Below are 57,671 nucleotides of genomic sequence, written 5' to 3' on the forward strand. Positions count from 1 at the left end.
GCAAATGTTTGCTACCAATTCAAGAATTGATAGACCCTACACATTTGATTCGTCGAAACTTTGTTCAGTTTTCAAAGATCTAAATCTATCGGTTGATTACCTCAACACAACTTAATCAGTTTAACATCGTGACACAAACGTGTCAACAATTATTTTTAAGCAACTTGATTAAGTAACTTGTTGAACTTGGTAACGCAACGTTTATAAGAATAACAAATCAATTGATAACTGTCAACAACTTTTCCAAAAGAAATTGAATATTTATGCAACTGACTTTTCTCATCAATAGAACGCTTGAACGTTGTGGTTTAGCTATTTCGTAGCTCTCTCGCAGCGACAAGTAATATCTTATCAAGGATTAGTATGCAGGTCAAGTCTTTTTCTCGATTTATTTTAAAAAAGTGATTGATCTGCCAACGACACCTAACCAAGATTAGACGTGAACCCCATGCGACGTTTTGCTCACTTAGCCGTCGACTAATAACTACGGCGATGGCAGCCCAACTTTTCAAATCGTTATGCCTATATATAAAAAGAGCACCGCCGTAACGATGCCCTCCTAGTCATACTCTATTTACTTGACGAACTACTGTCACTTGAACTAGATAACTCTGGTGCATCGGTCTTATATAGATCGACCGTCGACTTGTTCTTGTGTTTCGACAAGACACTTGTCTTCTTTTCCTGTTGTAACTCTTCTAAGGACTTCAGCGTTGTTGCTGGTTTATAACTATACTTAGACTTATCAACCTTTTTAAAGTTCTTCGGTGTGTAGAAGCGGAGCAAGTCCCCTTCAATCACCCGATCAGATAACGAGAGCTCCGTCGTCACGTGATTCTGCATCTGCTTAATCGCCTTTTGCTGCGTTGCCGTCAGATGCTTAATCTCCTGACCAGTCTTCGAGTTATAGATCGTCCCCCCTACTTTAGTATAGGTTGGTGAGACAAAGTTCCCATTTCTAAAGGCTACCGTCTGATTCCGATTCTTCGCTAAGAGATCGTTTCCAAATTGAATATAGTTGTTCTTAACCCCTAGTAGGTCTAATAAGGTTGGTAAGACATCGATTTCACCACCATACGTGTGGTTAATCCCACCCTTTAACCCGTTCATATGAATCATCAACGGTACCTTCTGGAATTGAGCCAGGTCATAGCTTGTCACGGTCTTCTTGCCTAATAACTGAGCAATCGCCGCCCGATGGTTATTCGAGATTCCATAGTGGTCCCCGTATAAGACTAGCATACTGTTCTTGTAGAGGCCGGCCTTCTTCAGGTAAGTCACAAATTCAGCAAATGCTTGATCTAGATAGTGCGCCGTTTGGACATAACCATCAACGGTTGAATCCCCAGTGGTGGTCTTCTTGATACTTTGGTTTTGCTTATCCAGGGTATACGGGTAGTGGTTCGTCAACGTAATCAGCTTGGCATAGAACGGTTGTGGTAACTGTTCTAGGTACTTCACCGTATCTTTAAAGAAGATCTTGTCCTTTAAACCATAACCGATATTATAACTCGACTTCTCCTTATAATAGGCCGAATAGAAGAAGTAGTTGTAGCCCCAGGACTTATATGCATTATCCCGGTTCCAGAAACTAGCCACGTCCCCATGAAAAGCCGCACTTGTATAGCCCTGGGCCTGATCCAAGATTGCCGGTGCCGCTTGGAACGTATTCGAGGTCCCATATTGCGTCATCGCCGACCCAGTTGGTAACCCGAACAACGAGTTTTCAAGCATCATTTCAGCATCGGAAGTCTTCCCTTGAGCCACCTGGTTATAGAAGTTATCGAAACTCAACGTACTCTTATTATGGTAGAACTTATTTAAGTTAGGGGTAACAGCCTTCCCATCGACCTTATAATCAATCAAGAATTGCTGGAAACTTTCCAAATGAATAATAAAGACGTTTTTACCCTTCGCTTTACCATAATACTGAATATTCGTGTCCGTCTTGTTCTTCTTCAGATAGGCTAAGACACTCTTGAGATCACTACTGCTAGCTTTGGCCCGAGTGGCGCTTTCTTTTTCGGTCTGATAGACACTATAGCCCGCATAAGTATTTAGCCCTAAATACTTCACGATATAGTTGTTATCAAACGTCCGCGTCAATAAGTCTGAACGATCATGTTCTGACATCCCGAGGTCCACAGCAAACAAAGCCACCCCAATCATTGTTAAAGTCGCCGCATAGCGCAGCTTAAATGGTCGTGGGTCAATCCGAATCACATGAAAGACTAGCAATAGAATCAGTAAAACCACATCGGCATAGACTAAAAAGTCCGTCCCATGGATAATCTGACTCAAACTCTTCCCTAAGTTATTGCTAGCCGCACCAGAACTTTTAATGACTCCGGCTGACATAAAATCAGAAAATTCCCGGTAATACAAAATATTGGCAAACAACCAGGTCGTCTGTAAGGCGTCAATGATCATTAACAACCAATATTTTAAGCGGCCGCGGAAGTATAACGCAATCCCCAGCAAAATGATTGCCGTTGGAAATGGATTCAAGATTAAAATGAATTGCTGAACGGCCCCTTTGACCCCCAGCGTGAATTCGGTCTTATACGCGATATACGTCTTGAGCCAAAATAAGACCACGGTCAAGGCAAAGAAGCCTAAGGTCGTGTTGACCTTACCGACCGTGTTTTTGATAAATTTGGGCATCATAATTCCTCCGTCATTGCTATTAACAAATCCATATTATAACGGTTGGTTGCTTGATAGCAATTACTTGAAGATTTCTTCAACAATTCTTCAATATTCAACGCATAATATGGATCAGTCTATAAAATATCTAATTGGCGGAAATGCTAATTGTCCGTTAACAAGTCGTATAACTCAATAGCAACTAAATCAATGTTATCAAATTCAAAGCTTTGGTCCGGATTGAATTCTTGTAATGTATACGTTGAAGTGGCGGGATCATAGGCAACTTGGCCTCGTTCAACGCCTTCCTTTTCAAAGCGCCGGGATTGAACCTCGGCGGCTTCAGTCGTCCGCATTGCTTCTAGTCGTTTGAGAATTGCTGATAATTCAGATTTTTCCATTATAATAATCTCGCTCCTTAGGTTTTGTTTTTATTCTAGCAAAAATTGGGACTAATAACACCCTTTTTCAGCGGAAAGCCCCATTTTCAAGCTAAATTCGCCTTTTTAATTATAACCCAATCCGGCCATTTGTCCCTATCAAGATGTGATAAACTTAAGACAACTTAATAAAAATGTTGTTTGCTACTCATTAGCTACTTGTTAGCCTGATAATTAGGCTGATCGTGATTGAATATAACTAGTTTAATACTCGCTGGCGTCATTTTAGCGGAAAACGCTAGTCGCGGTCAACTGGTTGCAAACAGCAAAAAAAACTAAAGGAGTCTTTTCAATGACGTTATTTAGAGATGATCTCAATACCACGATTGCTCAGATCCAAGTATCCACGATTCGGCAATTTGATGAAGAAGTTAGTGCGATTCCTGACATGGTCAAACTCACTTTAGGTGAACCCGACTTCAATACTCCCCAACACGTTAAAGATGCAGCTAAAAAAGCCATCGATGAAAACTATTCACACTACACTGGCATGGCTGGTCTCTTAGACTTGCGGCAAGCTGCGGCGAACTTTCAAGCTAAGAAGTACGGCAACCATTACGACGCTGAAGATCAGGTCTTAGTTACCGTCGGAGCAACCGAAGCGATTGCAACGGCGCTAACCACGATTTGTAATCCCGATGACGCAATTATCGTGCCCTCACCAATCTTCCCAGCCTATATTCCGATTATTCAAGAAGCCCACGCTAAGCCATTATTTATGGATACTGGGGTTAACGACTTCATTATCACACCTAAGATGATTGATGATTTCATCGCCGCACATCCTGATGAACACTTCAAGGGCATTATCTTAAACTATCCGAACAACCCAACTGGGGTCACCTACGTGAAAGATGAAGTCAAAGCTTTAGCCGAATGCTGTCAACGGCATAACTTATGGGTTGTTTCTGATGAAATCTACAGCGAACTGACTTACGGCAGTACCCATGTCTCCATCGCCAACTATATTCCTGACGAAACCATCTTGATCAACGGCTTATCCAAGTCACACGCCATGACTGGCTGGCGGATTGGCTTCTTGTTCGCCTCAAAAGAAATGACGGCGCAAATGAAGAAAGTTCATCAATATTACGTCACCGCCGCTACCACAGTTGCACAAAAGGCCGGGGTCGAAGCGTTAAAGAATGGACTCGATGATGCCTTGCCAATGCGGAACGAATATCAAAAGCGCCGCGACTTCGTCTACAAAGTGATGAACGGCTTAGGCTTTAAGATTGCACGGCCAACTGGGGCTTTCTACATCTTTGCCAAAATTCCAGCAAACTTCCAACAAGACTCGATGGCTTTCTGCAAGGATCTGGCTAAAAAGAATCATTTAGCCATTATTCCAGGGACTGGCTTTGGTGAACAAGGCGAAGGCTACGTCCGTTTAAGCTACGCTGCCAGCATGGAGAAGTTACAAAAAGCGATGGACCGACTAACCGCGTACATTGAAAATCCAGCTAACCAAACCGCTTAAATCAATTGTATTCAAAAAAAGACGCCACTAACCATTTTCGGATAGCGACGTCTTTTTTTAATCAGCAAATGCCAATTGAATATTGAGCCGTTGCGGTGTCGCGGCACTGGTGGCCCACTGTAGCGGCCCCGCTAACGACACTGCTGTCGGGGTCCGATACGCGATTGTCTGGGTTGTGCCAGATAACGGATCAGTTAACCGTAATCGCATAACCGTGGTCTGCGTCGCTAAGTAGTTCGGCTGGTTACGTTGAATCTTAATCGCACTCACCTTGGTTGCCTGCAGCGAAGACTGGGTATTTTCCCATGCTTGTGTCTGACCCGTGGCCACTAAAGTCAATGTCGTCTTGGTGCCAGGCACTCGATATTGAATGGTCGATGGGGCTACCTGATGATAAACTTCTTGCTGCTTTAGCCGCCAACGTAAATTATTATTCGCGGTAAACTTCCACTTTGAGCCCAGCGTGGTCGCAATCATCCGCCGACCATTTTGCTTGTACGTCGCCACTAAGCACCCACCAGCTTGATCCGTATACCCCGTTTTGAGCCCATCTACCTTGACCCGGGCATCATAGTAGCGTTGTCCCTTTAAAATCAGCACTGACGTTGGGACCCGGTAGTCATGAATCTTGACTGCTGACTGATTAGAGACCGTCACAATCTCTGGAAATTCAGTGACTAAGTGTTGGGCAATCGTGGTGATGGCTTTAGCTGAGACCAGATTCTGGGCCTTAGCACTCGTTTTCGGCAGATTTAAATGATACGTCGTCAAATCCGTATTATCTAATCCTGATGCACTGACAAAAGTAGCCGCTAATCCCCATTTTTTTGCCTGCTGGTTCATCTTGGCAATAAACGCTTGGTTACTCCCACCGACGAGTTCACCCAATGCAATGGCACTACTATTAGACGAGCCTACTAAGGTCGCTGCAAAGAGTTGGCGCACCGTAAACTGGTCTTTAGCCGCCATGGGCATTGTTGATAAGGTACTACTTTCCGCCATTTTACGGACATTTTTCGCAATTGGCACCTGATCCGTCCATTTAATCTGACCCGACTGAACAGCCTTTTCGACTAAATATAGGGTCATCAGCTTACTCAAGGAGGCAATCGGTAATTTTTCATCGGCATTTTGTGTATAAACCGCTTGCCCTGACTTGGCATCCATAATATACGCCGCCTTTACCTGATCAGCCTTGCTGGTTTTGGCTAACGCCAACGTACTGGTGAGTCCCCAAACACCACCAGCTAAGGTTAGTATGGTACCTAACCGAACAAATAAGAATCGACCTAACTTCCACATCGTTAAAAAACTCCTTTAGTTAATAAAAAGCGCTGGCCAGTTGCTAGCGCTTTGATTTTAAATTCATTCTGACGACTTAACTTCTGATTCTGGGATTTCCTCGGCTTTTTCTGGCCGCATCGCCATCGCAAACATCCCTAGGAACAAGCCTAGATAGTAGGTTAAGATTCGCCAAATCAGCATCGCTAAGATCAGCTTACTGTGACTCGGGATAAACTTGGCAAATAACTCGGTGAACCCGAATTCAGCCCCACCGGCGCCACCAGGGATTGGAAACAGCGACGTCACTAAAAAGATCAAAACGTTCAGACTAGTCACCATAATCACGTTGATGCCATGATAGCCCATCGCCCGCATAATAAAGTACGGAATCAGGTAGTAAAAGAGCAACTGGAAGAACGTGACGATACAAACTTCCACTAGCATCCGCCAGTCTTTGGTCATCCGCAGACTTTCTTCATAGAAGGAATCAATCTTCGTGCTAATGTTTGCCTGTAACTTGGCAAACCGTTCAGCCTTCATGAACCAGCCGACCGGAATTAAGACGATCTTAACCGCGCGCTTGGTAAAGTTATACCAATACATCACGAGTAATAACCCAACGATCACAGCAAAGTGAATCAAAAAGCCGAAAAAAACGTACAACGACAAATAGCTTAACTTCTCCGCCAGATAATTAAACCCAATCAACATCGCGAATAAAAAGTTCAAGACGACCATCGCTTGAAAGACCACGAACTTCATCAACGCGACTGAACTGGCCCGGCCCGCATCAATCCCGGACTGCGCCATCACAAAAATCTGCGCCGGCTGTCCACCGGATGAAAACGGCGTAATACCGTTGAATAGTTGTTCCGCTAACGGTACCCGTAAGGCACTGCGAAATGAGTAGTGCCGGTAACGATGGCGCACAAACTTCTGGACAACAACGGCCTCCAACCCAAAATACAGTCCCACACAACCCAATGCAACTAGTAACCACCACCAGTTTAATTGGGAAATATCAGTCATTAAATGGCTCAGCTTCACATTACGTAACGAGTACCACGAGATCCCCACGCCTAGTAAAACCATTGCCAATAATGACCAGATGTTTTTTCTAGTCATGGCTACCCCTCTTTTGCTTGTTGCAAATAAAAATCATGCCAGATCTTCGCTAACCGTTCTTCTGAGTAATCTTGAGAGGCTAAGACCGCCTTATCATGTAAGAATTGTAGTCCGGCTGGGTTGGCCCGTAATTGGTCAATCTTATGCTGCATCTCATCCACATCACTAGCAGCTTCATAATAGCCATCAATAATCGCTCGGTATAAGTCCAAATCACGGAGTAGCACCGGTGTCCCACAACTGAAGGCTTCTAGAACCGACATCGGGAATAACTCGTTATAGGAAGGTAGTAAGAACAAGTCGGCCATATTATAATAGTCGACTAACTTATCACGATCAACGATTCCCGGAAACGACAAGTTAGCAGGCGGATTATCAACGACTTTCTTCAAGTCTTGATAGCCATCCGTAATCCGACCGAATGAAAAGCCCCCGGCCCAGACAAACTGAATATCTGGATTACGTTTCGCCAACGTAATAAAATCCGGTACCCCTTTACGGTCCTGAATCTGACCCGTCCCAATAATCATGAATTTATCACGATCATAGCCATACTGCTGCCGCAACTTTAACTGCTTAGGCTTGGTCATTTCATAGAATTCACGTTTGCTGACAAAGTTTGGGATATACGTCACATCGGCACGCTTGATCTGATACGCTTCTAACTTAGGAATAAAAGTCGGATTGACCACAACAATGTGATCCATCCGTTTATAAAACGAAATCAAATAGCGGTTAAAGATCGCCTGAAACGGCCGAGGCAGCTTCAAGCTACCTTCCAACGTCTCTGGCAAAAAGTGCACATAGCCAATCTTACGACCACGATTCGGCATAAAAGTCGATAAATAAAACAGCGGGTTGACCGTATGATAATGTGAAATTGCTGAACGGCCATACCGATTGACCTTAATCTCAAAGTCATCTTGCCAGTGTGTCCGCAATAGGCCCATTAACTCCCGGTACGCACTCCCAACACCCTGACCTTTAACCGAGTCGGCTTTCGAAAACATGGTGATCTTTAACATAATTCGTCCCCTTAGTTACTGATGTCGGCCGATTTCGTCTCCGAATAAGCCAATTGCACATCTTGATAGTAATTCACGATCTGTTTGCCGAAATATTCGGCCGAAATTTGATACAGTTTCTTTTGCCGCGGCTTCGGGTCATCGAAAGCATGTGGATGTTGCAAATAACTGACCACATCATGCACCAGCTTTGATTCACTCTTAAAGGTCGTTCCCAATGACGGATCGTCCAACAATTGATCCGTATATGGACTGGCCGCAACAACGGTCTTTAAACCGGCTGCCATCGCTTCAATATAAGTTAACCCTTGTGATTCCGAATTGGAAGCTGAGACAAACAAATCTGCCATCTGATAGTAGTTGTAAACTTCATCATTATCAATCTCACCAGTGAATTGCACATGGTCACTTAGACCAGCGTCAGCTACTTGATTCTCCAACGTTTCACGGGCCGGGCCATCCCCAACGATCAGTAATTGTACCGTTGGAACTTGTTCTAAAATAGCTGGCAAGGCGGCAATCACTTCATGGATGTTCTTCTCGTACGCTAACCGACTTAACGAAAGTAAGACCGGTGTCTCGGGTTGATAGCCCAGTTGTTGCCGGTAATCTGTTGTCGATTCCTGCTCATATTGATTAATATCAATCCCCGTTGGAATAATCCGAATCGGTGCTTTAACCCCATAACGGGTTAACGTCTTCGAGACCCGGTCACTAGGCGCAACAACGCCATTTAAATGGTAACAATAGGCCCGGGTAGCTTCTTTCACGTGATACGGCTTGAGTAGCTTACCGTTAGCAATGTAATGCAGATAATCTTCGTACATCGTGTGATACGTATGGATACATGGAATCTTGAGTTGTTTGGCAACAAACTTGCCAATCATGCCCATCGAAAATTCCGTTTGCGTATGCACGATATCTAAGCCCAAATCTTTGGCTACTTGGTAAGCCTTAAATAAACCGCGCACCGCAATTCGGCGATCAGTAAATGATACGAATGGAATACTAGTAAAGCGGAAAATATTCCGTTCATAAATATTCTTATCAACATGCGGATCAGTGGTCGTAAAGATATAGACCTGATGACCAGCCCGCTCGAGTTGATTACGCAGCACTTTGATTGACGTTGCTACCCCACTCACTTGCGGATAGTATGTATCTGTAAATATCCCGATATTCACGTCGATTCTCCCTTTATTTCCGGCGACCCCGAAAGCACGTAGCGGGTCCCTCGTTGCTTCAACTAATTCCTAACAGCTTGTCAGGCAACCAATTGAGCGCTTGCATCCCAGTCTCAATGAATTAATTATACATATTATACGGTGACAATATGGGACTTGCAAATATTCTTAAGAGAAATTAAGAGTTCACTGAAAGTTATGTGACTGAATTAACAAAAAGACCGCGCTCAAAGCCTTAAAGGCCCTAAGCGCGGTTTACAAAAATTAGCTATCAATCAAATTATCAGCTTATTTGCCGAAAACGTTCTTTTCAACTAATTCTTTAACTTCTTCATTTGTGACACAGTCGTTCAAGGCCTTGTCAGCTAACTTAGCCATTTCAGTTGTGTCAATCGTCTTCATCAATGAACGCGTCTTCAAAACTGAAGTTGAACTCATTGAGAATTCGTCCAAGCCTAAGCCCATCAATAATGGAACCGCAACTTGGTCACCAGCAACTTCACCACACATACCCGCAATGCGGCCATTTGCGTGAGCGGCGTCGATGACATGCTTGATCAAACGTAACAACGATGGGTTGTATGGTTGATACAAGTATGACACGCGTTCGTTCCCACGGTCAGCAGCAAAGGAGTATTGGATCAAGTCGTTAGTCCCAATACTAAAGAAGTCAACTTCCTTAGCAAATTGGTCGGCTAAGATCGCAGCGGCTGGGATTTCAATCATGATACCTAACTTGATATCATCCGCAACTGGGGTGCCAGCCGCAACCAACTTGGCTTTTTCTTCTTCGAAGATGCCTTTAGCCTGACGGAATTCATCCAAAGTGGCAATCATCGGGAACATAATCCGTAATTGACCATAATGGGAAGCCCGTAACAACGCCCGGAGTTGCGTCCGGAAGATGTCATCACGGTCTAATGAAATCCGGATAGCCCGGTAACCCAAGAATGGGTTCATTTCATCGGGAAGTGGTAAGTATGGTAAATGCTTATCCCCACCGATATCCATGGTCCGGACGATCACTGGCTTGCCCTTCATCCCTTCGACAACTTTTTTGTAGGCTTCGAATTGGGTGTCTTCATCAGGTAATTCTGCTGAATTCATATATAAGAATTCAGAACGGAATAACCCAACGGCTTCAGAGCCCGCGTCCAAGACACCATCCATATCGTCAGGTGTCCCGATGTTTGAAGCTAATTCGAAATGCTTGCCGTCTTTAGAAACGGTCGCTTCATTCCGGAGCTTTTCCCATTCGGCTTTTTGGGCAGCGAAATCTTTGGCTTTTTGTTGGTAGTCACTGATTTCAGCATCAGTTGGGGCTACTAAGGCTTCCCCGTTAATCCCATCAAGAATTACCGTGGTGCCTTCCTTGATATCAGCCGTTGCGGTTTCAGAACCAACAACTGCAGGAATTTCAAGGGTCCGTGACATAATTGCTGAGTGACTAGTCCGACCACCGATGTCCGTGATGAACCCTTTAACGAACTTGCGGTCCAATTGGGCCGTGTCGCTAGGGGTTAAATCATGGGCAACCACGATGACTTGCGAATCAATTAAAGCTGGACTTGGTAAGGTAACCCCTAACAAGTGGCTTAAGACCCGTTTCGTAACGTCGCGAATATCGCCGGCACGCTCTTGCATGTAGGCGTTATCGGTCATTGCTTCGAACATTGAGATGAAAGTATCAGTAACTTCCTTCAAGGCTTCTTCTGCGTTGACTTTATCATCCTTAATCTTGCCTTCAATTTGTCCTAACATTTCAGGGTCAGATAAGATTGTGATATGAGCTTCAAAAACTTCTGCTTCTTCAGCCCCTAAGTTTTCGACCGCCTTGTCTTTAATGACTTGGAGTTCGGCCTTAGAAGCGTCAAAAGCATCATGTAACCGTTGAATTTCGGCATCAGTATCAGAAACTGTTGTCTTTTCGAATGATAAATCTGGATCAACTAGCATATAGGCCTTAGCAATCGCGATACCATCACTGGCAGCGATTCCTTTTAGTACCTTTTCAGCCATTATTCAGATAATCCTTCTTTCTTCATCGTATCAGCTAAAGCAGCAATTGCATCAGCTTCGTCAGCACCTTCTGCTGAAATAGTAACATCAGCATCTTTACCAACACCGAGTGACATAACACCCATGATGGACTTTAAGTTAACTGACTTGTCTTGGTATTGCAACGTAACTTCTGAGTTGAACTTACTTGCTGATTGTACCAATAAAGTAGCGGGACGTGCGTGGATACCTGTGTCTGCGATTACGTGAAATTCTTTCTTTTCCATAACTATTCGATCTCCTTCAAAGATGTAAATTAATTGGTTCCGAGTCAACCCGAGTTGCCGCCAACACGATCGCTCAAGAGCCCTTAGTATTGATGATAGCAATTATCCAATTGAAATACAAGCCCTTTCATTCATTCAATTGTGATTAATTGGTAGCCTTACCATCGTTGTCAATATGGTAAACGATATGGCCATCTAGGTCAGCCATACCAATGATTCGCTTCCGGTACTCATAGCGCATATAAGCATCATGAAATACCATAAAATCAGCCGGATCAACACTGAAAGAATCGCGCTTGCCAGTACGTAAATCTTCCATTAACTGCGTGTAATCTGTTGCCACAAACTGGCCCCCTTTTACCTGATTCGTTTATTTGGCTCAGTCGAGTCAGTTAGTCGTGGTTAACTGCTGCCGTCATTCATAGGTAGACCAATTTCTTGACGATTAACTTTTACAACTCGTACGATAACTAAAACATTAGCTTTCGTCCGCTTTTTTACGTCAATCAAGCCACTAAAATAACGCAACCAATTAAATAATTTAATTAATATTGTCACTTTTTCTATAAAATACGGCTATCACCAACTGACCAAAACTAGGCCTACTGACTAACATCAGCACTGGTCAGACCTTTGCCATGCAAAACTAACGGTTTGTACTATAATAATAACAGACGGTTAGTTAAATTGACCAGTCCTAACCAGGTGTTCAATATACAACTGATTCCTATGAATAACAAGCGATGTGATCAAGCCGTCGAACAACTTCAGAAATAATTAAATTGATAACTTTGGTGATTTTTTTGAGTGCTGCCAAGTCTACATCAGGCCACTTTTCAACTTGAGACTTTTGACTTGCACCGTTGAAAAAAATTGCTATACTAATAGTCAAAGGTCAACAAAGGTCAAATGATTTTTGAACCTTTAACTAAATCCAGTTTATCGATTTAGCAATATTTCTGATATGAAAGGTGTGACAGCAATATGCTTTGTGACAACTGCCATAAGAACGAAGCGACGATTCATCTTTATACGAACGTCAACGGTCAGCGGCGACAAATCAATCTTTGCCAGAATTGCTATCAACTGTTGAAAAATCAGGAACAGCAACCAAATAATGGAGTTGGAGGTAACGATATGGCACAAGATCCATTTGGTTTTGGCGGTCTTGACGATATCTTCCGGGCCATGCAGGGCGGCGGCGTTGATCCTAACGACGCTTATCGCCAGCAACAGACCCCACCGACCCAGCCAGCTGGTCCCAATAATGGTGGCAACCGGCGCGGGCAACAGGGTGGCGGTCTCCTCGGTCAATATGGCTATAACTTGACGGACCAAGCCAAGCAAGGCAAGATTGACCCCGTCATCGGCCGAGATAACGAGATCAACCGCGTCATCGAAATTTTAAACCGGCGGACAAAAAACAATCCGGTTTTGATTGGTGAAGCCGGGGTTGGTAAAACGGCGGTCGTGGAAGGTTTGGCTCAGAAGATTGTTTCTGGTCAAGTTCCCCAAAAACTATTAAATAAAGAAATTATCCGTTTGGATGTGGCTTCCCTTGTTCAAGGGACCGGTATCCGGGGTCAATTCGAACAACGGATGCAGCAATTGATGAAGGAAGTTCAATCGAACCCGAACATCGTTCTCTTTATTGACGAAATCCATGAAATTATGGGTGCCGGCAATGCTGAAGGTGGGATGGATGCTGGTAACGTTTTGAAGCCAGCATTGGCACGTGGCGACTTCCAATTAGTTGGTGCTACGACATTGAACGAATATCGGGACATCGAAAAAGATGCCGCCCTCGCCCGTCGATTCCAACCAGTCACGGTTGATGAACCGAGCGTCGAAGAATCCATCAAGATCTTACAAGGGATTCAAAAGAAGTACGAAGATTATCATCATGTTAAGTACGATGCGGACGCGATTGTCGCGGCGGTTAAGTTATCGAACCGTTACATCCAAGACCGCTTCTTACCTGACAAGGCCATCGACTTGCTCGATGAAGCCGGGTCACGTAAGAACTTAACCTTGAAGACGGTCGACCCACAAACCATCCAAGAAAAGATTGATGGCGCTGAAAAACAGAAACAAGATGCTTTGAAGAAGGAAGACTACGAAAAAGCGGCCTATTACCGTGATCAAGTCGCTAAGCTTGAAAAAGCCAAGCCTGATGATAATGCGGACAAGTCGGCTGAAGATACCGCAACGGTGACTGTCGAAGACATGCAACAAATCGTCGAAGAAAAGACCAGCATTCCAGTTGGTGAACTGCAAGCTAAGGAACAAGCTCAGATGAAGACCTTAGCCGGTGATTTGGAAGGCAAAGTCATTGGTCAAGATACCGCGGTTGAAGCGGTCTCACGGGCCATTCGTCGTAACCGGATTGGCTTAAACGGCACTGGTCGGCCAATTGGGTCGTTCATGTTCGTCGGCCCTACCGGGGTTGGGAAGACGGAATTAGCTAAGCAATTAGCCAAAGAACTCTTCGGCTCAGAAGATGCGATGATTCGCTTTGACATGAGTGAATACATGGAACCACATTCAGTGGCGAAATTGATCGGGTCACCGCCTGGCTATGTCGGTTACGAAGAAGCCGGTCAGTTGACCGAACAAGTTCGGCGGCATCCATACAGTTTGATTCTGTTAGATGAAATCGAAAAGGCCCATCCTGACGTCATGCATATGTTCTTGCAAATCTTAGATGATGGTCGTTTGACCGATTCACAAGGTCGCACGGTCAGCTTCAAAGATACCATCATTATCATGACCTCTAACGCCGGGACTGGCGATTCCGAAGCCAATGTCGGGTTCGGCGCCGCCGCTGAAGGTAAGACTCATGACATTACTAGTCAATTGGGCAACTACTTCAAGCCAGAATTCTTAAACCGGTTCGATGACATTATTCAGTTCAACGCTTTGTCCAAGGAAAACTTGATGAAGATCGTTGACTTGATGATTGGTGACGTTAACACCATGTTAGCCAACCAAGACTTACATGTCCATGTCACCGAACCTGTCGAAGCCAAGTTAGTCGATCTCGGCTACAATCCTGAAATGGGGGCACGGCCATTACGGCGGGTCATCCAGGAACAGATTGAAGACCGAATTGCCGACTTCTACTTGGATCACGGCGATGTGAAGAACATGGTCGCTAAGGTTGAAGATGGCAAGATCGTGTTAACAGCGGAAGATGCTAAAGAAACAAAATAGTGATTGATTAAAAGCGATGGATGGCCCAGAATTGGGTTGTCTATCGCTTTTTTGATCTGCTAATTTAGATTAGCTCACTGCCCCACCATAATAGGTCATCAATATTGAAATGACCTCAACCTAACTTCATGCGGATTCACCTCACTCAACCACTCGTTGCAACAATTAACACGACCTTGTGAGGTAGTTGCTCATGCAGTGTCCGCTTATAAACAAGTATGTGCCCTTCCTATCATTGCTAAAAAAGTCGTCAATAATCTTATCGACCATTGACGACTCCACAACTATTAATCTCATTCAGTTTACTTTTTAGCATCACATTTGACCGCTACTAACCAATCCTGAAATTCGCCACGCCCAGCTAAGAAATCACCTTTTAATTTATCTTTTGGATTGCTTGTAACGGCCCCTTTGACTTGCATCGCTTTGCCTTTTAATCGATCACTGACGCCTCGTTGATGAGCTTCAGCTTCTAACCGTTCCTTGTTCCGCCATAACCAATAACCCCCGAGACTTGCCAAGACCACTGCTAGACTAATGATTACTTTCTTCATTGGCAGTACCCTCCTGTATTTGAGATTAGTCTTAATATAGCTAATTTATTGGCGTGGTTCAAGATATATGCTTATGGATTCAATAAATTAACATTAATACACAAAGAACGTTTAACTCACAATCAATTAGTGAGCTAAGCGTTCCTTTATTATTGAGAAGGTTAATTAAGGCTCTACTTGTAAACTTTAACAGTCGTCTTTTCCCTAGCTCCCCAGACATGGAGGTGTTTCACAATTTTACCTTTACGAGTTACTAAAAGGCTTTAATTGTAATCCTTATTTGTAAGCTTTAACAACTATCTGTGCAACAGTTGATACCTTGTGAAAAACTTTTCCTTTTTTCTTAGTCTTACTATAGTATCCCGCTTGAATAGATACCGTTTTAGCCTTAGGTGCCTTTATTGTCTTTTTAAAAGTTAATTTTTGGGTTAACTTGGCAGATTGATAACCTTTATAAGTTTTAAACCGTACATAGGTTGCTTTATGTTGCTTAGCTTCTTTAGCATTTAAAACTTCAAAATTACCAGTCACAACGACAGATTTACCTGATTTACTCTTTTTGGCGAACACTACGGCTGAATCATAACCATACCTTTTGTTGACTTGTTTTGCTTCCCATGTTGCATAAGCTTTTGGTGTATAGTGTTTTCCATCAATCGTATAATAATGCGTCCCATCTGCTTCAGTCGTTTCGGTAACAGAGTGCGTCTCCGTCTCCCCTTTTGCTTGAGCAGTCGTTGAAGTCATTGAAACAACACCTAGCATCGTTGCCGCCAATGCAACTTCAATTATCTTAGTTATTTTCATCTATATTTCCTCCAATAACAATTTATAACAAGTCTTAACCTGATACCTTACTTAATAGTAAAGATTCGTAAGTAACATTGTATAAACCTTACCTTTGACTTCAAACCAACTCACACCAATCTTGGTCGTTTTAGGATTTAAAGCATCCGCATCTTTGTAGTCAGGTTGCTCATTACCAATAATCATAAATGTTTCAACGGCATACTGACTCATACGCTTACTATTCTTTAAGTCATATTTATTAGTAATTGGTGCATAGGTTGAGAATAGCTCATCAGTTGGTAAGCCAACTTTTCCAGATTCAAGTCCAAACGCATCATCATCAACATCATCATTTTTAAACCAGACTTTATATGCCTTTAACAATGCCATTCGGGCTGGATCCAAGCTAACTGGCTGCATTCCTTTGGCAGCCCGATACTTATTCGTTTGCGCCACAAATTGCTTAGCCATTGCGGGGTTCATGGCAGCTACTGATGGGGTTGCTTTACCAGCTTTTAAGTAGCCACGCCACAGCCACCCTTGAACCTTCTTGCTATCAATATAATAGAAAACTTTTTTCTTGCCATTTTGCTTCAAGGTAGCGTGCTTCGTGACGTATAATGTTGTATTTTGATACGTCTTAGCTTTAGCACGGACTTGATTTAATGATGTCGACGTATAGATATTCCCTTTATTCGCGTGATAAGCAGTCCGTTTTACTTTAGTGGTCTTGGCTTGGGCAGGTTGCGCATTCATCGTCATCACCCCGATAGCACTGGCACTAGCGATGATAATTAGAAGTCGTTTAACTAGTTTATGCATTAGTAAAAGCCCCCCTTTACCTTCAAGTCAAATAGTCTAGTCTTGTATGAAACATCCGACTGATCCTCAATATTGGAAATTTTGATCGTATATGAATGATTGACCTTGATTTGGCTTTTTTTCGGTAAGAAATAAACAGTCGTACCATAATATCCATATGAATCACTGCTAATATCGATATCGGATACCTTTACCTTTTTCTTGGCCGTATTATCATAAACAGATGCTTTAGGTCGTAGAGTCCCATCACCGACATATTCATCAGCAAAGGAAATGGACCATGGTGCGCCATCACTGGCAATGTTATATGGCATTAAACCAGCATGTGGAAATGCCAACTTATTAATGACGGTTGCACGCTTATAGTTTTTTTCATCGTATACTCGCAAGTCATTATACTGGCCGACTTGACCAACACCAACCTTTTCAATAGCCCCAAGTAACCACAACCGGTGGCCGGGATTTAACCCTGATGAATCATTGTTATCACTGACATAACCAGACACAATATCATATGGTGCAGTGACGCCTTCAGCTAGATTACTCTGATCCGTTGCAGCGGCCCCTAACTTCCAATTAGCCTTAGAAACAACTGACGGCCGCTTAATCCCAACAAGGCCATGGGATAAACCTTTATCAGCCGCAGCTAAAGTTGCCGCCCCCATTTGAGCAGACTGGTTCCAAGTACTGTCGGCAGTGACGGCGTTCAACCCAAACATATCTCGGTAAAAATTGATCCAATTAACCGTTTGTGCGGTATAACCGGCACTTAACTTGCCTGCCCGGAAATGCTTCTTAAGTTTAGCCTTTTGGGCATACATGCCTTTAGTGCTATTACCAATCTTTTTTGCCTTTTTCCGATAGCTTGTCACCTGTGCCCACTGGGTCGCGGTATAATATTTTCTTTCAGATTTTTTCTTCTTAGTCTTCTTTTTAGACTTGGTCGTCTTAGCTTGAGCTGATAACTTTGGCGTGACCAAGGTTGTCGTTACGCCGATGGTTGTGGCCATCATAACGGCACTCATTATCTTTATGAGCTTCATCAATTTATTCCTCCAAAATAAGTACAAAATTATTTGTTATCTAAATTCCATAAGTGCTTCGCTAAAGCTTTAGATGGACTATAGATGTACCAAGTACCGGCAGAATATGGTAAAGTTCTTTTAATAACCTTGACTGTTTTACCTTTATATTTACGCGTGGTCATTTGGTAAGCCCCTAAATCTTTTTCGCTCTCGAACTTATCAAATTTCCAATATGCATAACTATACCAATCTGCCATAATGTACTTATTGGCTGACTTCTTATAAGCAAGCATCCAATTCTTTTTACTATTATTGGAAACTTTTTTATTCAAATCAAACTGATGCATCATCATTGTATTGTTACGTTTTTCATCATGATCTTTTATTTTCTTAGCTGAGATTTTTTGATAGTCATAGCCATCATACTTTTCATAATGGTACCAAGTCCCACGAAACTGCTTGGGAATTGTTTTCAACGACTTTTTAGCTTTCGCTTGCGCTGTCAAATCAGCCTGTGGTGTCGCCACAACCGCGGTCGCACCTAATGTCGTCGCCACCATAACAGCGCTAACAATTTTAACAAATTTCATTATTATTTCCTCCTCTAGTAAGCATCGCCCTTCAAACAACACTCACAACGTCTCCAGTAACGAACTACTCCAATTGCCCTCCCTATTTATGCTAAGTTGTTTATTAAATCATTTATTTCATTTAACAAACACACTCGCTGGCATCGGCTAAAATTAGTCGTCATGCCCATCACGTCAAGGTTTGTCATGTCCTTGACGGCTCATACCCGTATCATACCAAAACACCGCGACACTATATGTCATTTTGGCGACCAAAACAAAAAAAGTTTTATTTTTTTCGAAAAAAATAATCCTGATAATAAAAATCACGCTTTCGTGACCCTTATTATCAGGATTATGTCGCTTATTATTTTATGACAACCCGTTTTTCCAATCGCTAACGATGCTTTCCATCGCTGAAACGGAATGAGCGGTCTGTTGCTTGCTAACTGGCTTGGGTTTCGGTGCCGGTTCAGTTGGCGCTGGTGCTTTAGTGGTTTTTGCTTTTGGCTTGGCTGAATGTCCCTGCAACAAATCCACTTGTTCCGACCGGGCTGCTCGCTTGGGAACGGCCGCCGTTGCATGCTGAGTTGGAATCGGCTGACCAGGCTTCATCTGATCCATGGTTTGGTTTAACAGACCATCGACCAAGTTATTGCCACTGGTATTCGCATGCCCCTTGACCCACTTGAAGTCTAAGTGCGGGAAGTTCTGTAACTGGGCATCGACGACTTTCCATAATTCTGCATTCACCAGTTCACCACTAGAACGCCGCCAGCCACGCTTTTTCCAACCGGCCAGCCAATGCTGCTGAATCGGATTCAGGACATACTTCGAATCGGTCACAACTAGAATCTTGGCTTCGGTCTGGTCTAACTGTGTCAAGCGGTCTAACGCCTGAATCAACGCCATAACTTCCATCCGATTATTCGTTGCGCCCCATTCACCAGACGTCCCCGTCAAAGTCCGCGTGCCAAATTCAATCTGATAAGCCCACGCGGATTTATCCGTCGCCTTAACTTGACCGCCTTGCACGTTACCAGTATTTCGATTACCACCATCCGTATAAACGGTGATATCAACCTTTCCCGTCGTCACCGTTGGACTGGCCGTACTAGCCATCGACCGTTTCGACTTAGCAACACTGGCTTTACCGGCGATAAAGGCTTCAGCTTCGGCGCGCGTTGGGAAGCTCTTATATTGCGCGCCGCCATAACCGTCAGTTTGCTTTTTGCAGTCATCCCAAGTCAAATAAACACCTGGTTTTCGGCCAACTCGGACCGCGTAGAATTTCTTTTTTGCCATCTTGCACGCCACTTTCTGTTTAAAATCTGGTTTCTATTATATCGCGAAAGCTGACGCAAGATAAAGCCCTAATCCCTACCTGTTAGCTACTGACATACCGGCATCCCGTTGTAACTGGTTGAAGACCGCGCGCACTTGCTTGGGCGTTTTCCCTAATTGATGCGCCAGCTGATGATTAACCTGATGATAGCCGGACGCAACTGGCTTAACCTGATTAGCCCGCTTAGCTTGCGTAACCACTGCAGCTGCTTGTCGCTTGAGCTGACTAGCATGGGCAGTATCCAGCTGAGCAGCTGTCGTTTGAACGGTTGCGGTCTGCGCCATCACCGTAGTCACCCGATTGCGGGCGGCTAGGGCGTCAACACTCACCTTTTCAGCCGCGGTCAGTTGCTTAATCTGGGTCAATTGGTTCTGCGAAACGGCCACACCGGCATAAGTCCAGCTGGTTGTTGCAAAGCTCCAAGATAAGCTAATCACGGTTACTAACGCCCACAAAAGCGGTTGGCGGACCGGCCGCACCGGTTGTTGTCGCAAAATTCGCCAGGTTCGCCAAGCCACCCAGACAGCTAAACTTACTATGACAAGAATACCAAAATAAAAACGCATGTTACGTACCTCCTAAATAATTTCGTCACATCAGTAGATACGTAACCTAATAATTATGCCGTTTTTATTTTTCAAAAAAGCTGACCCATGATTAGACCCAGCTACTTCATCTAGTGTTGTTGCGCAACCACCTTTGCAAATATGGGCGCAAAATCGGCCAGTTTCGTTGGGCCTAAGACGGGATGATGTAATCGATAATCAGCGTAAAAGTCTTGATCACGCTCATAGGCCACCGTCTTCACATATTGTTCAGTAAATTGTTTGGGGGCACCGGTTGCTAATAGCCGGTGTAACATCTGGTCATCAGTCAGTGCGACCGCTTTTAGATCTGGCATGTGTAAGGCTTGGCCCAATAAGGCCGCAATCTCTGGATAAGTCTTTTCATCACTAGCCACATACTGTACCGATGTCGCTGCTGTTGGGGCGGTTAAGGCTTGCACAACTACCGGCGCAATATCGTTAGGGGATACCCACGAACCAACCGCGGTCAAACTATTATTCGTATAGATGGCATGATCTTGCCGAATCGACGCCAGACTGCCGAATAGATTGTAAAACATCGCGGTTGGGCGGATAAAGCTTAAGTTGACCGCTGGTAATGCTTGCTTCAAATAAGTTTCAATGATGTGATAGATGTGCAAGGACCCCACTTCTGGACCTAAGTTTGCTCCCACACTACTGAGGTTAACGACCTGTGACACACCGGCCTGTTTAACCGCCGTGGCATAGATTGCTGCTTGCTGTTTGCCCGCTTCGAAGATATCACCGGCACTAGCAGCCGTAATCATTAAATACACGGCATCGGCACCTTGGAAAGTCTGGGTTAAAAAAGCCGCATCTCGAATACTGCCGATTGCAGGCGTCGCACCGAGTGCCGTAATGGCAGCTGCCCGTTTGGGATTATGACTGATAACCGTGACCGTGTGTCCTAAAGCAATTAATTGCTGGGCAACGGGTTGACTGATGTGCCCGAGTGAACCGGTTAAAACAATTTTCATAACTAATGGCCTTCTTTTTAAAATATAAGTTTATCCTTAATAAAAATCATTATAAGAGATAGACTTATATTTTGTCAACTGTTAAACTGAAGTTAAGCCAATTTTCGGAGGACTCCTTATGAAAATCAAAGATGACCAAAAATATGACCGCTTAATTCAAGCGGCTATTGCCTTATTAGCAACCGGTGGCTTAGCGAACTTTTCCACGACAAAAGTTGCCAAGCAAGCCGGCATCCCACAATCCAATCTCTATATTTACTTTAAAAATAAACAAGCCTTATTAGATACCGTCTTTCAAACGACGATTCACACCCAAAGTGTTGCCGTGGTTGCTGAACTTGATACCGCAGCGCCCATCACGATACAGCTGGCGAACAGTATCAAAACGCTCTATCGCTTTTCACAGGAGCACCCCCAGATTGTCGCCACCATTCAAGTTTTAATGGCAGACGTCCAGTTGAAAAAGCACCTACATCTCAAACAAGACGACCATGAAAATCAGCAGATTCAAACCTTATTAACCGATGGCCTGCAAGCCGGGATATTACGATCAACCGACTTGAACTTAATTCGCTATTTTCTCACCCGACCAGTCTTTAACTATGCTGCTGGGGTCCAATCAGGGTTGTATCCTGATACGGCACAAGGTCTGACGGATCTCATTCAGATGATTATGGGCGCTATTTTACAGCCGGATGTTTATCAAGAATGGTTAAGTTAACACTAAAAAACCGTATCTATCTGTAAATAACAGATAATTACGGTTTTTTTAGTATGGTAGCGTGGCTTATTTGCATACCCGTTCTGAAGTCGTTATCGGCATGGTTAATATCATCTCAGTAGCTCGTGTATCTCTTGCCGAATGTCTACGACTGTCGCTCCACATCCACAATAATGACATTCTTCTGCTCTGGTAATCTCATTCTCCCAGCCGTTCCGTTCCAATCGGATCAAGTGGCTGTAACTCCGGATCCACTTGCAGATCTTGCTGATAATCGTAATTTATTCAATCAGGATTATCAAAAATATTCTGCGCACCAATCGGCTGATAAACAATTGAACCATCGGACAGCTGATTAACCATGTACTGATGACCAACCATATCTTTAAGACCTGCCGGAGCAGTCAAAACAAGCCTATTCCCAAGTTTTCTTAACGTTACTAATTTGCTCATTAACGCGCACCTCACTCCTAGATTGTCAGCTACGTAGACACCAAATCATGACTTAGCGCAATTGCTTGCCGACGATTCGTTTGCTCATGACCAAGACTTGGATTAAAATTCACACAAAATATATCGCCCTGACTTACCATTGTAATTCGTTACCTTGGAATTCGCCCCAATCCAGCTCATGGTCACGTTTACCATCATCATCCCAATCGGCAAATAATTCATGAATATTAGTCGACTTTTTATTAATCGGTGTTAGGAATCCTAGCTACTCTCGAATTACCCCACTTTACGAGATGAATCTGTGCTTCGATTCCTGTTATAATAAATACCTCCCTCGAAATTATTTTTGCTTAATATATACCGTGTAGATACGTAGTGCAATTAATTCAGCTTAAGCTTTAGCAATTCACTTGGAACCAACTCAATGACGATTAGTAGGCAAACTAAAAGCCCGACATATCGGGCTTTTATAATCTACTATTCTTCTGGAAACACCACATCACTAGCCATAAAGAAGTTATGCTTCTTCACTTGATACTGTGTAGCCATGTCAATCGAACCAACATTGGTCGTGGCTTGCTTCACATAGCTAACCGTAGCCGAAACACGATAGCGGCGATTGATTATCGTGACATATTGTTGTGACCCGGTCTTGCTGATACGATCCGCAATGGCAGTCGGCACTGCTTTCTTAGTATACAGTTTCGTTAAGCTACTCCCGGATTTGCGTTCAACTTGCGTGATTTTCGCTGAAACCGTTGGCACTTGCTTAACGGTTGGACTCAACATTGGTGCTTTTTCATAGTATTCCAGATAACCATCCGCCGTCACATAAATCCGTTGGGTCGGATTTGACTTCGTATAATCAAGATTATCAGGAATCTTCAAGCCGGCATACAAGTTCCCATCGGCGACCCGATTCCGACCGATATGACTGGGATAAGTCAGTTGCGTTGTATAATACTGAACGTATTTGGGCACATGGACTTTTTTAAACGTCTTCGTCGTGGCTAAAATGCGCTTCGTGCCATAATCACGCTGATTTCCGCGCAACCGATAACTTAACCGACTCATATCTAGCCGTACATATTCCCGCTTATCGTTAGGAATATTATCTAGAGTCGCTTCCACGATGGTCCCCTTAGGAATCGTATACGACACTTTTTTAGCAGTACCATTAACCTTTAGCTGACGCTGCGTCTTTACAAAATTATGGTTACTATGTCCGATTTCCACATACTTAGTGGCTGCTTCAGCATTACCCGCTAATAGACTAACACCTGCCAAGACACCTAAACTCACTAGCAATTTTTTCATTTGTCTCATAGTCCCCCTTAGTATTCTGGAAAGACAACGTCAGTATTCATAAAGAAGTCATGATCATTGACTTTGTACAGGCTAGCTAGCCGAATACTATCGACCGCCGTTTTCGCATTGCCACGATAAAAGACCGTCGCTGAGCTGCGATAACGGCGCTTAATGGTCGTTAGATATTGCTGATTACCCGTTTTGCTGACACGTTTGCCAATTGCAGTAGGCACGGCCGTCTTGGTGTAAAGCATCGTCAATCCCTTGCCAGGTACTCGCTTAACTTTAGTAATTTTCGCGGAAGTCGTTGGAATTTGCGTCGTTTGTAAGTACATGACTGGCGCTGACTTGTAATATTCCAAATAGCCGTCCGAAGTCACATAAAGTCGCGCCGCAGTTAGCTTAGGCTGACGATAAATATCAGGCACTTTCAAGCCCGCATATAAGTTACCATCGGCGACCCGAGAGCGGTTCACATTTTCTGGGTAAACCTTCTGGGTCGTATAGTATTGCACATATTGCGGCACATGAACTTTTTTAAAGGTCTTAGTTGTGGCTAAGATACGATCCGTTTGAAACGCGATATGTTTGCCACGAATCTTGTAACTCACCCGTTGCAAGTTAATCTCAACATGAACTTGCCCTTTTTTATCCCCATGCCAATTCGTTTCCACGACATCAACAATCGTCCCTTTCGGAATTGTGAGCTTAAATTGTTTATCTTCATCGGTCGTTTGAATCGTTCGCTTCGTCTTCAAAAAATTATGATTAGTCTGGCCGACCTTAACATACGTCGTCGCGGCACTGGCACCAGTGGCAAATAAGCTCAAACCAGCCACCACCCCAACACCCAATAATGTGGCTTTCAACTGCATTAAAAACGCCCCTTTCAATCCGTTTACTACTTATTCAGTATAACAGTCGTCCCCCAATTACCCCAAATCACGATTAATTTGGCCACAAAAAAACGCGACCTGATGAACAGCCCCCATCAGGCCATTCATCAGGTCGCGTTTTTTAAATCAAATAATCATTACTAATCCGGCATAACCTCATCGGTATTCATAAAGAAGTCATGACCCTTCACTAAGTACTGCGCGGCGACTTGAATACTACTTACATTAGTTGGTCGATCACGTTGATAGCAGACCGTCGCCGAATAACGATACCGGCGTTTAATCGTCGTCAAATATTGTTGGTCACCCGTTTGACTAACACGGTCACTAATCACCGCGGGGATAGCTGTCTTGGTATAAAGCTGCCGTAAGCCACTACTCCGAACGACCTTAACCTTTGTAATCTTAGCCGAGACAGTCGGCGTTTGGGCCACGTTTAGATCCATTACCGGTACAGCTTTGTAATATTCTAAATAACCATCAGCGGTCACATAAAGTCGTGGTGCCGTTAAATTCTTGGTCGTATGCAGATTTTCTGGGACCTTGATTCCGGCATACAAATTTCCATCAGCGACCCGATAACGCCGCGAACCGTCTGGATAAGTCTTTTGCGTCGAATAATATTGAACATATTGTGGGACCCGAACCTTTTGGAACCGAGCGGTCGTCGCCGCTAATCGGCGCGACAGATATTGCGGCTGGTCACCGCGCAAGTGATAACTCAAGCGCCCCATCTCCAGCTTGACATACACCCGACCATGCTTTTGATCCGCAGCGTGGCTGTTATCCTTAACTTCAACAATCGTCCCTTTTGGAATCGTCACCTGGTGTTTCTTCGTCGGTCCGGTGGTCTTAATCGTTTGCTTAGTCTTCAAATAATTATGTTCGGTATTGCCAACTTTAACGTACTTAGTGGCTGCCTCAACCGTCGTTGCTGATAGACCAATTCCTAAGATAATGCCTAACCCTAACAAGCCCTGCTTTAAAATCATTGATAAATCCTCCCAAAGTGGTTAGTTGCCAATTAGTATATCAGGAAATAGTTGGTTAGCCCACTTTAGAAAAGAACGTGATTTGCTTAGGTCAACTTGAATTATCGCTAGTTAGTGTAGCCACCGTATGCTTGGTGGTAGTTAATTAATATGGCCAACCAGTTGTTTTCTAAACTGCCGAAAAGCCTTGTACCATTTTGCCCCCCAAGCCCAGTCTTCAAAACTCAGTTTGCCCTGAACCCGAATTAAGTTCAACGCTACGGCTAAGTATTTTAGCAACCAATCCCACAACTAAGATAATAATCGTTCAATCATAGACACCTAGCAATTAACAGCGGGCGGCCCAGCATTGGCTCAGTGGTGTCGTTTATCTTAGTCGTGGGTTTCGACTTAGATAAAGCCCGGCTTTCGAGACCGACCTGTGGCTCGAAAACGCGGCCACCACGTTCCAGCCGATGCTGGGCCAACCAGAGTGACAACTTATAGCCAACAAAAAACACCTCCAACAAAAGAGGTGTTTTTCAATCAAACTTATTCAGAAAATTCCGTCACCAAGCCAGCGTCAATCGCGCGTTGCGTATACATTGGCACTTCGTCTTCACTAGCACGAACAAAGTGTCCCGGGGCGATTTCAACCATGCGCCGTTTCTTATCATCCTTTTCACGGGATTCATCATACGGCACTTGCTTACGGTTACGTTCAAATTCAGGATCTGGTACCGGCACCGCTGAGATCAAACTCTTGGTATAGGCATGTAGCGGATGGGTATAGACTTCATCGGCTGGGCCGATTTCCAAAATCTTCCCATAATGCATAACCCCGATCCGATCACTGATATACTTAACCATCGACAAATCATGGGCGATGAATAAATACGTCAAGTTTTGCTTAATTTGTAATTCTTTCATCAAGTTAACGACTTGGGCTTGGATGGACACGTCCAAAGCGGAGATTGGTTCATCAGCGATGATGAACTTGGGTTCGACGGCTAAGGCGCGGGCAATCCCGATCCGTTGCCGTTGACCACCGGAGAATTCATGTGGATAACGGCTGGAATGGTCTTTGTTCAGCCCAACGGTTTCCAATAAATCTTCGACTTGTTTGGTCCGGTCGGCATCGTCCTTGGCTAAGCCATGGATATCGATCCCTTCGGCCACAATATCTTTAACTTTCATCCGCGGATTCAATGAGGCATAAGGATCTTGGAAGATCATTTGCATTTCACGCCGGAATTCATGCTTTTCCGCCTTAGTATGCAACTTCGAGACATCCTTACCATCAAAGATGATTTCACCGTCTGTAGGTTCATACAAATGAATAATGGCCCGTCCGGCAGTGGTCTTCCCAGAGCCGGATTCACCAACTAAGCCGAATGTTTCACCTTCATAAATATCAAAGGAGACGTCATCGACCGCCCGGACTTCATCACGTTTGCCAACATTGAAGTATTGCTTCAAATGATGGACTTCTAGAATTTTTTTACGTTCTTCAGGCATCGTCAACTACTCCTTCGTTGTATTCTTGATCGGTGGTTCAGGCCGTTGCATTTCAGCAAACTTCTTTTGCCGACGGACAATTTCAGCCGGGGGCGTCACTTTAGGGGCGTCTGGATGCAAGAGCCAGGTCGCGGCATAGTGCGTATCTGAAACTTTGAAGAATGGCGGTTCCTTTTCCGTATCAATCTTCATCGCATAGTCACTCCGTGCAGCAAAGGCATCGCCGACGGGTGGATCCAGCAAGTCTGGTGGCGTCCCGGGAATTGCCCGCAGCGACCCGCCAGCCGTATTCAAGGTTGGCATGGAGTTCAGTAAGCCCCAAGTATAAGGATGTTGTGGGTTGAAGAAGATCTCATCAACCGTCCCATATTCGACAATCTTACCGGCATACATGACCGCAACTCGATCTGCCATCCCAGCCACGACACCTAAGTCATGGGTGATAAAGATGATGGACGTATCGATTCGGTTTTGTAAGTCTTTCATCAAGTCCAAAATCTGGGCTTGAATCGTGACGTCCAACGCGGTGGTTGGTTCATCAGCGATCAAGACTTCCGGATAACAAACCAAGGCAATCGCAATCACGATCCGTTGGCGCATCCCACCGGAGAATTGGTAAGGATAGTCGTTAAGCCGGGCTTCGGGATCAGTAATCCCAACTAACTTCAACATTTCCAAGGCTTGGGAAATCGCTTCTTTTTTCTTTAAGCCCTTGTGCTTCATCAAGGGTTCAGCAATCTGCATCCCGATGCGCATCGTTGGGTCCAATGACGTCATTGGATCTTGGAAGATCATCGCGATATCTTTACCACGAATATGCTGCATCTCTTTTTCAGACTTTTTAATAATATCGTCACCATGAAACATGATGCTACCGCCTTTAATGACGGCATTAGGTGCCAGTAAGCCCATTAACGAGCGCGTGGTAACTGATTTACCGGAACCGGATTCCCCAACAATCGCTAAGGTTTCCCCTTTCCGGAGATCAAAGCTGACATCACGAATCGCTTTAACTTCGCCGGCATAGGTGTGGAAGTCAATTTGTAAATTCCGCACTTCAATGACATTTTCAGGATTTTCCATTGTTATTCCACACTCCTAACGTTTCGATTTTGGATCAAAGGCATCGCGCATCCCATCACCTAAGAGGTTAAAGGCTAACATCAAGATGATTAAGACGATGGCTGGATACCACATTTGATAAGGTAAGAATTGGAAGTTCTTTTGCCCATCAGAGATCAACGTCCCTAATGACGCTTGTGGTGAACTGATCCCAATCCCGATATAACTCAAGAATGCTTCAAAGAAGATCGCGTTAGGAATCGTAAACATCGTTTGAATGATGATGACACTCGATAAGTTAGGCAACAAATGTTTCCAAGCAATCTTGGGTGCCGATTCACCTAATGTCCGCGCTGCTAAGATAAAGTCTTGGTTCTTCAACTGCAACGTCTGCGCTCGTGTCAGTCGTGCCATCGTGGTCCAGTTAATAATAGCTAACGCGGCAATGATGGACGCCATCCCAGTTTTCTGGAAGGCCGTGGCCATCAAGACCATGACAACTAATGAAGGGACGGACGAGAGGATTTCAATAATCCGCTGCATGAACATATCCACACGTCCACCCTTCCAACCGGAGTAGATCCCGAAGGTCACCCCAATCGTTAAATCAATCAAGGTCGCAATCAAGGCAATTTCTAGTGAAACCCGAGTCCCATACATAATCCGCGCTAATAAGTCACGACCTAAGTAATCGGTCCCTAAGGTGTAGTGAACGTCCTTGCCAGCCCCAGCTTGGGCATAGGCATCGACATCTTGACCAGATTGCTTAATGTGCCCATTGAGACCATGAATGTTGACACCCGGAATCTTGGGTGGCAAGTTCGCATACTTAGGCGATTGGTCGTTGGGGTCGTGATGATACACAGCCTGCCCACCAAAGGCCACTAAGAACAAGAAGATTAAAACGATAAAACTAGTAAACGCCGTTTTGTTAGATTTTAAACGCCGCCAAACATCTTGGCCGAACGTTAATGACGGTGCCGCGATTTTTTCGTTATCGGGGCCCGCTTGTTTGTCCAGCGGTGCGAAATCGCCGGGCTTAATTTCGATATTATTTGCATTATCTGCCATTAACTAGTCCCCATTTCCACTTAAACGAATCCGCGGATCAATGATTCCGTAGACGATGTCGGTCAACAATAACAGCAAGCATAATAGCGCGGAGTAGAAGATCGTCACGCCCATGATGGTTGGGTAGTCATTGACTAAGATCGACTTAACAAATTGTTCCCCAATCCCAGGGACTGAGAAGATGTTTTCAACAACCATTGAACCGGTCATTAATGCCGCCGCCAATGGTCCGATTAAGGTAACCATTGGAATCAAGCTGTTTCGTAACGCATGGTGATAAACGATCCCGAATTTCGATAATCCTTTGGCCTTCGCCAATTCGATATAATCTGAACTCAAGACATCCACCATGTCGGTCCGAATGAACCGGGCCGTTTCGGCTAACGGACTAGCCGCTAACGCTAAGGTTGGCAAGATGGTGTAGGCAAAGCCTTCCCAACCAGCCACTGGGAACCAGCCCATTTTAAGACCAAGATAGTATTGCAATAAAATGGCTAAAACGAAACTTGGGACCGCAATCCCGAGAATCGAGAGAATTGTGGCTAACCGGTCAGCCCAGGTATCTTTACGAATGGCACCGACTGCCCCGAGAATAATCCCGAAGACAACCCCAATAACCATCGCTTGACCACCTAATTGCATCGATGGTCCCATCCGGCTGCCGATCAAGTAACTAACGGCTTGATCGCTGAATTGGAAAGATAGCCCCAAGCTACCCTTGAAAATGCCACCGATATAAATTAGATATTGGAGCCAAATGGGCTTGTCTAACCCATATTGCGCTAAGATGGACGCTTTTTCGCTGGCGGTCAACTTGGCTTCATTTTGTAGCGGTGTCCCGGGCATTAGTTTCATTAAGAAGAACGTGACGGTTGCCACAATGAATAATGTCAGGAACAAGTAAAATATCCGCTTTAAGAGATATTTTCTCATTAGAATTCCTCGCATTCTATTAAATTAGCCTGATAAAATAATGACATATCCGATTATAAAACAAAATGGTAAGGATTAACAATGTGTCAATCCTTACCCCCTTGTTTCACATTCGTTTAGTTAAAGCACACACATGTTTAGCTACTATTGACTTACTTAACGTACATGTACTTGTAGTTGTATTGCGTACCAGCTGTGTTATAGATGATACCCTTCAAGTTTGTGCGAACTAAGTGAGCTTCAGCTTGTTGATAGATTGGTGATACCCCGGTATCCTTCATTAATTGCTTTTCAGCATTAACCATATCTGTCCAACGCGCTTTTTCATTGTTGGCGTCTTTACCTTCAGCAGCCTTGACGTATTGGTCATAGGCAGCACTCTTGTAACGACCGTTGTTGTATGAGTTATCAGAGGTGAACAATGACAAGAATGAGATTGGGTCAGTAAAGTCAGCTGACCATGCTGAGATAACCGTATCGAAGTTCCCATTTTGTGACCGTTGGAGACGGGTCTTAAATGGCACGTTTTGGTTTGAAACCTTCATGTTGCCAAGTTTTTGCCATTGACCTTGAATATATTCAGTGGATTTCTTCGCACCATCAGTATCATCGGATAATAACTTGATGTTCAAGCTCTTAGCCCCGACTTCTTTCAAACCTTGCTTGTATAACTTCTTCGCTTTAGCCATGTCGTATTCAACACCACTAGCGACATACGCATCATCAGCAAAGTCCTTACCGTTGATTGGGCTCTTAGCTAAGTCACTTGAGACATAACCTTTAGCTTGAGTTGAGCCATCAGCTAAGACATCATTAACGAATTGCTTCCGGTTGATAGCCAATGACAAGGCTTCACGAATCTTTTGGTTCTTGAAGGCTTTAGCCAAGGTCTTGTTGCTATCACGTTGGTTAAATTCAATATAGAATGTTGACGCAGTCTTACGTAACGTAAAGTTCTTGTTGGTCTTGTAGTTCTTAACTTGGGTCCCAGATAAGTAAGCATCATCCAACTTGTTCGAGTTGAATAAGTTCAACCCGGTCGAAGTATCCTTCGTCACTTGGAAGTTGATGGTTTGCATCTTGACGTTCTTCTTATCCCAGTAATCCTTATTCTTTTTCAACTTCCAGCTTAAGTTCGTCCCGGTCCAGCCAGTCATTGTGTAAGGGCCGTTGTAGACCATCGCGGTACTGGTTGTCCCATATTTCGAACCGTACTTCTTAACCGCTTTTTCACTTTGTGGGAAGAAGTTAACAAAGCCCATTAACTTCTTGAAGTATGAGATTGGGTGATCCAAAGTAACGACTAATTTATAATCGCCGTCAGCTTTAATACCTAAACTTGAAACGGCCTTTTTACCGCTAGAAATTTGATCAGCATTCTTGATGCCAGAATATAAGTATGCGTATTGTGACGCGGTCTTAGGATTAACGGTCCGTTGCCAGCCATAAACGAAATCTTTGGCGGTTACTTTATCTCCGTTACTCCATTTTGCGTTCTTGCGTAAAGTGAACGTATATGTCTTCCCACCGTTGGTAACCTTAGTAGCGGTTGCCATTCCGGGTGTAATCTTACTGTCTTTACCTAAGCGATATAATCCTTCGTTCGTGTTGTTCAACATGTTTGAACTAGTGACATCGGTTGACTTAGATAAGTCCATTGATGGTAATTCTGATTTTTCGGCAATTGTCGCAACTTGCTTAACGTTCTTTGATGATGAACTGTTATTGGAACCACAAGCAGCTAAGAACAATAAGGATGCGCCGGCAACGACGGTAACTTTTGCAGCTGTTTTTAAATTCATAAAAAACCCAACCCCTCTTACTTTTTTAATGTGTGTGTGCTTTTCCCTCGAAAAGTTAAAGTAATTGTATATTATAAATAAATTAAAATCAATCCTAAATTCTAATTATTTTCATGAATTAGCCATAATTATGCTAGTTAATTCACTTTTTTATGGGATTATTGTTTATTTAGTCATCAATAAATAGTTGGTATAACAGTCTTTCCATCGATACTCAAGGTAAAATCATCGTATTAATCATAAATCGTTATTTTTCTTAATAAATAATTCTTTTCGGGGTGTTTTTGACTTAAATTGCCCTAAATTCGATTGGTTAAAACAGCTAAAAACGTCAAAATAAAAGAAGTCACTGACTTTTTATCAGTGACTTCTTATTAATTAAGTTAACAGTTTATAGTTAGACACACTTGGTGCTAGTTGAAATTGCCATTTGACGGTTGATTCCTAAAATGTCGGAACGCCATCGACACGGCTGAACATTTTAGGAACTTACCTCTCGGCTAAATAACTAAGCTGAAAATAATCAATCGTTAATTTTTTAATAGCCGTTATTTAACGTCGGGCGGACCAGAATTGGCTCAGTGGTGTCGGTTATCTTAGTCGGTGCGTTTCCGACCTAGATAACCCCCGGCTTTCGAGACCGCACTGTGGCTCGAAAACGCGGCCACCACGTTCCAGCCGATTCTGGTCCAACCAAAGTGGCAACTTATATCCAAATCGTAGTTAGCTGGATTGTCTCTTAAGTTTAATGTTCAAAATAACCGATAATCGATGCAATCACCAAAATAATCAACACCACGGTCGTAATCCAGACATACAGCCGGTCTTTTTCAACTGCAAACGCGTAGATAGAGACGACAACCCGTAACGTCGGCGTCAGAATCAATAGAAAAAGACCTAACATAATCACGGCATAGGGCTTGAACGCCACAACACCTTTCGCAATTGCCACAAAGCCTTCCGGTTGGACGCCGTTCGGATAGCCGCCATTACCTTGAATAACCATGAGTAGGATACCGAGCACAATCACGACAGCGGAAACGATGACCCCAATCCGTAAGATTTGGCCGATCATCAATTCAACTTGATGCATTTCTTTAGCTTTACTATTCTTTTGAATCATTAGATGGTCACCCCGAAGCCTTTCATAATCATTTGAATCCCGAGATACAACATGACGGGAACAAAGATCATCCGAATCAACCGCGGCTTCAAGTGTTGCATAATCCGCGTCCCGATTAAGGCCCCTAGTAAAATGCCAATGGCTAATGGCGCGGCAATCCCCGCTTTGATCGACCCATTAAAGAAGTAGACCATTGCACTAGCGGCCGCCGTGACCCCCATCATCAAATTCGAAGTCGCTGATGACGGCTTGAGTGGCATATGCATAATCGTATCCATCGCCAGCACTTTAAAAGCCCCACTCCCGATACCTAGCAAGCCACTCGCCAACCCAGCACCGAACATCATCGTAAAACCACCTGGAACATTTTGCACTTGATAATCAACTTGTTTTTTCAATGCTTTATCATAATAAGTTCCATTTAAGTTTAACTTAGTCGCCAATCGATCCGCTGTCACATCTTGAGCATCTTCATTTTTCATCATTAACTTACGAATCATATTGTAAGTCGTAAAGACGAGTAAGGCCCCAAATAAGAAGTAGAGAAACGTTGGATGGACTAAGCCAGTTAAGACGGCCCCAATGACCGCACCGACCGTAGTTGCAATTTCTAGGAACATCGCTACTCGCAAATTCAGCATCTCATCTTTTAGATAGGCAATCGTGGACCCCGAACTGGTCGCAATGACCGCAATAATACTGGCCCCAATCGCGTACTTGATATCCAACCCTAACCCTAATGTTAAGACGGGCGTAATAATCATGCCACCGCCGATACCGAGGATTGCCCCGAAAACACCCGCTAACATGCCTACGCCCAGCATTAACAATAACGAATAAATCACGTTAGTCACCTTCACCCTTTTAAAATTCACTTGTTAGTGTACCATTTAATTACCCGGTTACCTAATAGATACCCATCTAGCCTGTCTAAGCTACGGCCACAATGGATTAAGCTCACTTTATATAAAATTAATTATTATCTGCTATTTTAAATGTAACCGTAATCAACACTGATAAATCAGCATTCTTTTATTTTATGCCATTAAAAAATTAGATGTCAGACTTAGCAAATTAGTCTAGTGCCTGTGCTTGACTGAATTGTTGCATAAAACCAGCCACTAGCGGTGTCGCCATCGATTCAGTCGTGGTCGTTAAAACCAGCTGCGTTTCAAACCGGCGATCAGCGAGTGAGCGAATCAAAACTTGATCCGTAGCATAAGTCTCAGCCAACGACCGCGGCACTAACGCCACCCCGAGCTGATGGTTGGCCCAATGCATCGCCGTGCGCGCATCGTCACAAGTCATTACATAGTTCGGCTCAAACGCCTGCTCCAAAAAGGCCACGTGAAACAACTCATTAAACCGACGATACTTAATCAAGGGTAGGTCCGCCAAGTCCGCCAAACGTAATTGACGCCGCTGTGTAAACTGGCCATAGCGCCGTGGCAAGACAGCCACCATCCGTTCAGTTGGAAAGTAACGGCAAACCAAATGCTGCTGATTAAAGGGGGTCCGCAGAATCGCCACATCGAGCAACCGTTTATGCAAATCATCTAACAATTCATACGTATTCCCTTCTGTCACGGCTAATTGCACATCGTGATGCTGTTTTAGCCACTGCATTAACGCCTGATTCGGCATGACACCGGCTGACGAGGAGATTAGTCCCAGATTCAAAGTCCCCGTAATCCCATGGGCCAACGCGCGAACTTTATTTTCCGCCGTCGCTGACAGTTGCGTGAGTTGCTGGGCATAGCCAACTAACAATTCACCTGCTGGCGTGACGGTCACGCCTTGTGGTAACCGTTTGAACAAGCTGACCCCTAATTCCGTTTCTAATTGTTTAATTTGATAACTCAATGGCGGTTGTGCCACGTGCAGTCGTTTGGCCGCCGCCGTCATTTGACCTTCTTCAGCAACTGCCAAGAAGTATCGTAATTGTTTTAAATTCATCTTCCCACCTCATTCCTTTCCAGTATACACGACTAACTTCGACCCTAAACTTAAGATTTTAGCAATTAACTAAACGTGCCGGAATCGTTAACAATGCGTTATACTAGAGATATTGAAGATTTTAATGGAAGGAGTGGTCTGGATGCAGTTCTTCGACCGGCTCAAAACAATGTTACACGCCCTCGATAGTACTGAATCGCGCCCCACACAAACGGTGACACCTGTCGACCCCATCAGTGCGGATCAGTTGACGGTCCCGTTAGACACCGCCCCCGCGGTCAATCAAACCCCAGCTTTAATTCTCGTCCATCATGTGACCACCGATGGCCAGGAACTTCAAACACCGGAAATGATTGCTGGAACAGTCGGTGACGAGATTCATTTGCCGAACGTCAACTTACCTGGCTATCATTTAGTTGATATCAACGGGCTGACACGCTGGTTTACCAGTGAACGTGCGCGGATCGTCTTAACTTATGAACGGGAATACGGCCAACCAATTTGGGTCTACGCTTATGATATTGATCAACGCCAACTCATTGGTTTACCAACCATGCAACGTGGCCGGCTGGGTGATCCGTATCAAGTCACAGCCCCAACCGTCGCCGGTTTCAAGCTGTTACGCTCTGTCGGCGATTTAAACGGTGAATATACAACGACCTCCAAAACGGTACTCTTTTTCTACCGCAATGCTAACTGGCGACAAACTGATCTCAGTACCGGCTTTATCCAAATCAAGATGGCAACGCAAGTCTATCCGTACCCCGGGGCCACAACCACGAATTATTGGTTAAAGCTACCAGTTGGTGCGATTTATAAGACTTACATGCGCGTTCAGCTCACTGACGGCACCACTTGGTATACACTTGGCGAAGATCAATGGATTGCCGAGGCTAACGTTCAGTTGACCAATAGCAATCAGCTCTTACCAGCGACTCCCGCCGCCTATCGAACCCGTCATAAAAAGCAGGTTCACCAGACCGGGGTGATCAGTTTCGTCCCCGGTAAACAGGTCCATACGTACTTGGAACCCTATGGCCGTTATCTAACGACGGTCACGCATGGTGAAAAAGTCGTCTTAACCGAACGACTCCTGGATGATAACCGGGTCGTCTGGTATCGAATTCAAGGCCGTGGCTACTTACCCGGACGCTATTTGACACAATTAGATCCACCAGATTTTGTCTATTAACTAAAAATGTCCTCAGACCAGATGCTTGGCTTGAGGACATTTTTAGTTAACTATCTTGTTTGGTTGCCGCGATATCGACTTCACGAATATTAACTTCTTGAGGCATTTCGTACATGAATTTGACGGTTTCGGCAACATGCTGCGGATCAAGGGTAATCCCGCCCATCGTTTGCTTCCACGCTTCATATTCCGTCAAGGCATGCTGGTCAGTCACGTGGGTCAACAATTCGGTCTCAGCAGCTCCTGGTGCCACTAACATAATCCGAACTTGCTTGGCGGCAACTTCTTGGCGAACCGTTTCGGTTAACCCATGCACCCCAAACTTGCTGGCCACATAAGCAGCATGATTTTGAAAAGCTTTAAAGCCTGCAATAGAGGACACGTTAATAATGGTCCCATGTTCGCGTGCCGTCATTTGTGGCAAGACTAGCTGCATGCCATTCAAGACCCCCATCACATTCGTATCAAGCATCGTTTGCCATTCAGCAGGCGATTGTTGCCAGACATTACCGAGCAACATTAAACCGGCATTGTTGATTAACAAATCGGTGGGTCCATAAACCGCTTCGGCCGCTTGAATCGCACTGGCTAATTCAGCTTGCTTGGTGACATCAGCCTTTTTGATCATCACATCACCCGTCAAGTTCAAGGCACTGATCTTTTCGATATGGCGTCCTAACAACAATAGTGGATAACCACTAGCATTGAACAGTTTAGCCATCGCTGCGCCAAAGCCAGAACTAGCACCCGTAATCACAATTAAAGCTTTCATTTCACACATAACTCCTTAGTTTCATTTAGATTTGGTCAACTGAAGCCTACGAGTTATTATTATAGACGGAAAATAAAACTTGCCTAGTACGCACTTTTTGGTAACTGGGTAGATGGAGAGTCGAATGTACGCAAATGAATTCGATGCCACGATGCAAATGATTCGTGGTAAATGGAAAATCTTGATTTTATATGAACTGGCTGACCGCAACGGGCGCTTTAACCAGCTCCAGCGCACGTTACACGTTTCGCATAAAATTTTAGCGGAACAGATTCAGCAATTAATGAGCGACGGCTTGGTCTTACGTCATGATTTTCATGAGCAACCGTTACACGTGGAATATGAGTTGACGGCTAACGGGCAGTCCATGATTCCAGTACTGGATACGATCTGTGATTGGGGACTAGCACATGTGGACCGTAGCGCGTTGGTGACAGTGTTGTGTGATGAGACTGAATAATAGTAAACGCCGTCATCGGAGGACTTGAATCGTCCTGCTGATGACGGCGTTTGCTTTGGCTAATGAAGTTTGTGAGCTTATTATCTTTATAGCTGAAACGTGTTCGCTCGGACTGAAGGCTCCGCTTGCTACGCCAAGTCAACTATCCGGAAAACCACCGGATAATTGACTTAGCTAGGCAATGCTCACCTTCAACCCGTCCTCACTCACACTCTAACAAAAAAGGCCCACGCAGCAAAATCACCGCGTCGACCGTCAATTATTATCTTTATATGTGTTAGTGCTTACTTTTGCATGTTTGTAACGCGGGCATAACCGGCTACGTATGGGTGCCACCATGAAACTTGGAATGATTCCTTCTTAACACCGTTGTTTTGCGCGTTGATCATTTGACCATGACCCACGTAAATCCCAACGTGCGCAATCCCAGAACCGTAGTTAAAGAAGATTAAATCACCCTTCTTTAAATGTGCAGCTGAGACATGCTTGTACTTGGCATATTGTGCGGAAGCTGTCCGTGGCAACGTCTTTTTGATTGACTTTTTGTAAACGTATTTCGTTAAGCCTGAGCAGTCAAAACTGTTAGGACCAACTGAACCGTAGCTGTAACGTTTGCCAAGTTGTTTCTTAGCTACTTTATATAACTTATCATATTTAGTTGTTTTCTTAACTGGTGTGTCGTTATCGGTGTTCGTATCCGTCGTTGTCGTGGCAGTAGTCGTAGTAACATCCGCACTATCATCGGCAAAAGCCGTATTGTTTTCAACGGTAACTCCAGCAGCTAACATTAAAGCAAATGTAAGTACCCCTAGAAATAATTGACTGACCTTTTTTGACATCAATTGACGCTCCCTTTTTTAGTCGTTTTTGTTTTATGTATTCAACAGTGACTATCTTAGCAATTCTATGTTACAAACCGCTTACGAAAACATATCAAGGCTGTTAAACCAACGTAATCCGGTGACAACATAAATTTACTAATTGTGAAAACGGTGTTATTAAGGCTTTCTTAAGGTTTTTAATAATTAATAAAACAATTATTTTTTTGTCAATATTAGTCAAAATAAGGCTTCGTTCATGTAAATCGAACGAAATATCACGGTTAAGTTACAGAATTGTTACAATAAAAGGACGTTAACTATTGGTAGTTAACGCCCTTACTTAATTTTTTGACTTATTTTTTATAGAAATGCGGTCATGATACTGCCAACTACAATCAGTCCTAACCCGATTAATGTTAATCGGAACTCACGATGTGATTTAGCTTCACCCAAGACTAACATACCGCCTAAAGTTGAGATCACCACGCTCAATTGCGTGATAACGTAGGCCGTCGCGACGCCATTTGCTTTCGCTGAAAAAATGTAGGCTAACGCTGAGACACCGAAAACGGCGCCGGCTGAAATATTTAACCAACTGGTCTGGTCTTTGAAAGCACTGGCGTGGCCACTTAATAAAACATATAATATGGCCCCAATAAATATTCCTACCATTTGCGGAAAGAAAATTGATAAGCTAGATGCTGAAACAGCTTTCGGTAAGGCACTGTAGGCCCAGTACCCGATTGTCGTCGGTACTAAGACGGTTAACCCGCTCATCAAACCAGCACGGCTCTCAGAACTATCAGTCACGGCCGTCATGGCAACCCCGATAATCATTAAGATAATGGCCGCAAACCCAACGAGCTTGGCGACCATCCCGCTCCATTCACCAAACATCAAAACCCCAATCACAGAAGTCCCGATTAATTGAAGCCCAGTCGAAATCGGCATTGTCGTACTAACACCCATCTTGGCATAGGCCGTGTATTGCCCAATTTGGCCCATGACCCAACAAGCACCAGAAACGGCACTTAACAAAAAGACATTGGTCGTGACACTCGGTTGAAACATTAACTGAACAATCAAACCGACAACTAACGCGCCCATCCCGGTTCCGAGCGTCTGATTAACTGGCTTCCCACCAATTTTTGACAATAACAACGGATTCAAGCCCCAACCTAAAGCAGGGATCAATGCAATTAAAATGTTCAAAACATGGTTCCTCCTAAAAATGGTTATCGCTCGCCACCACTGTCACCGGTTTCAAAAGCAATAGTAGTATTTTACCACGCTGACGCGAAAAGGATAACACTTTTTGACTAATGGTTAAGGCCGGTTATTGTAGTGAAAGCGGTCGTTTTGCTGTTATTTAGGTAATGGAAGCGGTTAATAGTTGATGACATTTTTCACTTATGCGCTAATAATTTTTTAATGTTTTCGATTAAAAAAGCTTACCCGGGTTCATTTGGGTAAGCTTTTTTGGGTGGGGCGTGTTGAGTTTTATTGCTGAAACGTGTTCGGCCCGACTGCGCCCTGCGCTTGCTACGCCAGTCAACCATGTCGGACAAATCACCGACATAATTGCCTAGCTAGGCAATGCTCAGGCGCAACCCGTCGGACCTCACACTCTTATAACTTCGCAGTCAACTTAACGTCAGGATACTTCTCCTGGAACCACCGTTCCGCAAACGCGTTTTCAAATAAGAATAACGGTTCGCCATTGCGGTCTTTAACGAGCAAGTTCCGTGAGCTGGACATTTTTTCATCCAATTGTTCGGGATCAATCCAACGGGCCGTCTTATTGCCCATTGGTTCCATCACGACTTCAGAATTATATTCATTTTGCATCCGGAATTTGAAGACTTCGAATTGCAATTGTCCAACGGCACCGAGAATATAGTCCCCCGTTGAATATGACGTATATAATTGAACGGCCCCTTCTTGGACCAATTGTTCGATCCCTTTGTGGAAGGACTTTTGCTTCATGACATTCTTCGCATTAACCCGCATGAATAGTTCGGGTGTAAATTGCGGTAGCTTTTCAAATTGAACGGCATGTTTACCAGCATAGATCGTATCGCCAATTTGGAAGTTCCCAGTATCATATAACCCAACAATATCACCAGCCACCGCCGTTTCAACCGTTTCCCGGGTATCAGCCATGAATTGGGTTGAATTATTCAAGCGCATCTTCTTGCCAGTCCGTTGCAAGTAAACATCCATGCCACGGTCAAATTCACCAGAACAGATCCGGACAAACGCAATCCGATCACGATGATTAGGGTTCATGTTCGCTTGAATCTTGAAGACGAAGCCAGTAAATTCATCATCAGTTGGCTTGATCAGCTCATCGTCCCGCGTTTTATGCACATTGGGCTTGGGCGCATAGTTCAAATAAGTCTTTAAGAACGTTTCAACCCCAAAGTTAGTTAAGGCTGACCCGAAGAAAACTGGCGTTAAATCGCCAGATGTAATCTTGGCTTCGTTAAAGTCGTTCCCAGCTTCTTCGATCAGTTCCATTTCATCCAAAACATCGCGATAAATACTGTCTTTGGTTAAGTCATTGCTAGGGTCAAGCTTGCCCTCATCATCTAATGGTAAGAACGTTTCACCATGTGCTTCATTGTGATACAGTTCGACGCGGTGATTATAACGGTCATATAGACCTTTTAAGCCTTTACCCATCCCAATCGGCCAGTTCATCGGATAAGTTTCGATACCTAAGACTTCTTCAACTTCATTCAATAAGTCTAAGGGTTCGCGACCATCACGATCCAACTTATTCATAAAGGTAAAGATCGGAATACCGCGCATCTTACAAATTTGGAAGAGCTTTTTAGTCTGTGGTTCGATCCCTTTGGCCGAATCAATGACCATGATGGCTGAGTCGACTGCCATCAGCGTCCGGTAAGTATCTTCAGAGAAATCCTCATGCCCCGGAGTATCCAAAATGTTAATCCGTTTGCCGTCATAGTCAAATTGCATGACGGAACTGGTAACTGAAATTCCCCGCTTCTTTTCAATTTCCATCCAGTCGGACTTGGCGAAGTTACCACTCTTACGGGCTTTAACTGTCCCAGCTTGGCGCACAACCCCACCAAATAACAACATTTGTTCCGTAATCGTGGTTTTCCCGGCATCCGGGTGAGAAATAATCGCGAAGGTTCGGCGTTTGTCGACCGCCGCTTTAAGTTCTGTTGTATTCATTTAAAATTCCTTTCAGTGTCTCTTGATTAACACGAACGTCATCGTTCGCTGCCGGACAACGTGCCCGGTTTCTAAAAAAACGTAGCCTTACACATTCTACTGATTTTCGGTGAAAAAAGCTAGTGCTGGCCGTTACTGAACTCAAAAAGTCGCCAACTTGGGCATGCGACCGCTTGCTTGGATATTATTAATATACTCCATAATGTTATTATCAAACTTTTTCAATGACAGCCATTTCTCAACAATAAAGCTAATATCGGTCGTTGTTAACTCCAAAAACATACTAGATATTAGTAATGAGCATATTCGTTGAATACAAAGATACTTATCGTTATTATAATAACATGCTCAACAAAAGCTTCATCGGCCGATAAGCTTGTTGCCTGTCCCCCTACACCCAACCGTAAAGGAGAACACCCAATATGCCAAAATGGACTGCGAAACTTGAAGTAATTAACAATACCCCTAAAAACTTACGCGTAACTGATGATTTCGTACACAGAACTAGCACTATTGTCAGCTTTCCGAAACAGATCTCACCAGGTGAAACTGGCATTTACGAAGTCTATACAGCTAGTGGAAAGCCAGCAGGGCCAGAGTTTTCAGTTAAATTAGAGTCAGATCCGTATCCATCAGAGGGTAGCTTGAAATATCATGTCAACATGCCCTATCCAGAACATCGCGATCGTCATAACTCATACGACACTTCTGGTCTCTTAGACGTATTTGGCTTTAAGCATATCCCAGCAAGAGTTCATGATTGGCATGAAAAATTAACAGTGAGCCTTAAGCCTGCAAAGGAAACAAAAGACGATTCCAATAGAAATGCCGACTATCAGTCAGTGTAACAAATTAAATTAATTGACCATCTCTTTTTGACTATATGTCATATCCATACTCAGAACAATCTCCTACAATATCGACCAAACTATACTCGTCTACCGGCATGATATCATCTCGTTAGTTGCTGCAGGGGACTTCTATTTCAATACTTTTTCTAAAACCTACGATTTGTTAGATGATAAATTGGTTAACGCTTAACAGCACACCAAAAAAAGCTGGTCTCGTCATTGACGGACCAGCTTTTTGGTTTATAAAATCTTGTATCTCTTTAATCCATTAACTACAACAACCTAACCCTGATTCTCAATCTGATGAACCACATAATTAACAACCTTCAACGAAGATAACCCATCGTTAATCGCACAGAAGCGTTCATAGAATTTCGTAAACTTCGGATCATTGCGCATATCAGGCGTTTGTAAGTACTCGCCAATATACTGCAATAAATCATCCTCATTTTGCGCAATCTTGCCTGGCAAGTCCTGTTCATAATCAAGATAGAATCCGCGAAGTTCATCCTTATACAGATGATAATCATATGGGTAGAACAAGATTGGCCGTTGCAAGTAGGCATAATCAAAGAACACACTTGAGTAATCGGTAATCAACATGTCTGAAACTAAATACAAGTCCGAAATATTCGGGTAACTCGAGAAGTCATAGACAAAATCGGTATAGTTGGAAATATCCAAGGCATTTGAGATCAAGTAATGCATCCGCAAAATCAACACGGTGTCCTTACCATACTTATCGCGGAAATCAGCCAAGCTAAATGGTAATTCAAAGGTATACTTCCCTTTTTCAGCGAATTGGTTGTCCCGATAAGTTGGCGCATACATGACCACTTTTTTATCCAATGGAATGCCCATCGCTTGCTTCAAACGGGTCACATCATCAGCGTTCGAGTTAATCAATTCATCATTCCGTGGATAACCCACTTTCAAGATTTGGTTATTGAACCCAAAAGCTGACCGGAAAATCTGCGTTGAGTAATCGTTTGGTGACACCAGTGCGTCCCAGCGATTGGCTTCTTTAACAAAGTTGCGATGATAAGCTTGCGTGTTGGTCCCAGGCATCGTGACGTTTTGGATATCCAAGCCAAGCTTCTTCAACGGCGTCCCATGCCACGTTTGAATATAAGTGACATACTTCGGCTTCTTAACCCAAGCTGGGAAACGGGCGTTACTAATCCAATATTGAGACTTTTCTAAGACGCGCACCCACTTAGCAGTCCGCCGTTTAACATAGGGAATGCCATGTTCCTTACAATAAGGAATCGCTTCTTTATCGACAGACCAGACGTAATTAAAGCCAGGGTACAACTTACTGAATAGTTGATAAATCGCTAATGGACTATCACTGACTTGACGACCGCCGAAGCTTTCAAAAACAATCGTAGTCTGTTCGTAAGGCCGATGACCGGCTTTAAATAAACGCCGCATGTATTGCAAGTTCAGTTTTAAGTTTAATTGATGCAACAAATCCCGGGCGGTAGCTGCCTTGGCGCCGACCAAGCCTAGTTTTTGCGTTAACGTTAAACTTGGAATCTCAGTAATCACAATCCCATTGTTATACGTCTTATTGATTTGAACCAAGCGCCCGGCCGCATTCGGTTGCAGGACATTTTGCCCTTCCAATGAACGCGCTAAAATAACACGCTGACGGACCGTTTTACCCGCATATTGATATTGGATAAACAATTCGTAATGACCATCTTGACGAATCTCATCAAGGGGCACTTGCACTTCAAACAAGCCCCGTAATGTGGTTGGCGTTGCTGTATAACTTAATGTATCTCCAGTATCACGGTCTTCCAAATAGATGGTTTGTTCGGTCAACTGTTTCCCATTAATCGTGGAGTAACCAGTCAGTTCAATGCCAGTCTCCGTCAAGTTAATACTATTGATGGCGAATTCATCGGCCCCTGCTTGGGCATGAATATCGAATACCGCCCGCTGCTGGTCATCTGAATTAAACACAAAATAACTACTTAAGCTAAGTTGGTGCCGGTCGGAAACGTATTCGCTTTCAACCTGCAATAAGTACCGGTCATTTTCGACATTGAATGAAAAGTACATTTGCCAAGCAAACTCAGTTAAGTCAAATTGGTCAAAAATAAAATCATTCGGATCGATATCGACTTTAATAATATTATTATGAATATTGCGATGAATCGGGACATTCATCGAAGCTAATGAGTTTTGTTCTAAAAAGATCAATGCTAGATTTTCAACGGCAAAGGGAACGTCGATTAATTCTAGCTCTAAGATTTGATGGGACTTTTTTTGATGAATCCCGGATAAAATGGCTCGCATGCTTTCGACTCCTTTGATTAGTAGTTAAAAATCAATTGATGCGGCATCGTAGCCGTCATCTCAACGTTATGGTCAATATTAATAAACAAGTTTACGGCATCTAAGGCTAATTTCTGTAAGATATGATGATAGAAGGCATAAATATCTTGATACTTATGGAAATCCACATAGTTCATCACTTGATAATAGTCTTCTTGTTCCGTGACGACACTCATTGCATTCTTAGCAGCCGCATGTTGCCGTTCCGTGGTTGGCGCTTGCGGTTGGGCTTCACGAATATCGGTCAATTGTAAGCTTGACGCACTATTCAAGTTATACAACCGCCGAACCGGCTTGGTATGCCGAATAAAACGGTAGACTAATTGCCCGTTTTGATTCAGCAAAGCTGATGATTGCACCGTGTTATCACGATAATTGGCAATCACTACTGGCTTAGCGTTTTCATAGTAAACCACTTGGTCAACCTGATCATCTTGATAGAATGTCACATCAGTTAACGTGCCAGTCGGGGTCGTCCGGACTTCTTTCAAGAGCGCATCCCCAGCCAAATAACGCGTTAAATGCAAGCCACTTGGTTCATCAAATTCCCGTTTGGTCAAGCTGGCTTCATCAACAGTCTTAATCGCTGTTGGGGCTAAGTCAATGCCGTTATCATCCGCAAAGATTTCCGCTAAGGTGGTGATTGAGACGTGCTCATTTTGGCCCACTAATTTTGTGATCATCCATTTTGCGGTGGCTACTTCAGCGTAATCCAAATTGCCTAAAATCACCCCAACTTGAGTGTCATTAGCCATTAATTGAGTCAATTGTGCCCCAAAGCTTTCCTTTTTAATATCTGATAAGGCCGTAACCAAAAAAACGGCATTTTTCATTTTGCTGCCTCCATCATGTTGTTGTAAAACTACGTCACACAAAAAGCCGGTTCAAAACCTGCGCTTTGAATCCGGCTTACATCCTGGCCCACCAAGTAACTTGCTACCGGCCAGCGACTTGGTGGCCTTGTCATTCATTAGTCTGCTTTTGTTTGCATTCCTAAATCTTTTTTAATCTTAGTTGTTGAGATACCTTCCGTCCGTGGCAAGTAGACAACTTCACAGTAGTCCTTCAAAAAATCGAACTTACCCTTCCAGTCATCACCCATCACAAAGACGTCAATGTCATTATCAACGACATCACTAATTTTTTGATCCCAATTGCGTTCAGGAATCACTTCATCCACATATTTAATCGCTTCAAGAATATACTTACGGTCTTCAAAGGACGTGTAAGCTTTTTTGCCTTTTTCAGCATTGAATTCGTCTGAGGAAACGCACACTGTTAAATGATCACCCAAGGCCTTGGCCCGTTTCAATAACCGAATGTGGCCTTTGTGTAGTAAATCAAACGTTCCGTACGTAATTACTTTTCTCAAGATACTAGTCTCCTATTCAAGTAGTTCATAACTCAATACCGTCAATCTTACCATATAATGCAAGCGCGTCAATGTTAGAAAAACATAAAATTTATTTTTTCTTAGTCATTGTCTCGCTGGGCTTAGTCGGTTTTGCCGGTTGCGGTTGATAGACTGTCGTCTGTGATCGCAAATCCGCTTCATTGTGTAAGGTCGCAATATTATACAAGTAAACGACCACTGTCCGCACCACCGCGTAAAACGGAATGGCTAAGATCATACCCAGAATTCCGGCAATGTTCCCTGCCGCCAGCAACAAGATGATGATGGTCAACGGATGAATCTTCAACGTCCGCCCAATAATGTTTGGATAGATCAAGTTGCCATCAACTTGTTGCACAATAATCACGACGATGATGACATAAATCACTTGTGCAGGTGACCGGGTAAACGCCACGATTAACGATGGCGCAATCCCAATATAGGGACCGACGTACGGGATAATGTTCGTAAAGCCAGCAATCACCCCAAGCAGAAGTCCATAAGGTTGCGAGATCAACATGTAACCAATCACGGTAAAGGTCCCGACAAACAAACATTCAATCACCTGCCCACTAATGTAGCTTGAAATCGTATCACCCATTTTTTGCAATAACTGGATGATTTCTGGCCGCTGCTTACGTGGCAAAAAACGACTGATAGCCGGTACAAACTTGCCACCATCTTTTAACATGTAAAACAAGATAACTGGAATCGTAATCGCCATAATCGTCACACTAGTAATCGTCGAAATCACTGAAACGATACTGGTCGACAGCGATGAGAGAAAGTTTTGCGCATACTTACTAATCTCACCATTGAACTGATTGACATAAGAATTGATATCAACTTTTTTTAAGACACTACTATTATTAATCGTCTTCGTTGCCGCTTTTTGCAACTGAGTAGCCAGGTCTGGCAAGTTATAAATCAATTGGGTCACCTGGGTCACTAAGCGCGGAATCAACGATACAAGGCCCCAAGCAATAATTCCTGCTAAAAGTAAAAAGACGATACTGACAGCACCCGTCCGTGAAATTCGAAATTTTTTATAATGCACTTTGGTTAAAACTTTGACTAACGGATTCAACATATAAAATAAGAAGCCGGAAATCACGATTGGCATAAAGACTACGTTTAAGAAGGTCCCAATCGGTTGAAATAAGAAGCCAAGTTTAGTGCATACCCAGATCAAGGTCGCAACAATCAGAATTTCAAGCGACCAGAATAATAACGATGACTCTTTTAAGCGTTTTAGCACCGCGGTGCCCCCTCGTCTGTCATAATGATATTTTAATTATAACCTATTTGATGGTCCACGGAAACTGTTGCCACATGCCGTTTTCCTAGAATAAATGAATTAACTATTTAAAAATGATGAGAAAAATGGTAATTTAGTTAGGAAGACAAATTTTGAAGGAGTGTTTAAGCTATGTCACGAAAAATTGCAGTTATTGGGATGGGCCACGTTGGTTCAACAGCCGCTCATTATATCGTTGCCAACGGTTTCGCTGATGACTTGGTCTTAATCGACCCAAATGAAGGCAAAGTTAACGCTGACGCCTTAGACTTTAAAGATGCCATGCCTAACTTACCTTTCCACACCAATATCACCGTTAACGACTACCGTGCGTTAAAAGATGCCGATGTCATCATCTCCGCTTTAGGGAATATCAAGTTACAAGACAACCCGAATGATGACCGCTTTGCCGAATTGCCATTTACTAGCAAAAATGTCAAAGACGTCGCTGCTAAGATCAAAGCCAGTGGGTTCAACGGGATTATCGTTGCTATCACCAATCCAGTGGACGTGATTACATCAATCTACCAAGAAGTGACCGGGTTACCAAAGAAACACGTCATTGGGACTGGGACACTGTTAGATTCAGCCCGGATGAAGCGCGCGGTTGCTGACGAACTGCATATCGACTCTCGTTCCGTCGACGGTTACAACTTAGGTGAACATGGAAACTCCCAATTCACTGCTTGGTCAACCGTCCGTGTCTTGGGCCAACCGATTAGTAAAATTGCTGCTGAACGTGGCCTCGACTTGGATCAATTGGATAAAACTGCCAAGCGTGGCGGCTTTACCGTTTTCCATGGCAAAAAATATACCAGCTACGGCGTTGCCACGGCGGCGGTTCGGTTAGCTAACACCGTTTTAAACGATGCGTTAACTGAATTACCCGTTTCTAACTACCGTGCCGAATATGGCGTCTACCTCTCCTACCCAGCCATCGTCGGTCGCGATGGGATTATTGAACAATGCCAATTAGATTTAACTGAAGACGAATTAAAGAAACTACAAATCTCTGCTGATTATATCAAGACGAAGTTTGCTGAAAGTCAAGAAGCTTAATTGGTTACTAAAATAGCGTTGCCCGGACAATTTTTTATATTGTCTGGACAACGCTCTTTTCATTTAACTGATCTTTTTCTGCTGCTGACTAGTACTCAACGTTCTCACTTGCGTCATTAGCACTTGCATTGCATTCATCGTCAATAAATGATTAATCTGCGAATTCAAACTAATTCCTTCACGATCTGCCATTAAACTCAGCTGTTCGTGTAACGATTTTGGCAATCGCAACGTCACACGACCAGAATAAGCATTTGCCGGGGTTGGCTCTGAAATTGGTCGATGCTCTGCTAAGTTAACTGCAAACCAAGCAGACTTAGCTGCCTCTAAATTAGCCATTAAATCAGCCACCGTATCTTCATAAATTTTAAATCCTGGTAAATCAGGAATAGTCAATTGATAATACCGACCACCATCTGTTTCATCAATTGGATTAATCACAATAGTGTAATTTAAGTCCATATAATACGTAACATCTTTCATTTTAAGCCTCCATTAGTATGCTTAATTGCTTCAAGCATTCGAACAACATCAATCACATTGTATTGCTTCAGCGCAGTATGATGTTTCGGAATCACAATCGTTTGTCTAACATTAGGATGGGTCACAATATAATGTGACCCACCGTTATGATTTTGAAATTGGCACCCATAATATTCTAACAGTCGTTTTGCATCACTGAATTTTAAACTTTTCGGCGCAATCTTAGCGCCAAATCTACGTTCCAACTTTTCTATGGAAGTCATAATTAGCACCTGTGCACCATATATGGTGTCATTGACTGTGTTAACCATAACTTGGATTAACAACGGGTGCAACTATTTTTACTCATGATCTACAGATTAACCTAATCATTTTTTTAATCACTATTGGATTTTCTCACCGGCTGAAATAACCGGGTCTGTTCATAAAACAATCGGGCGACAGCGGGCGTAATTAAGTGTCGTTGGGCTAACTGCTGACTGAGTTGTAACGCCGTCACTTGCTGTAATCGTCGACTGGGACGCTTCGAGTGATCATTCACTTTTAGATCCTGATGATTGATAAAATCTGTTAATTCGGGATTGTCACTACAAATGATTGGAATATCCCAAGTCAAACTAGCCGCTAGTGTTGCCAAAGTACTGGGTTGCGTTAACGAGCTGATCGGTTGTTGCCGCTGTAAAGCCTGCTGATTTGTTGTCAACCAAGCTGAGGTTAACATCGCCAAATGAGCCTGATACAGCGCATGCTCAGTTGCTGATAACCGAGCGGGACTAAAGATAACCCAGTCTCCACGCATAATCAATCGCGTTACTTGGCGTTTTAGTTGGCCATCTGTTAATTCCTGATAAACATCGATATGAATATAGACCACTTTATAAAGATTTTGTAACCAGCCAATCACGTGACTAGCCTGAAACTGCGCCATTTGAATTAAGAGTTGCGTTTCAATCAAAGCCGTCATTTGCCATCTCCATTTCAATTAGTTGTCGCTGACTCGACCACAACTCAGCTGCTGCTAACGGTTCAACTGGCGTCAAGACCGTTGCGCCACGGGCAATCGTTAATTGCTGATGTTTAACCTGCCTAGTCACGACCGTCTTAAGTGCTTCAAACCGACTTAACAATCGAATTTGATCTAAGGGACTGGGCGCTACCCCTAACTCTTGCCGCAAGACTAACCAATCATCATGGGTCAACGCACTTAAAGCCTGAGGCACTTGAATTTCCAAACTGAATAGTCTTGTCACGACTGTCGCATACGGCACCATCGCCAAATCGGCTAATTGCATAACCCGAGCGAGTACCGTCGTTTCAGCGGTAAAGCTCAACCAAGTACTGATCATTAACTCGGCGGGCATCATCGCCATCGCAGCCACTTGACAGGCAGCTTTAGCATGATCAAAATTCGTCGTTAATAAACGCGCATCCGTCTGCCCATACCAGAGCGACCATAATTCATGGGCAGCACTTTGATAACGCTGTCGCAACGGCTGGTGCGTATTAATGGCAATTAAGGTCTCCGTGGCGGTCGTTAACGCAGCGCCATAGTAGTCCCGGTCATTCACATCTTGATAAATTAAAGTTGCTTTGGTCGCAATGACCTGTTCAATCGTACTGCCTAAGAAATATTCAATGGGCATCAATTCGGCTAAATATTCAGCCGCAATCAAGGTCACCATTCGATGCGCAAGTGGTTTATTGGGCATGACGTAACCTTTCCACCAACTGCAGACTATGTAACTGTTGAGTTGCTAGGGCCAGCGTCGTTAACGCCGCCTGACTCGTATAAGTCTTGGCGGTTCCACGAACTTGCCAACTAGTACTGCTATTGTCGACTGGTAGCACCAATTGACTCACCGACTGATCGGTAATCTTCGCCAAACTGGCAATTTGATCGATGGTTAACTTAAACTGGCCAGTAATATACTGTTGTAAGCGCCGTGGGGTTAAATCTAATTGTTGCGCCAACCATGATTGAGTCTGTCCGTGCTGCGATAGCCAACGCTCGACATTCGCTAAAATCTGTTGTTCCACTTGCATGTGGGTTCCTCGTTTTCCATTGCGTGACGGCTGCTCATCTGGCTTTCACAAGTAGTTACGCAAAATTTGAGTCAATTCCGTTTATGTTTATAAAAAAACGACCATCTTTTTTCAGATGATCGCTACTGGTTAAAATTTATATTGATGATGCGGATCAATTCGAGTTAAAACTAAATAACCATCAGTGTTGTAAAAACCATGTATTCTAAAATCACGCGAACCATTACTAAAATGCAGCATCTCATACCAACCTTGATCAAATTGCTCGCGATGCTTAGCACCACCATTCGTGCGCAAATACAACTGCTCGACCTGTGCGATAGTTAGCTGACGACCAATCGTTTTAGCCATAAATAGTTGTAACTGCCGCAAATCAGTCGGCTTTAATTTTTTTTAATCATACTGGCTATCTAACATGACCTCAATTGAAAGTCTAAATTTCTGTACCTGGCGCTTATCCGCAACTAATCCCACGCTTCACCACTGTAAATCCGACGATAATAGTCTGTCATGGCAGCATTCGTTATCACCTGACCATCGTCTGATTCCGCAGTGACCCCTACTCGTGCTATTCGCCATGGTAATTCTTGACGAGCCATAATTTCTAAACTATTACCGGTTTCTCCTCGATATTCCTGCCAAACCGCATTAAGCAAATGTTGAATCTGCAGATCTTCAATGACTGGATTCAGGGTAACTAACTGTGTCAATGGACGATCATCATTGCCAAACTGATCAAAAAATACCGGTGATACTGGTCCTGAAGCCCAAGCTTCAAATTCCGTATCAATCAGGGGACGGTGTCGTAACGCATTCGACCAGGCTTGGGTATAATACATTAATTGTTGTAATTTACGGGGTGACATCGCTGTTTGCGCCAAATACCAATCAGCAATTTCGGTCACGGTATATAAACTAATTTTGTTTTGCATCTTAATGACCAACTTTCATCTATTGTCGTTACCTCAAAAGCTACGCAAACCAGCTTCACTTACTTCAAATAAATAATCATTATCCAATTTTTATTTAATACTTGGGGAACACAAGCAGCTTTTCTCATTTAAAAAGCAGCCACCATTCCAACTCAAAGTAGGAACGCTGACTGCCAATTGATTAACTAAATTCTAGATCCTGTTGATTTTGTTTGCCTAAGGTTGCGACGATTTGGAGCCAGTCCTTCATGCTGACCATGACGGCTGAATCTTGGGTATTGGGATTCTCCACCTCAATGGTATCGTGGCCCTGATTAACAATTGTTAATAGCTGATTAATATTTTTCTTGGCTAATGCACTGGTGACTTTTTTCATTCTCGCCATCTCCCAACTTGTTGAATGATTGCAAATATTGTGCGCCATAAACCGGGGCACGTCAAGCATTTTCGCAAGCTTTTACCGACTCCAGAAAATAACTTGAATACAGAAGATAATTTTACACTAATCAATCGACTCCTGCACTCAATCAGTCCCAAACGCAACTAAAAATTAATGCCGTGGTCGTTCGAACATCGTCTTCATTACATTACGAATGATTTTAAGTTGTTCTGGTGAGACTGGCTGACCATTGTATTCAAATTGATTTTTCTTATTTTCAACGACTTTTTTTAAATCAACCGCCGTGGCATGGTCAGCGTGACTGGCTTTGCCAACTAGCTTATTATAATTTGTACCTAACACTTGGGCCACTTCTTTGAGTGTGCCTTTCGATGGCGTGTGTTTCTTCCAACTATAGATGGCACTCGCACTCAAACCAGCTAAAGTCGCCACTTCGGCCAATGTTAGCCCATTTTTCTTCGCAAACGCGCGGATATTCTTCAGTAACTCCCCGTTATCAAGCTTCATAAAGGCCATATGGACCCCTCCGTTTCACTGATGTCTTTTAAAAAATATACAAATAATCCCGCCAAAATACAAGTCCAAATGGATTGCAGGTGACATATTCGCCCTCAATGCTTAATACAACAGCAAAATGCTTGCAATCGTCTTGTAATATTACTCCTTTACAATAAGTTACATTGATTAAGAAAAAACGATACTTATATTAGAAAGGGTACTTACATATTATGAAACGATTGTTTGCAACGATGGCGATGTTGATTGCCGGACTCACCTTTGGCTTAGTCGCCGCTCAAAAGGCGGACGCTAGTGGCACGAACCGCATCATCAGCACCACTAACATCACCAAAACCGCCTACACGCGTAAAAGCGCCGCGGGGGCGACCTACAATATGACCGGCTCAACGCAAAATTTCACTTTTGTAAAGACGCATTCATTAAAAAGTTACCCTTCCACAACTTGGATGGCAACTCAAAAACGTTACGTCTACAAGACGAACGGTAAAAAATATTTATACTACTACGTCACTAACGCTAATAAGACGGCTGCTGGTTGGGTCTGGCATGGTTATTTAAAGAAGAAAACTAATTCATTTACCAACATGTATAAAGTCGCTAAGTCCAAATTAGGCACACGCTACTCATACGGTGCCAATGGGCCTTACAGCTTTGATTGTTCTGGTTATACCAAATACGTTTTCAAGCAAGCAGCTAAGAAAACCTTAGCGCGGACCGCTCAAAGCCAATATTACTCAACTAAAAAAGTTTCCCGGGGCAATGCCAAGAAAGGCGACCTCGTCTTCTTCGGTTCCAGCACTGGTTCAATTAGCCACGTTGGGATTTACGTTGGCCATGGTAAGATGATTGACGCCCAGAATAATGGCGTCACCCAAGAAAAGATCTACGTTTCTTGGTGGAACGCGGTCGGTTATTCACGACCAGTTAACTTTGGTGCTTAATATTTAGCTAGTCCACGTCATGATTTAAATTATCTCAACCTCAACGGATTTGAATCATGGTTGCGATTAGTGTTAAGCAAGCTCGTTCAGACAATTTTGTCTGGGCGAGCTTTTTTTATGCCCGTATACAAAAAAGAGCCAAGTCTTAACGACTCAACTCTCATCAATCAGGCTCGTGCCTCAACTTGATCCGCACCTTGTTCTACCAATAGCAGTTCCACACATTGCCGGACTAACTGCGCTTGCAAATGTTGCGCTGCTGCAAAGTGATGTAACGCAAACCAATGTAGCCCTTGCTCAATCACGGCTAACAACGAAATCACAATCGCTAGTCCTAATGCTAACTGTAGCCCAACCGTTGGCGTCAAAGTACCAATAAACTGTAGCCACTCCGTCATAATCACTAAACCAATCAACACATTTTGCAAAGGACTCGGAATATGTAAATAACGCCGCCCTTTTTCTGCCACCATGGCCGCAAACCACGCCTCATCCAAATGACGCATGAGCTTAATACGCATTTTTTTATCATCGAACCGATAGTAACCCATGAATGAACTTAAACGATCCAAGATTTCTGGATGATTAGCCACGCCCGAATACCGCACGGATACTTTGGTCACAATCAATACAATTCCTAGTAACACTAACAAACTGGTGTTAAAAATTAAGATTCCCCAAGCTACCGCCATTCGCGGTCACCTCCCCGAGTTTAGAAAACGATTACTTTAATTATAGCAAACTTTTCCAACTTACGACTGCTTTTATCAGGTTAAAACCAGGTCAACGCCAAAAAACGGCCTTCAGCACGCCGCTGATTGCGTGCTGAAGGCCGATAAGATTAGTCGGTTTTAGTGGCGAGTCGTTCACGGGCCGCGGTAATAATCGGTTGGGCTAATCCTAACCGTTCCGCTAACCAGATAGCTTCACTGGCCCCGACTTGATGCAATAGTAGTCGGTAAGTCGGCCGTAGTGTCTTTTGGTCAAAAGCCATCGTGGCCGTCATAAACGTTGGGCAGTCAACCGCATAACTCTTAATCGCACTGAAATGTGTCGTGGCAATAATCGTCGCCTGTTGTTGCCGTAAATACTCGATAATCGCAATACTCAAGGCCGAACCCTCTTCTGGATCAGTCCCACTACCAATTTCATCTAGTAAAACCAACGCATTCGGCTGAATACCAGCCGTCATTTCAACCAACGTGGTCATTTCCGCCGCAAACGTACTCAATTGGGCCGTGATACTTTGATTATCCCCAATATCGATCCAGAATTGGCTAAAGACCGCCATTTCTGTACCGGTCGCAGCTGGTAGTTCCAAACCCACTTGGACCATCAGGGCAAACAACGCAATGGTTTTTAGAACCACTGTCTTCCCACCAGAGTTAGCCCCCGTAATCATTAAACCTTGATGCGGGGCAAGTTCAATATCTAACGGGATTACGTGCTCACCAAGTAAGGGATGCCGTCCCGCAACAATTTTAATGTGCTGGTTCGTATTTAGCGCAGGAGCCTGACTATTCGTGTCGAGGCCGTAATGCCCGCGCGCCAAGATTTGATCAAGCTGACTAAGCAGCACTTGATTTTTCGTCAGTGCGTCCCACTGTTCCTGAACGTCACCGGTTAAGGTCGCCAATAGCTGATAAACTTCGGCACTCTCCGCGGTAATTAAGTTGCTTAACACCGCGCCTTTTTTTGCCGCTGTGGCGGGCTCAAAGAAAATCGTCGAACCCGTATCGGATTGATCAACCGCTTGACCACTAAACCGGTTCTTATAACTGGCTTTTAGCTGGATACAAACACGGTCATTACGGGTAATCAACCGCCGACTCTGGACCGCTTGCGGATGCTTTTGTACAAACTGCGTTAAGGCCGTTTGCACTTGTTGCCGCTGCTTACTGATTTGTTGCCGTAAGTCGGCCAGTTCTGGGGTGGCGTGATCGGCCACCTGTCCATGCACAATCACTTGTGCCAGTCGACCTTGTAGGCCACTGAGCCGAGTTGCCGGTGCCATCATTGTCACTAGATGCGGGGCCAGCGTTTGATGCGTCTGCAGCGTCAATTTTAACCGTTGCAAACTAGTCAAAAAGTCACTGATTAGCCCTAACTGCTGGGCATTTAAGAGTAAGCCTTGTGCCAGCTTCGTTTGTAACGCATCTAGTTGATCCAGGTCAAAGAACGTTAACGTGACATCGTTAGCTAATAACCGATGTGCTTCCGTGGTTAAGGTCAATTGAGCTTGCACCGCCGCTAAATCGGTCAGATTAGGCGCCGCTTGTAAATCCGCTGCCGCCCGTTTACTATGCGTATAGGTTGCAACCGTGGTTAAAATTTGGTCTAACTGGGTAATTTGTTTTAAATTCATTTCTTCTCCTTGCAGCGAACAGCATGGAGAAACTCATTATTTTGAATTGTCGGTCCTGCTGTTGCTAAAACTTGCACTGATTTGTGCCGGACATCGCGCGACAATTTAGCACACTCATTAACGTCACCCCTTGTTTTTGCTGGTGTTAACTGTATCATATCGTGGTAATTCGGGCAAATATTGGCCTGACGCACGCTTTGTGACCACCCTAGTTTCAACACAAGTATGTCTTCCAAAAATCTAGCGGCTTGTTTCCAGCAATTAGTATCTTAGAACCATCGCTTTGACATTCGATAATGGCCACGACTGGATATTGTTTATCATTTCTAAATTTTCCACCTTGTAAATTCAAAAGCGATAACGGCCGATAGTGAGCTTCGTCATGAACTAATGCCAGTGCTATCAACTCACGTCTAGTTCTAATCGCATGCTGATAGTTCAAATGCAAATAAGTCCCCATACCGGTAACCGTTAAATCCAATTTATCCAAATAAGGTAACAAATTAAGAATCTGCAATTTTTGAAAGGTAGAACCATCTGACTTCACCTGTAAGTTACTTACTATTACATGGTTTCTCTGTAAATCGTGCCAAAAACGTTTTGCACCACCTTGTTTATACCCTAATCCGCATAAATGCAAAAAATTTTCCGGTAGAAAATAAAAATTAAGGCACAATATACGATTACCAGCTTTATATAAATAACAGCGTTCTTTTTCAATAAAATTATTGGCGACGTACACTTGAGCTACTTTCAAAACTGGCATAAAAGATACAATTTTTCGACCCTCTGATTGATTAGCTCGTCTATATTTTGCCTTAATATCCAAAGTATATAACCTAATTTCAAATTTTATTTTAAAAAAAGACTGATTGCATCTCTTAAATTAAAGAAATACAATCAGTCGTGTATCAGGTTTTTCTGTTCTCAGCGAACGCTAGTGAACACTCAACTAGCAACTACTATCTGGATTTTTCTGTCCCCAGCAGACGTTAATCAACCATCAAAATTGGTTAACAATTCTATCTGATTTTATAGTTGCCTGATCAACTAAGAGAATAACTTACTCTTTATAATTTGATATTAACAGCTACTGCTTCAATAATCAACAATATGAAGCAATATGAAACAAAGTTTACAATAACTTTATATCCAAACATGCTGTACGATTAATCTCTGAAAAACAGCTCTATGATTAACTTAACAGTGTCTCTTTTTCTGTGCCTATCTTTCCATCCAACAAAAAAGGACACCCAACTGGATGTCCTCTTTTCTTAACTAAACTAAATTACGCTACTGGCTCGCCGCCAGCAGAGCTATTGCCGACGTGATAATTCTTGATAACGGCTATACCAGATATCAATGTATTCTTGTGAGAATGGGCCCTTTTTATGCTTGATCCAATCCACTAACACTTTCACGTTAG

Annotated in this window: 58 protein-coding genes and 1 pseudogene (1 of these 59 running past the window's edge); 8 read left to right on the top strand and 51 right to left on the bottom strand. The window is 43.6% G+C overall.

The genetic code is table 11. The annotated features are described in order from the left end of the window. Nucleotides 1-570 precede the first annotated feature (570 nt). Together FFM77_RS10165 and FFM77_RS10170 are read right to left on the bottom strand one after the other, a co-directional pair. Entirely contained in the window at nt 571-2,664 is a 2,094-nt protein-coding gene (locus FFM77_RS10165) for an LTA synthase family protein (protein WP_137635651.1), read from the bottom strand. A 146-nt stretch (nt 2,665-2,810) separates the two neighbouring features. Further along, nucleotides 2,811-3,047 (bottom strand): YkuJ family protein, encoded by a 237-nt coding sequence (locus FFM77_RS10170; RefSeq protein WP_137635652.1) that lies wholly within the window; start codon nt 3,045-3,047, stop codon nt 2,811-2,813. Nucleotides 3,048-3,378: 331 nt separating this feature from the next. Here FFM77_RS10170 and FFM77_RS10175 point away from each other — a divergent pair, with 331 nt between their 5' ends. After that, entirely contained in the window at nt 3,379-4,566 is a 1,188-nt protein-coding gene (locus FFM77_RS10175) for a pyridoxal phosphate-dependent aminotransferase (RefSeq protein ID WP_137635653.1), read from the top strand. A gap of 57 nt (nt 4,567-4,623) precedes the next feature. Here FFM77_RS10175 and FFM77_RS10180 read toward each other — a convergent pair whose 3' ends face one another. From FFM77_RS10180 to FFM77_RS10210, 7 genes are all read right to left on the bottom strand, one after another. Next, complete coding sequence (locus FFM77_RS10180; RefSeq protein WP_137635654.1) at nt 4,624-5,868, bottom strand: D-alanyl-D-alanine carboxypeptidase family protein; 1,245 nt, start codon at nt 5,866-5,868, stop codon at nt 4,624-4,626. Between the two features lie 63 nt (nt 5,869-5,931). Then, a complete protein-coding gene (locus FFM77_RS10185; protein ID WP_137635655.1) occupies nt 5,932-6,975 on the bottom strand; it encodes a lysylphosphatidylglycerol synthase transmembrane domain-containing protein in 1,044 nt (347 codons plus the stop codon). Between the two features lie 2 nt (nt 6,976-6,977). After that, the gene (locus FFM77_RS10190; protein WP_137635656.1) at nt 6,978-8,000 is read right to left on the bottom strand and encodes a glycosyltransferase family 4 protein; all 1,023 of its coding nucleotides are present in this window, start codon (nt 7,998-8,000) and stop codon (nt 6,978-6,980) included. Between the two features lie 11 nt (nt 8,001-8,011). After that, the gene (locus FFM77_RS10195; RefSeq protein ID WP_137635657.1) at nt 8,012-9,184 is read right to left on the bottom strand and encodes a glycosyltransferase family 4 protein; all 1,173 of its coding nucleotides are present in this window, start codon (nt 9,182-9,184) and stop codon (nt 8,012-8,014) included. Between the two features lie 288 nt (nt 9,185-9,472). Continuing rightward, nucleotides 9,473-11,203 carry a phosphoenolpyruvate--protein phosphotransferase gene (gene ptsP / locus FFM77_RS10200; RefSeq protein ID WP_137635658.1) on the bottom strand — a complete coding sequence of 577 codons (1,731 nt, stop codon included), beginning with the start codon at nt 11,201-11,203 and terminating at the stop codon, nt 9,473-9,475. After that, nucleotides 11,203-11,469 (bottom strand): phosphocarrier protein HPr, encoded by a 267-nt coding sequence (locus tag FFM77_RS10205; protein WP_137635659.1) that lies wholly within the window; start codon nt 11,467-11,469, stop codon nt 11,203-11,205. The genes ptsP and FFM77_RS10205 overlap by 1 nt, the downstream gene beginning before the upstream one ends. 145 nt (nt 11,470-11,614) lie before the next feature. After that, nucleotides 11,615-11,812, bottom strand: coding sequence for a hypothetical protein (locus FFM77_RS10210; protein WP_137635660.1), 198 nt, complete (start codon nt 11,810-11,812; stop codon nt 11,615-11,617). Between the two features lie 641 nt (nt 11,813-12,453). Between FFM77_RS10210 and FFM77_RS10215 the strand changes: the two genes are divergently transcribed. Further along, entirely contained in the window at nt 12,454-14,682 is a 2,229-nt protein-coding gene (locus tag FFM77_RS10215) for an ATP-dependent Clp protease ATP-binding subunit (RefSeq protein ID WP_137635661.1), read from the top strand. 302 nt (nt 14,683-14,984) lie between these two features. Here the strand turns inward: FFM77_RS10215 and FFM77_RS10220 are convergent, their stop codons facing one another. The 8 genes from FFM77_RS10220 to FFM77_RS10255 all read right to left on the bottom strand — a co-directional run bounded on the left by FFM77_RS10220 (nt 14,985) and on the right by FFM77_RS10255 (nt 21,350). After that, a complete protein-coding gene (locus FFM77_RS10220; RefSeq protein ID WP_137635662.1) occupies nt 14,985-15,236 on the bottom strand; it encodes a hypothetical protein in 252 nt (83 codons plus the stop codon). 276 nt (nt 15,237-15,512) lie between these two features. Then, nucleotides 15,513-16,043, bottom strand: coding sequence for a hypothetical protein (locus FFM77_RS10225; protein WP_137635663.1), 531 nt, complete (start codon nt 16,041-16,043; stop codon nt 15,513-15,515). 51 nt (nt 16,044-16,094) lie between these two features. Further along, nucleotides 16,095-16,847 (bottom strand): CAP domain-containing protein, encoded by a 753-nt coding sequence (locus FFM77_RS10230; protein WP_137635664.1) that lies wholly within the window; start codon nt 16,845-16,847, stop codon nt 16,095-16,097. After that, complete coding sequence (locus FFM77_RS10235) at nt 16,847-17,890, bottom strand: CAP domain-containing protein (protein WP_137635665.1); 1,044 nt, start codon at nt 17,888-17,890, stop codon at nt 16,847-16,849. The genes FFM77_RS10230 and FFM77_RS10235 overlap by 1 nt, the downstream gene beginning before the upstream one ends. A gap of 29 nt (nt 17,891-17,919) precedes the next feature. Then, entirely contained in the window at nt 17,920-18,462 is a 543-nt protein-coding gene (locus FFM77_RS10240) for a hypothetical protein (RefSeq protein ID WP_137635666.1), read from the bottom strand. Nucleotides 18,463-18,813: 351 nt separating this feature from the next. Further along, complete coding sequence (locus FFM77_RS10245; protein ID WP_137635667.1) at nt 18,814-19,746, bottom strand: ribonuclease H family protein; 933 nt, start codon at nt 19,744-19,746, stop codon at nt 18,814-18,816. A gap of 75 nt (nt 19,747-19,821) precedes the next feature. After that, on the bottom strand, nt 19,822-20,352 hold the full coding sequence (locus FFM77_RS10250; protein ID WP_137635668.1) for a hypothetical protein: 531 nt from the start codon (nt 20,350-20,352) through the stop codon (nt 19,822-19,824). A gap of 110 nt (nt 20,353-20,462) precedes the next feature. After that, nucleotides 20,463-21,350 carry an SDR family oxidoreductase gene (locus tag FFM77_RS10255; RefSeq protein WP_137635669.1) on the bottom strand — a complete coding sequence of 296 codons (888 nt, stop codon included), beginning with the start codon at nt 21,348-21,350 and terminating at the stop codon, nt 20,463-20,465. A 118-nt stretch (nt 21,351-21,468) separates the two neighbouring features. Here FFM77_RS10255 and FFM77_RS10260 point away from each other — a divergent pair, with 118 nt between their 5' ends. Next, nucleotides 21,469-22,071: a TetR/AcrR family transcriptional regulator gene (locus FFM77_RS10260; protein WP_137635670.1), complete on the top strand. Its 603-nt coding sequence runs from the start codon at nt 21,469-21,471 to the stop codon at nt 22,069-22,071. Nucleotides 22,072-22,356: 285 nt separating this feature from the next. Here FFM77_RS10260 and FFM77_RS14020 read toward each other — a convergent pair whose 3' ends face one another. The 13 genes from FFM77_RS14020 to FFM77_RS10325 all read right to left on the bottom strand — a co-directional run bounded on the left by FFM77_RS14020 (nt 22,357) and on the right by FFM77_RS10325 (nt 35,164). Then, nucleotides 22,357-22,524 carry a hypothetical protein gene (locus FFM77_RS14020; RefSeq protein ID WP_171001604.1) on the bottom strand — a complete coding sequence of 56 codons (168 nt, stop codon included), beginning with the start codon at nt 22,522-22,524 and terminating at the stop codon, nt 22,357-22,359. 29 nt (nt 22,525-22,553) lie between these two features. After that, nucleotides 22,554-22,664: a type II toxin-antitoxin system PemK/MazF family toxin gene (locus FFM77_RS10265; RefSeq protein ID WP_137635671.1), complete on the bottom strand. Its 111-nt coding sequence runs from the start codon at nt 22,662-22,664 to the stop codon at nt 22,554-22,556. A 337-nt stretch (nt 22,665-23,001) separates the two neighbouring features. Continuing rightward, nucleotides 23,002-23,841, bottom strand: coding sequence for a hypothetical protein (locus tag FFM77_RS10275; RefSeq protein ID WP_137635672.1), 840 nt, complete (start codon nt 23,839-23,841; stop codon nt 23,002-23,004). 17 nt (nt 23,842-23,858) lie between these two features. Continuing rightward, nucleotides 23,859-24,707, bottom strand: coding sequence for a hypothetical protein (locus FFM77_RS10280; RefSeq protein WP_137635673.1), 849 nt, complete (start codon nt 24,705-24,707; stop codon nt 23,859-23,861). A 161-nt stretch (nt 24,708-24,868) separates the two neighbouring features. Further along, nucleotides 24,869-25,720, bottom strand: coding sequence for a hypothetical protein (locus FFM77_RS10285; protein WP_137635674.1), 852 nt, complete (start codon nt 25,718-25,720; stop codon nt 24,869-24,871). A 531-nt stretch (nt 25,721-26,251) separates the two neighbouring features. Then, nucleotides 26,252-27,217, bottom strand: coding sequence for an ABC transporter ATP-binding protein (locus tag FFM77_RS10290; RefSeq protein ID WP_137635675.1), 966 nt, complete (start codon nt 27,215-27,217; stop codon nt 26,252-26,254). A 6-nt stretch (nt 27,218-27,223) separates the two neighbouring features. Then, on the bottom strand, nt 27,224-28,300 hold the full coding sequence (locus tag FFM77_RS10295) for an ABC transporter ATP-binding protein (RefSeq protein ID WP_137635676.1): 1,077 nt from the start codon (nt 28,298-28,300) through the stop codon (nt 27,224-27,226). Nucleotides 28,301-28,315: 15 nt separating this feature from the next. Continuing rightward, the gene (locus FFM77_RS10300) at nt 28,316-29,350 is read right to left on the bottom strand and encodes an ABC transporter permease (RefSeq protein WP_137635677.1); all 1,035 of its coding nucleotides are present in this window, start codon (nt 29,348-29,350) and stop codon (nt 28,316-28,318) included. A gap of 3 nt (nt 29,351-29,353) precedes the next feature. Then, the gene (gene opp3b, locus FFM77_RS10305; protein ID WP_137635678.1) at nt 29,354-30,283 is read right to left on the bottom strand and encodes an oligopeptide ABC transporter permease; all 930 of its coding nucleotides are present in this window, start codon (nt 30,281-30,283) and stop codon (nt 29,354-29,356) included. A gap of 152 nt (nt 30,284-30,435) precedes the next feature. Beyond that, complete coding sequence (locus FFM77_RS10310) at nt 30,436-32,085, bottom strand: peptide ABC transporter substrate-binding protein (protein ID WP_137635679.1); 1,650 nt, start codon at nt 32,083-32,085, stop codon at nt 30,436-30,438. A gap of 745 nt (nt 32,086-32,830) precedes the next feature. Beyond that, nucleotides 32,831-33,208: a DUF1634 domain-containing protein gene (locus FFM77_RS10315; protein WP_137635680.1), complete on the bottom strand. Its 378-nt coding sequence runs from the start codon at nt 33,206-33,208 to the stop codon at nt 32,831-32,833. Beyond that, a complete protein-coding gene (locus FFM77_RS10320; protein WP_379893512.1) occupies nt 33,208-34,032 on the bottom strand; it encodes a sulfite exporter TauE/SafE family protein in 825 nt (274 codons plus the stop codon). Before FFM77_RS10320 ends, FFM77_RS10315 begins: the two co-directional genes overlap by 1 nt. Before the next feature lie 250 nt (nt 34,033-34,282). Then, on the bottom strand, nt 34,283-35,164 hold the full coding sequence (locus FFM77_RS10325) for a LysR family transcriptional regulator (protein WP_137635682.1): 882 nt from the start codon (nt 35,162-35,164) through the stop codon (nt 34,283-34,285). A 142-nt stretch (nt 35,165-35,306) separates the two neighbouring features. Between FFM77_RS10325 and FFM77_RS10330 the strand changes: the two genes are divergently transcribed. Beyond that, nucleotides 35,307-36,356: a MucBP domain-containing protein gene (locus FFM77_RS10330; protein WP_137635683.1), complete on the top strand. Its 1,050-nt coding sequence runs from the start codon at nt 35,307-35,309 to the stop codon at nt 36,354-36,356. Nucleotides 36,357-36,402: 46 nt separating this feature from the next. On the opposite strand, the gene FFM77_RS10335 is transcribed toward FFM77_RS10330, so the two are convergent. Then, nucleotides 36,403-37,128: an SDR family oxidoreductase gene (locus FFM77_RS10335; RefSeq protein WP_223876823.1), complete on the bottom strand. Its 726-nt coding sequence runs from the start codon at nt 37,126-37,128 to the stop codon at nt 36,403-36,405. Nucleotides 37,129-37,252: 124 nt separating this feature from the next. Here FFM77_RS10335 and FFM77_RS10340 point away from each other — a divergent pair, with 124 nt between their 5' ends. Further along, nucleotides 37,253-37,588, top strand: a complete 336-nt coding sequence (locus FFM77_RS10340) for a winged helix-turn-helix transcriptional regulator (RefSeq protein WP_223876824.1) — start codon at nt 37,253-37,255, stop codon at nt 37,586-37,588. Between the two features lie 284 nt (nt 37,589-37,872). On the opposite strand, the gene FFM77_RS10345 is transcribed toward FFM77_RS10340, so the two are convergent. From FFM77_RS10345 to FFM77_RS10355, 3 genes are all read right to left on the bottom strand, one after another. Then, entirely contained in the window at nt 37,873-38,427 is a 555-nt protein-coding gene (locus tag FFM77_RS10345) for an NlpC/P60 family protein (protein WP_137635686.1), read from the bottom strand. A gap of 342 nt (nt 38,428-38,769) precedes the next feature. Beyond that, the gene (locus FFM77_RS10350; protein ID WP_137635687.1) at nt 38,770-39,621 is read right to left on the bottom strand and encodes a GRP family sugar transporter; all 852 of its coding nucleotides are present in this window, start codon (nt 39,619-39,621) and stop codon (nt 38,770-38,772) included. 417 nt (nt 39,622-40,038) lie between these two features. Next, complete coding sequence (locus FFM77_RS10355; protein ID WP_137635688.1) at nt 40,039-41,616, bottom strand: peptide chain release factor 3; 1,578 nt, start codon at nt 41,614-41,616, stop codon at nt 40,039-40,041. Nucleotides 41,617-42,038: 422 nt separating this feature from the next. Between FFM77_RS10355 and FFM77_RS10360 the strand changes: the two genes are divergently transcribed. Then, nucleotides 42,039-42,464, top strand: a complete 426-nt coding sequence (locus FFM77_RS10360) for a hypothetical protein (RefSeq protein ID WP_137635689.1) — start codon at nt 42,039-42,041, stop codon at nt 42,462-42,464. A gap of 285 nt (nt 42,465-42,749) precedes the next feature. On the opposite strand, the gene FFM77_RS10365 is transcribed toward FFM77_RS10360, so the two are convergent. The 4 genes from FFM77_RS10365 to FFM77_RS10380 all read right to left on the bottom strand — a co-directional run bounded on the left by FFM77_RS10365 (nt 42,750) and on the right by FFM77_RS10380 (nt 47,464). Beyond that, nucleotides 42,750-44,774, bottom strand: a complete 2,025-nt coding sequence (locus FFM77_RS10365; RefSeq protein ID WP_137635690.1) for a CDP-glycerol glycerophosphotransferase family protein — start codon at nt 44,772-44,774, stop codon at nt 42,750-42,752. Nucleotides 44,775-44,791: 17 nt separating this feature from the next. After that, the gene (locus FFM77_RS10370; protein ID WP_137635691.1) at nt 44,792-45,646 is read right to left on the bottom strand and encodes a hypothetical protein; all 855 of its coding nucleotides are present in this window, start codon (nt 45,644-45,646) and stop codon (nt 44,792-44,794) included. A gap of 137 nt (nt 45,647-45,783) precedes the next feature. After that, nucleotides 45,784-46,185 carry a glycerol-3-phosphate cytidylyltransferase gene (gene tagD / locus FFM77_RS10375; RefSeq protein ID WP_137635692.1) on the bottom strand — a complete coding sequence of 134 codons (402 nt, stop codon included), beginning with the start codon at nt 46,183-46,185 and terminating at the stop codon, nt 45,784-45,786. Between the two features lie 91 nt (nt 46,186-46,276). Continuing rightward, nucleotides 46,277-47,464, bottom strand: coding sequence for an AI-2E family transporter (locus FFM77_RS10380; RefSeq protein ID WP_137635693.1), 1,188 nt, complete (start codon nt 47,462-47,464; stop codon nt 46,277-46,279). Between the two features lie 171 nt (nt 47,465-47,635). Between FFM77_RS10380 and FFM77_RS10385 the strand changes: the two genes are divergently transcribed. Beyond that, nucleotides 47,636-48,562 carry an L-lactate dehydrogenase gene (locus tag FFM77_RS10385; RefSeq protein ID WP_137635694.1) on the top strand — a complete coding sequence of 309 codons (927 nt, stop codon included), beginning with the start codon at nt 47,636-47,638 and terminating at the stop codon, nt 48,560-48,562. A 63-nt stretch (nt 48,563-48,625) separates the two neighbouring features. On the opposite strand, the gene FFM77_RS10390 is transcribed toward FFM77_RS10385, so the two are convergent. From FFM77_RS10390 to FFM77_RS10430, 9 genes and pseudogenes are all read right to left on the bottom strand, one after another. Next, nucleotides 48,626-49,045 carry a type II toxin-antitoxin system HicB family antitoxin gene (locus FFM77_RS10390; RefSeq protein WP_137635695.1) on the bottom strand — a complete coding sequence of 140 codons (420 nt, stop codon included), beginning with the start codon at nt 49,043-49,045 and terminating at the stop codon, nt 48,626-48,628. Continuing rightward, nucleotides 49,042-49,308: a type II toxin-antitoxin system HicA family toxin gene (locus tag FFM77_RS10395; RefSeq protein ID WP_171001605.1), complete on the bottom strand. Its 267-nt coding sequence runs from the start codon at nt 49,306-49,308 to the stop codon at nt 49,042-49,044. The genes FFM77_RS10390 and FFM77_RS10395 overlap by 4 nt, the downstream gene beginning before the upstream one ends. Before the next feature lie 113 nt (nt 49,309-49,421). Then, nucleotides 49,422-50,009, bottom strand: a complete 588-nt coding sequence (locus FFM77_RS10400; RefSeq protein ID WP_137635697.1) for a hypothetical protein — start codon at nt 50,007-50,009, stop codon at nt 49,422-49,424. Beyond that, entirely contained in the window at nt 49,993-50,754 is a 762-nt protein-coding gene (locus FFM77_RS10405; protein WP_137635698.1) for an ImmA/IrrE family metallo-endopeptidase, read from the bottom strand. Before FFM77_RS10405 ends, FFM77_RS10400 begins: the two co-directional genes overlap by 17 nt. After that, nucleotides 50,744-51,088 (bottom strand): helix-turn-helix domain-containing protein, encoded by a 345-nt coding sequence (locus tag FFM77_RS10410; RefSeq protein WP_137635699.1) that lies wholly within the window; start codon nt 51,086-51,088, stop codon nt 50,744-50,746. The genes FFM77_RS10405 and FFM77_RS10410 overlap by 11 nt, the downstream gene beginning before the upstream one ends. Nucleotides 51,089-51,217: 129 nt before the next feature. After that, a pseudogene (locus FFM77_RS10415) lies at nt 51,218-51,469 on the bottom strand (MAG6450 family protein); the annotation flags it as partial. Nucleotides 51,470-51,552: 83 nt separating this feature from the next. Next, nucleotides 51,553-52,020 (bottom strand): Panacea domain-containing protein, encoded by a 468-nt coding sequence (locus tag FFM77_RS10420; RefSeq protein ID WP_137635701.1) that lies wholly within the window; start codon nt 52,018-52,020, stop codon nt 51,553-51,555. A gap of 181 nt (nt 52,021-52,201) precedes the next feature. Beyond that, on the bottom strand, nt 52,202-52,396 hold the full coding sequence (locus FFM77_RS10425) for a type II toxin-antitoxin system Phd/YefM family antitoxin (RefSeq protein WP_137635702.1): 195 nt from the start codon (nt 52,394-52,396) through the stop codon (nt 52,202-52,204). Between the two features lie 174 nt (nt 52,397-52,570). Then, on the bottom strand, nt 52,571-52,936 hold the full coding sequence (locus tag FFM77_RS10430; protein ID WP_137635703.1) for a helix-turn-helix domain-containing protein: 366 nt from the start codon (nt 52,934-52,936) through the stop codon (nt 52,571-52,573). A gap of 212 nt (nt 52,937-53,148) precedes the next feature. Between FFM77_RS10430 and FFM77_RS10435 the strand changes: the two genes are divergently transcribed. Further along, a complete protein-coding gene (locus FFM77_RS10435; protein ID WP_137635704.1) occupies nt 53,149-53,880 on the top strand; it encodes a C40 family peptidase in 732 nt (243 codons plus the stop codon). Nucleotides 53,881-54,047: 167 nt separating this feature from the next. Here the strand turns inward: FFM77_RS10435 and FFM77_RS10440 are convergent, their stop codons facing one another. The 4 genes from FFM77_RS10440 to ntdP all read right to left on the bottom strand — a co-directional run. Continuing rightward, nucleotides 54,048-54,572: a hypothetical protein gene (locus tag FFM77_RS10440; RefSeq protein WP_137635705.1), complete on the bottom strand. Its 525-nt coding sequence runs from the start codon at nt 54,570-54,572 to the stop codon at nt 54,048-54,050. Nucleotides 54,573-54,721: 149 nt separating this feature from the next. Next, the gene (locus tag FFM77_RS10445; protein WP_137635706.1) at nt 54,722-56,245 is read right to left on the bottom strand and encodes an endonuclease MutS2; all 1,524 of its coding nucleotides are present in this window, start codon (nt 56,243-56,245) and stop codon (nt 54,722-54,724) included. A 214-nt stretch (nt 56,246-56,459) separates the two neighbouring features. Beyond that, entirely contained in the window at nt 56,460-57,074 is a 615-nt protein-coding gene (locus FFM77_RS10450) for a PBECR4 domain-containing protein (RefSeq protein ID WP_137635707.1), read from the bottom strand. 487 nt (nt 57,075-57,561) lie between these two features. Continuing rightward, on the bottom strand, nt 57,562-57,671 hold the final stretch of the coding sequence (gene ntdP, locus FFM77_RS10455) for a nucleoside tri-diphosphate phosphatase (protein WP_137635708.1). 439 nt of this gene lie beyond the right edge of the window; only the last 110 of its 549 coding nucleotides appear in the window; its start codon lies beyond the right edge, outside the window; it ends in the stop codon at nt 57,562-57,564.

It is taken from the genome of Lactiplantibacillus songbeiensis, assembly GCF_005405125.1.
In the GTDB taxonomy this organism is placed as follows: Bacteria; Bacillota; Bacilli; order Lactobacillales; family Lactobacillaceae; genus Lactiplantibacillus; species Lactiplantibacillus songbeiensis.

Coding starts and splice junctions, on each gene's coding strand:
- FFM77_RS10250 (WP_137635668.1), bottom strand. CDS start 20,352: ATGCGTTTTTATTTTGGTATTCTTGTCATAGTAAGTTTAGCTGTCTGG.
- FFM77_RS10260 (WP_137635670.1), top strand. CDS start 21,469: ATGAAAATCAAAGATGACCAAAAATATGACCGCTTAATTCAAGCGGCT.
- FFM77_RS10325 (WP_137635682.1), bottom strand. CDS start 35,164: ATGAATTTAAAACAATTACGATACTTCTTGGCAGTTGCTGAAGAAGGT.
- FFM77_RS10175 (WP_137635653.1), top strand. CDS start 3,379: ATGACGTTATTTAGAGATGATCTCAATACCACGATTGCTCAGATCCAA.
- FFM77_RS10205 (WP_137635659.1), bottom strand. CDS start 11,469: ATGGAAAAGAAAGAATTTCACGTAATCGCAGACACAGGTATCCACGCA.
- FFM77_RS10430 (WP_137635703.1), bottom strand. CDS start 52,936: ATGGCCTTTATGAAGCTTGATAACGGGGAGTTACTGAAGAATATCCGC.
- FFM77_RS10185 (WP_137635655.1), bottom strand. CDS start 6,975: ATGACTAGAAAAAACATCTGGTCATTATTGGCAATGGTTTTACTAGGC.
- FFM77_RS10230 (WP_137635664.1), bottom strand. CDS start 16,847: ATGCATAAACTAGTTAAACGACTTCTAATTATCATCGCTAGTGCCAGT.
- FFM77_RS10445 (WP_137635706.1), bottom strand. CDS start 56,245: ATGAATTTAAAACAAATTACCCAGTTAGACCAAATTTTAACCACGGTT.
- ptsP (WP_137635658.1), bottom strand. CDS start 11,203: ATGGCTGAAAAGGTACTAAAAGGAATCGCTGCCAGTGATGGTATCGCG.
- FFM77_RS10240 (WP_137635666.1), bottom strand. CDS start 18,462: ATGAAATTTGTTAAAATTGTTAGCGCTGTTATGGTGGCGACGACATTA.
- opp3b (WP_137635678.1), bottom strand. CDS start 30,283: ATGAGAAAATATCTCTTAAAGCGGATATTTTACTTGTTCCTGACATTA.
- FFM77_RS10395 (WP_171001605.1), bottom strand. CDS start 49,308: ATGACTTCCATAGAAAAGTTGGAACGTAGATTTGGCGCTAAGATTGCG.
- FFM77_RS10265 (WP_137635671.1), bottom strand. CDS start 22,664: ATGGTAAGTCAGGGCGATATATTTTGTGTGAATTTTAATCCAAGTCTT.
- FFM77_RS10390 (WP_137635695.1), bottom strand. CDS start 49,045: ATGAAAGATGTTACGTATTATATGGACTTAAATTACACTATTGTGATT.
- FFM77_RS10420 (WP_137635701.1), bottom strand. CDS start 52,020: ATGCAAAACAAAATTAGTTTATATACCGTGACCGAAATTGCTGATTGG.
- FFM77_RS10435 (WP_137635704.1), top strand. CDS start 53,149: ATGAAACGATTGTTTGCAACGATGGCGATGTTGATTGCCGGACTCACC.
- FFM77_RS10285 (WP_137635674.1), bottom strand. CDS start 25,720: ATGATTTTAAAGCAGGGCTTGTTAGGGTTAGGCATTATCTTAGGAATT.
- FFM77_RS10245 (WP_137635667.1), bottom strand. CDS start 19,746: ATGGCAAAAAAGAAATTCTACGCGGTCCGAGTTGGCCGAAAACCAGGT.
- FFM77_RS10315 (WP_137635680.1), bottom strand. CDS start 33,208: ATGATTCAAAAGAATAGTAAAGCTAAAGAAATGCATCAAGTTGAATTG.
- FFM77_RS10355 (WP_137635688.1), bottom strand. CDS start 41,616: ATGAATACAACAGAACTTAAAGCGGCGGTCGACAAACGCCGAACCTTC.
- FFM77_RS10335 (WP_223876823.1), bottom strand. CDS start 37,128: ATGAAAGCTTTAATTGTGATTACGGGTGCTAGTTCTGGCTTTGGCGCA.
- FFM77_RS10405 (WP_137635698.1), bottom strand. CDS start 50,754: ATGCCCAATAAACCACTTGCGCATCGAATGGTGACCTTGATTGCGGCT.
- FFM77_RS10330 (WP_137635683.1), top strand. CDS start 35,307: ATGCAGTTCTTCGACCGGCTCAAAACAATGTTACACGCCCTCGATAGT.
- FFM77_RS10275 (WP_137635672.1), bottom strand. CDS start 23,841: ATGAAAAAATTGCTAGTGAGTTTAGGTGTCTTGGCAGGTGTTAGTCTA.
- FFM77_RS10165 (WP_137635651.1), bottom strand. CDS start 2,664: ATGCCCAAATTTATCAAAAACACGGTCGGTAAGGTCAACACGACCTTA.
- FFM77_RS10225 (WP_137635663.1), bottom strand. CDS start 16,043: ATGAAAATAACTAAGATAATTGAAGTTGCATTGGCGGCAACGATGCTA.
- FFM77_RS10170 (WP_137635652.1), bottom strand. CDS start 3,047: ATGGAAAAATCTGAATTATCAGCAATTCTCAAACGACTAGAAGCAATG.
- FFM77_RS10290 (WP_137635675.1), bottom strand. CDS start 27,217: ATGCCTGAAGAACGTAAAAAAATTCTAGAAGTCCATCATTTGAAGCAA.
- FFM77_RS10255 (WP_137635669.1), bottom strand. CDS start 21,350: ATGAAAATTGTTTTAACCGGTTCACTCGGGCACATCAGTCAACCCGTT.
- FFM77_RS14020 (WP_171001604.1), bottom strand. CDS start 22,524: ATGAGCAAATTAGTAACGTTAAGAAAACTTGGGAATAGGCTTGTTTTG.
- FFM77_RS10370 (WP_137635691.1), bottom strand. CDS start 45,646: ATGAAAAATGCCGTTTTTTTGGTTACGGCCTTATCAGATATTAAAAAG.
- FFM77_RS10235 (WP_137635665.1), bottom strand. CDS start 17,890: ATGAAGCTCATAAAGATAATGAGTGCCGTTATGATGGCCACAACCATC.
- FFM77_RS10215 (WP_137635661.1), top strand. CDS start 12,454: ATGCTTTGTGACAACTGCCATAAGAACGAAGCGACGATTCATCTTTAT.
- FFM77_RS10345 (WP_137635686.1), bottom strand. CDS start 38,427: ATGTCAAAAAAGGTCAGTCAATTATTTCTAGGGGTACTTACATTTGCT.
- FFM77_RS10280 (WP_137635673.1), bottom strand. CDS start 24,707: ATGCAGTTGAAAGCCACATTATTGGGTGTTGGGGTGGTGGCTGGTTTG.
- FFM77_RS10400 (WP_137635697.1), bottom strand. CDS start 50,009: ATGACGGCTTTGATTGAAACGCAACTCTTAATTCAAATGGCGCAGTTT.
- FFM77_RS10300 (WP_137635677.1), bottom strand. CDS start 29,350: ATGGCAGATAATGCAAATAATATCGAAATTAAGCCCGGCGATTTCGCA.
- FFM77_RS10180 (WP_137635654.1), bottom strand. CDS start 5,868: ATGTGGAAGTTAGGTCGATTCTTATTTGTTCGGTTAGGTACCATACTA.
- FFM77_RS10340 (WP_223876824.1), top strand. CDS start 37,253: ATGTACGCAAATGAATTCGATGCCACGATGCAAATGATTCGTGGTAAA.
- FFM77_RS10320 (WP_379893512.1), bottom strand. CDS start 34,032: ATGCTGGGCGTAGGCATGTTAGCGGGTGTTTTCGGGGCAATCCTCGGT.
- FFM77_RS10365 (WP_137635690.1), bottom strand. CDS start 44,774: ATGCGAGCCATTTTATCCGGGATTCATCAAAAAAAGTCCCATCAAATC.
- FFM77_RS10425 (WP_137635702.1), bottom strand. CDS start 52,396: ATGAAAAAAGTCACCAGTGCATTAGCCAAGAAAAATATTAATCAGCTA.
- FFM77_RS10220 (WP_137635662.1), bottom strand. CDS start 15,236: ATGAAGAAAGTAATCATTAGTCTAGCAGTGGTCTTGGCAAGTCTCGGG.
- FFM77_RS10440 (WP_137635705.1), bottom strand. CDS start 54,572: ATGGCGGTAGCTTGGGGAATCTTAATTTTTAACACCAGTTTGTTAGTG.
- FFM77_RS10310 (WP_137635679.1), bottom strand. CDS start 32,085: ATGAATTTAAAAACAGCTGCAAAAGTTACCGTCGTTGCCGGCGCATCC.
- FFM77_RS10190 (WP_137635656.1), bottom strand. CDS start 8,000: ATGTTAAAGATCACCATGTTTTCGAAAGCCGACTCGGTTAAAGGTCAG.
- FFM77_RS10360 (WP_137635689.1), top strand. CDS start 42,039: ATGCCAAAATGGACTGCGAAACTTGAAGTAATTAACAATACCCCTAAA.
- FFM77_RS10410 (WP_137635699.1), bottom strand. CDS start 51,088: ATGCAAGTGGAACAACAGATTTTAGCGAATGTCGAGCGTTGGCTATCG.
- FFM77_RS10295 (WP_137635676.1), bottom strand. CDS start 28,300: ATGGAAAATCCTGAAAATGTCATTGAAGTGCGGAATTTACAAATTGAC.
- FFM77_RS10385 (WP_137635694.1), top strand. CDS start 47,636: ATGTCACGAAAAATTGCAGTTATTGGGATGGGCCACGTTGGTTCAACA.